Consider the following 56,884-nt stretch of genomic DNA (forward strand, 5'->3'; position numbering starts at 1 on the left):
CAACGTGATGCCGTGCTGCCTGAATGGCTGCATTACTACAACTGGCACCGACCCCACATGGGGATCGGCAGCCAACCGCCTATTTCCAGAATCCCGCTGAACAACGTGGTGGGTTTACACAACTAACAGTCGACTCTACCCATGGCCTGTCCATGCACGACCCATGGCTTGCCCGTGCAGGCCCCATGGCTTGTCCATGCAGATGGTTTTCATTCGGCGGGCTTGGCTGCTGCCGAGGCCGCCGCGCTTGCGGCGCGGCGCGACAACACGGCTTCGCGGTGGGCGATGTAGGCGTTGGCGGCGAGGATGATGCCGGCACCGATGAGCGTCCAGCGATCCACGCTTTCGTTGAACAGCAGCCAGCCGAGCAGCGTTACCAGCGGCAGCTGCAGGAAGCTGATCGGGGTCAGCGCCGAGACTTCACCGAGCCGCAACGCCCGCGTCCACAGCAGCTGGCCGACGGTGCCCAGCACGCCGGTGGCCAGCAGCCACAGCCACGCCATGCCGGAGGGCCAGACCCAGACGAACAGTGCCGGGACCAGCGACAGCGGCACCCAGAACACGTAGGTGTAGAGCACCACGGTGTCAGCGCTGTCGACACGGGTCAGCTGCTTGATCTGGATCGCCACCAATGAGCTGAGCACGGCGGCTGCCACCGCTACCAGGCTGCCGGCGGTGAAGCCGGCGGTACCGGGGCGCACGATCACCAGCACACCGATGAATCCAACCACCACCGCGGCCCAGCGCCGTATACGCACGGTCTCGCCCAGCCACAGCACGGCGGCGATGGTGACGAACAACGGCGTGGAGTACGAGAGGGAAACCGCCTGCGCCAGTGGCAGATGGCCCAGTGCCCAGAACGCGCACAGCATCGAACCGAGGCCGATCGCACTGCGCACGAAATAGCGCGGCAGCTGCTGGGTCTTCAGCGGCGCATGGCCCGGGCGCAACAGCATCGGCAGCAGTGCCAGCAGGCCGAAGGCATTGCGGAAGAACGCCACTTCCTGGGTCGGCACGTAACGGGTGGCATAACGAATCGCCACCGCCATCAGACCGAAGGCCATCGTGCTGCCGAGCATCAGCAGCGCCGCCCGCATCGGGGTGGCGCTGGGGGAGAGGGCGGGGGTGTTCACCACTGTGCGCCGAGCAGGCGGGGCTCCGGTTCGATCGGCACGCCGAACTTCTCCAGCACTGAAGCGGAGATGCGTCGCGCCAGCGCCAGCAGTTCAGCACCGCTGGCATTGCCATGGTTGACCAGTACCAGCGCGTGGCTGGGGGCCACCCCGGCATCGCCTTCGCGGAAGCCCTTCCAGCCGCAGGACTCGATCATCCATGCCGCCGAGACCTTGCGCTTGCCGTCCTGGTCGGACGGGAACACCGGCAGGTCGGGGAAGTGCTGCAGCAGCACGTCGACCTGTTCCAGCGGCAGCACCGGGTTCTTGAAGAAACTGCCGGCGTTGCCCAGCACATCCGGGTCGGGCAGCTTGCGGCGGCGGATCGCGATCACCGCGTTGGCCACGTCCACTGCGCTCGGCAGCTCCACGCCCTGTGCCTGCAGTTCCTCGCGGATGCCGGCATAGTCCATGCGCAGGTCGTGCAGCAGCGGCAACTTCAGTTCGATGGCGGTGATCAGGTAGCGGTCCATCTGCTGCTTGAACACGCTGTCGCGGTAGGTGAAGCGACACTGCTCGTTGTCCAGCCGTACCCAGGTTTGTTCCTGGCAGTCCCAGGCCTCGACCGCCTGGATGAACTCGCCGACCTGCGCACCGTAGGCGCCGATATTCTGGATCGGCGCGGCACCGGCGGTGCCGGGAATCAGGGCCAGGTTCTCCAGCCCGGACAAGCCTTCCTGCAGCGACCACATCACCAGGCCATGCCAGGGCACGCCGGCCCCGGCGCGGATCACTGCGTGGTCAGCGCGGTGTTCCAGGAAACTGATGTCACGGTTGCCGAACACCAGTACCGTGCCTGGTAGGTCTTCGGCGATCAGCACGTTGCTGCCGCTTCCCAGCACCAGCAGTGGGCCGCTGGCCACTTCGGGCAGCGCCAGCACTTCCGGCAGCAGGGCCGCGTCGTGCAGTTCCAGCAGCTGGGCTGCACTGGCCTGCACATGGAAGGTGTTCAGCGCCTGCAGCGGTGCATTGCGGGTGAGCGTCCAGCGCAGCGGTGCGGCTGCATCGGTGGTGTCCATGGGCGCGCTCACAGCGGCGCCACCGCGCCGCGGCTCGGCGCCTCGCGGCGGCGACGGATCGCCTCCACGCATTCGGAGACCAGGGCAGGGCCACGGAAGATCAGGCCGCTGTAGCACTGCACCAGCGCGGCGCCGGCGGCCATCTTGGCCACCGCGTCGGCACCGGACAGGATGCCACCGACCCCCACCAGCGGCACCGATTCGGGCAGGCGCGAGCGCAGTCGGCGCAGCACCAGGGTGGACTGCTCCAACACCGGTGCGCCGGACAGGCCGCCGGCCTCGTTGGCCAGCGGATCGCCGGCCACCTTGCTGTGGTCGATGGTGGTGTTGGTGGCGATCACGCCGTCCACCTGCAGTTCGCCCAGCACGCGCGCGGCGGCATCGATGTCGCGGTCACTGAGGTCGGGCGCCACCTTGACCAGCATCGGTACGCGGCGGCCGTGGCGCGCCGCGAGGTCTTCCTGGCGGTCGCGCAACTGGCTGACCAGCTGGCGCAGCGCGGTCTCTTCCTGCAATTCACGCAGGCCGGCGGTGTTGGGCGAGGAGATGTTGACGGTGACGTAGTCCGCCAGCGGATACACCTTGTCCAGGCAGGCGATGTAATCGTCCACCGCCTGTTCGTTCGGGGTGTCCTTGTTCTTGCCGATGTTGATGCCGAGCAGGCCGCGGCGGTTGCGCGCGCGCTCGACATTGCGCACCAGCGCGTCCACGCCCGCATTGTTGAAGCCCATGCGGTTGATGATCGCGTTGTGTTCCGGCAGGCGGAACAGGCGCGGCTGCGGGTTGCCGGCCTGCGGGCGCGGGGTGATGGTGCCGATCTCGACGAAGCCGAAGCCGAGCGCGAACAGCGCATCGATGTGCTCGCCATTCTTGTCCAGGCCGGCGGCCAGGCCGACCGGATTGGGGAAGGTCAGCCCGAACACCGTACTGGGCATCGGCGCGATGCGTGCGGCCAGCAGCGGCGTGGTGCCGGTGCGGTAGGCCAGGTCCAGTGCGGACAGGCCGAGGCCGTGGGCGCGCTCGGCGTCGAGCGAGAACAGGAAGGGGCGGGCAAGCGAATACATGCGTCGGTTCAGTCCAGCGTGCCGAGGAAGGCTCGGGTTCGATATTCAAAAGCAACCTGGCCGTCGACCGCGTGGGCGGCGAACAGGTCCTGCAGAGCGTCGATCATCGGCGCGTGGCGCGGGTGACCGGATTGGGGTGCGTAGGAGGAGGACAGCAGGCGCCCTTGCAGGGCATCCAGATCCAGGTACTGCACGTTCGGCAGCTGCACCATGCCGCGCAGCCCGGCGCCGAACCAGGCCTGCATGGTGGCGTCGTCCTGGTAGCGCTCGGCCACGGCGGTGTAGTCGGTGCCGTAGTCCAGCAGCAGCTGTTCGTAGCCGACCAGGAACGGGCTGGCGTCGAGCAGGCGCGAGTTCCAGTAGATCAGTGCCTGGCCACCCGGGCGCAGGATGCGCTGCCACTCGGCGCGCACCGCTACGGTGTCGAACCAGTGGAAGGCCTGCGCGACGCTGACCAGGTCAACGCTGGCATCGTCCAGGCCGGTGGCCTCGGCGCGGCCATCGACGGCGGAAAAGCCCGGATACTGCGGCGCCAGCCACTCTTCGGCGGCGGCGCGCATGGCGGCGTTTGGCTCGACCGCCACCAGGGGATGACCGCTGGCCAGAAACTGACGGCTGGAAATGCCGGTGCCAGCACCGATGTCGGCGACACGGGCCTGGTGACTGACATCCATCGGGCCATGCAGCCATTCCAGCAGCGCGGGCGGGTAATCGGGCCGGTAGCGGACGTAGTCGGCGACGCGGCTGCTGAAGCGTTCAGTGCTGTCGGAAGTGGTCATGGCGTCAGTTCGACACCGCGGCCAGCCACGCCAGGCCGCCGAAGAACAGGATGAACACCAGGATGGCGGCGACTACCGCGCCGACCATCACCCAGCCCAGCACAAGACCGGTGACGGCCAGGCCATCGCCTTCCAGTTCCTGCGGGCGGCGGCGGATCTCGGCGCGGGCCATGTGGCCGGTGACGATCGCCACGATGCTGGCCACGAAGGGCAGGACGGTCCAGCTGGCGATGCCCATGACCAGGCTGACTACGGCCAGGGCGCTTGTCTGTCGGGGTGCCACGCTCATCGGGGTCCTCCTTGGCAGTGTGCACATGATAGTGCCTCTGCCCGGGCAATCCCATGCCCGGCGGATGCGATGGCGGGCGTGGACCCTGGTCGACAAACGAGGTGCCGGCCCTGGTAGGCGTCGACCTTGGTCGCCGAAGGGCATTTCAGCAGGGTAGGCGTCGACCTTGGTCGACGAAAGCCATTTCATCAGGGTAGGCGTCGACCTTGGTCGACGAAAGGCATGCCAACCAAGGTTGGCAGCTACCGGAGTGCCGGTGTCAGCCCATCAACACCTGGCCGCCATCCACATTGAGCACATGGCCGGTGATCCAGCGCGCCAGCGGCGAGCACAGGAACAGGGCCGCGTCGGCGATCTCGCGCGGATGGCCGAAGCGGCCGAACGGGATCTTCGCCAGGGTGCCGTGGTACAGCGCCGGATCTTCGGTGCGACGGCGATCCCACAGGCCGTCATCGAATTCAATCGAACCGGGGGCGATGGCGTTGACCCGGATCCGGTCCTTGGCCAGCGCCAGTGCCTGCGAGGTGGTGTAGTGCGACAGCGCGGCCTTGGCGGCGGCGTAGGGCGCGCCACCGGGGCGTGGCTGCTGTGCGGCGATCGAGGACAGGTTGAGGATGCAGGCATCGCTGGATGCGCGCAGCCACGGCAGTGCCAGGCGCGAAGCCCGTACCGCCGCCATCAGGTCGATCTGCAGGCTGGCGGCCCAGCCATCCTCGTCGTCGGCCATGCCGTAGCCGGTAGCGTTGTTGATCAGTACATCGATGCCGCCGAGCGCATCGGCAGCGGCCTGCAGCCAGGCCTGGATCTGGCCGGCGTCGGCCAGATCGGCGGAGACGGTATGCAGCGGGGTGCCCTGTGCCTGCGCATCGGCACGCAGGGCATCCAGGCCGGCGTGGCCACGTGCGCAGACCGAGACCTGCGCACCGGCGCCGGCAAATGCCAGCGCCATTTCACGACCGATGCCCTTGCTGCCGCCGGCGATCAGCACGCGGCGACCGGTGAAATCGAGGGTCGGAGCCCCATTGGGGATCCGGCCCTGGGCAGGGGTCAGATCCCCGGAGGGGCTCTGACCCGCAGCCATGGCAGAAACGTCTGCCATCACAGATCGAACTTGATGCCCTGGGCCAGCGGCAGCGAGTCCGAATAGTTGATGGTGTTGGTCTGGCGGCGCATGTAGACCTTCCACGCATCCGAGCCGGACTCGCGGCCGCCGCCGGTGTCCTTCTCGCCACCGAAGGCGCCACCGATCTCCGCACCGGACGTGCCGATGTTGATGTTGGCAATGCCGCAGTCGCTGCCAGCGGCCGATAGGAACTTCTCGGCAGTCTTCAGGTTCTGGGTGAAGATCGAGGACGACAGGCCCTGCGGCACGCCATTCTGCATGTCGATGGCTTCATCGAGGGTGTCGTACGGCATCACGTACAGGATCGGCGCGAAGGTCTCGTGCTGGACCACGGCATCGCTGTTCTTCAGGCCGGAGACGATGGCCGGCAGCACGAAGTTGCCTGGGCGGTCGATGCGGGTGCCGCCGGTTTCAATGGTGCCGCCGGCGGCCTTGGCCTGGGCGATGGCATCGAGGAACTGCTGCACGGCGCCGTCGCTGTTCAGCGGGCCCATCAGGTTGGCCGCATCGGTCGGGTCGCCGATCTTGCCTTCGACCTGCTTGTAGGCCTTGACCAGGGTGGCCAGCACGTCGGCGTAGATCGAGCGGTGCACGATCAGGCGGCGGGTGGTGGTGCAGCGCTGGCCGGCGGTGCCGACGGCGCCGAACACGATGCCCGGCACGGCCAGCTTCAGGTCGGCGGTTTCGTCCAGGATGATGGCGTTGTTGCCACCCAGTTCCAGCAGGCAGCGGCCGAGGCGACGCGCGACCTTCTCGTTGACGGTGCGGCCGACCTGGGTCGAGCCGGTGAAGCTGATCAGCGGCACGCGACGGTCATCGACCATCTTTTCCGACAGCGCGGTGCCGGCATCGTTGATCAGGAAGAAGATGTCCGGGAAGCCGGCTTCGCGCAGGGCGTCGTTGCAGATCTTCAGCGAGGCGATGGCGGTCAGCGGCGTCTTGTTGGACGGCTTCCAGATGCACACGTCGCCACAGATGGCGGCCAGGAACGAGTTCCAGCTCCACACCGCGACCGGGAAGTTGAAGGCGGAGATGATGCCGACCAGGCCCAGCGGGTGGTACTGCTCGTACATGCGGTGGCCGGGGCGCTCGGAATGCATGGTGTAGCCGTACAGCATGCGGCTCTGGCCCACGGCGAAATCGGCGATGTCGATCATCTCCTGCACTTCGCCGTCGCCTTCCGGCTTGCTCTTGCCCATTTCCAGCGCCACCAGCGAACCCAGGGCGTCCTTGTGCTTGCGCAGCGCTTCACCGCACAGGCGCACGGCTTCGCCGCGACGCGGGGCCGGCGTGGTACGCCAGATCTTGAAGGCTTCCTGGGCGCGGGCGACGACGGTCTCGTACTCGGCCTCGGTGGTCGCGCGGACCTGCGCGATCGGCTCGCCGGTGGTCGGGTTGACCGGGGTGATCAGCTCACCGCTGGTCGCGCTCGACCACTCCCCGTTGCCCAGGTACGTGCCAGCGTTGATCGCGTCCAGGCCAAGGGACTTGAGCAGCTCGGAAGACATGCAGACTCCTGTGTTTCGTTACGTTGTTTGGTGCCATCGCGGGCAGGTGGGGGGCGCGATGAACTGAATCGCCGATGGTAGCAGAGCGGCCTGTCCGGCCATGGTGCAACGCGCCAGCGCCGCCGTGTGGAGCACGAATGCTTGGAGGGCAGGGTGTGTTGCCTGTAAACTTCCCGGCTGCATGGCCCCGTAGCTCAGCTGGATAGAGCGTCCCCCTCCTAAGGGGAAGGTCGCCCGTTCGAATCGGGCCGGGGTCACCATAATCAAGCACTTAGGCGCAGTTCGGCATGTCGGTGTTGCTCTATTTCGCCACTTTTCGGACCTGATTTGGCACAGTTGGCACACCACTTTTTTTGATGGGCAGGCCATGGACGAAGCAGCGCCGCTGGACCTCTACTGCTGCCTTACCTCGTTGAGTATTGGGTGCGAGCCTTTCGACCTGGGCAACGGCCTGGCGCTGCAGCCCGGCTACACGCATGTCATGTCAAACACGATGGTTGCAATCCGGCGTCCCGCGATGCCCGGTCAGCACCATCCAGGCCCTTGGGCAGCAACAGGACATGGGTTTGGCTTCGATTCCGAAGTGGCGCTGTATATCCCGGCTAGCTATAAGCGGCGCAAATCCGATTCAAGAGCGATTGCAATGCAGCTAGTTGCATTGCTCAGATTGTGGGTTGATCCGCGCATCCGTTTGATCCTCGGATCCAATATTTCTCCCCAGAGTATCGAGTGGTCACCCGAGAAGGGGTGGGCTCATGTCGCGAACGCGGTTGAGGTGCAGCCTTGGTATTTCCAGCTGCACCCGGCCACGGAGCGTGATACGCGGCAAGACCTCGAGTGGGTTCGGGAAAACTGGGAGGCGGCGCTAGATCTGGTAGAGAGCAGCGCAGCGTTCAGCCTGGCCGTCGACGCATTGGCCAATGCTCAGCTGATACACAGCTCAGCTCTTGGGCTAGTGTCGGTATGGGGCGCTTTGGAGGCGCTGTTCACCGGGTCAAACAGTGAGCTTAGGTTCCGAGTGTCGGTCATGATAGCCGCGTACCTCAAGCCGCCTGGTCCGGAGCGGACCGCGCAGCACAAGAAGGTGTTGAAGCTGTATGACGCACGGTCGGCTGCTGCGCATGGGTCTCCAAAACACTCATCCGACGATTTGCTCGCCTCCCTCGAACTGTTGCGCAAAGTGATCATCAAGATGATTGAGGCCAAGAAAGTCCCGACTAAAGAAGAGCTTGAAGGCTTGCTCTTCGGGTCGTGACAGCGACTCAGTAGCGGAGCTTTGCGACAGCGCCGTCATCACCATCCGGCGTCAGATGCGCGTAGTATTTCTCCGTCGTTGCGTAGTCAGCGTGTCCTGCGAGGATCTGCACTCGACGCAGTGGCACGCCTGCCATCACCATGTGTGCGCAGAAGGTGTGACGGAGTCGGTGTAGGTGCCCGCCGACCCCGGCCAGCTCCGAATCTTTCTTGAACCAGGCAGACACGGTGTCCTTGTGTACCGTGACGAGCGGATCTGGCAGATGCCGAAGCGCCCAGCTGGCATAGCGGTTTAGGGGAACCTCCCGCCACTTCCCTGACTTTGTCCGGCCTTCGCCGTTCTCGTCCGGATCGCTTTCAACAAGCAGGCGTCCGCCCACGACCGAGTTTTTCTCCAAGCCGATGATCTCGCCCCGACGCAGCCCGGTGTGGGCCATGAAGAGCCAAAGCGGCGCACGGGCGGGGTTCGCCCGATACAACCGGCGCATCGCGGCCCGGTCATAGAACTTGACTGCCACGCTCCGCACGCCGCGAGAGGCTTTCACGGTGGCGAGCGGGTTCACGTCCAGCTCTTTCCATTGGACGCCGCAGTTGAATGCCGCCTTCAGCCGCCGAATCTCCTTCCCAACTGTTTCCTTTGCCGCTTTGTCGTCCAGCAGCCTGGAGCGCTTGTACTGCTCTACCTCCACCGCGCGGATGCTGTCGATTGGCCGGTGCCCGAAGCGCTCGATGAAGCGCTTCACTTCGCTTCTGGCCTTCGAAATGGTAGTCGGGTGCTCGGCTTCGTACCAGTCCAGATACCATCCCAGGTAGTCCCGAACCTTGGGCAGACGCGCCAAGATCCTGACCCCGTGAGTCAGTTCTGCTTCTTTCGCGGCACGTATTCTCTCCGCCTCACGGGCGTCAGGTTGCCCAATGGACCGGCGAAAGCGTTCGCCGCCTTCAGCCCAGTCGAGGTAGGCCTTGCTGCCGCGCCAGTAGAGTCGAACCTTTGCCATTCCTCTGCACCTTCGATCGCGGCATGTGCCGGACGCCTATGCGTTCAAGGTGGAACGCGCCGACGGTTCCATCGAGTATCGGCTGGAGGCGCGTGCGAGGGTGACCTGTCGATTCAGGCGAGAGAGCACTGGTGCTGTAGGGCGCAGCCCTCATGAGGAAATGTGAGCCCCACCGCCATCACGACGGCAGGGCTCAGTCCTCAGAAGGGTGCTACTGAAAGAACAAGCCCCACCGCGCAGGCAATCCAAGACAGAGTAAGCAGGAACAGCGTCCGTGGCTTATTGGTGAACCATTCGGCATTCCGCACCCTCGCTCTATAGGAAACGATGAGCGCGATGAAGACGAGGGATGGAATGATGTACGGCCAGACAAGAGCGCCCTTGGCACCCCTTCCGATCGACAGTCCGGCCAGCATCCATACTGCAGAGCTCATCGTCAGGATCAAAAATGCCCGGATAAGAATGCCGTTTCCGTGGATCAGTCGCTCTGATCCACGTTCTATGGGGTTAGGGAGTTCACTTGGCATTGTGCACCTGAGGGAGTGTAGGAACAGCCGATTCGGAAACCAACATATACCGGTGGAGAGTTTGCGCCGATCCAACGGACACCCAGGTTGTCGAGGTGTCTTATCATCTCACCACCCGGGCCTGCCGCAAGTGGGCCCGTCGGATAAATGTACGTTTGGGAAGCTTGATCGGGGCTCGCAATATCCTTCTGCCCGTCAGGAATCACATTGCCTGCTGCGTCTCGCCCGGATCCACGGATGTATCTGTACCCGTGATCTTGATAGGTGTATTGCACGAGAATGTAAGAGCCGTCAGGGAAGGGAATAGTGGTTACGATGCTGAAGGGGCTCGGCAGCTTTGTGATGTTGACGGCTTGAGAGAAGCCTGAAACGAGAACACGAAGGGTCTCTCCCACAAACCGCAAAGGCCCGAGATTGTCGTAGGATAGTGTTTTCGCAATAGCCGCCTCACGCCAAGCCGGTGTCGTCACCGCATCCATTGCATTCATCGGGTAGGTCTGAGGTGGATCGGCGAGTGGTATAGCCTGGGTGGGCGCTGCGGCGATCGCGCCACCGAATGAGTTGAGCGCAGCGCGGCTGTCATATACAGGCGCTTGGACTCTAACCGTCTCAGACCGGCCATTCGCGTCGTAGAGCTGCATGCCCGCATTGAACATTGCTTGTTCGTCCGCAGTCAGCATGATTTCCTTTACTTTTGTTCCGCCTGGAGCGGCAGCTGCGCGATAAAGCGGGCCGCCACTACCGGATACGTTCATGTGGTACAGGCGTCGATTCTTGAAATCCCAGAAGTAGTAGTCTCCGTCTCCTCCTGCCTTTGACTGCATCTGACGCTTTGTCAAAGTGCAGTCATCACAGGTTATTGAGTCGATTGCGTGTGCGGAGAGGGCACTTGTGAAAAGCGATATTCCGAGAATGACCTTTGCAGCCTTCAAACGCATTTCAGTTCCTTCCTGGAGTTGTAGATTGGCGTGCAATGTAAGCGCAGCGTGAACGTGCTGGCGCTTCACTTATACTCTTCAACCAAGCGCGAGCTTTTGCCGATTTTGGCGGGAGAACTCTTTGGTCACGTAGCATGGGTTGTTGGGAAAGGTGGACATTTGCCAGCCCTGCCTCTTGGGTTCCCTGATGGGGCAGTAATCACCAGCGTCGTGTGATCGAGTGGCAATGGACCCACGCTGGTCCCAGGCACTTCGTAAGTTGCTGATTGAGCGGGCGACGAAATCCCCTCCCAAGGGGAAGGTCGACCGTTCGAATCGGGCCGGGGTCGCCAGAATCAACAACTTGCGAAAGCCGCTATATCGCCACAGGCCATATCGGGCCATCAAAAGGCGCCATTTGGTCACAGTGGTGGTAATGGCGAATCAATAGGTTGGCTTCGCCACCGCACCGTCATCGCCCTCAGGGGGAGAGGTGCTCGTAGCACTTCCAGTAGTGGCGTAGTCGGCATGCCCGGCCAGGATCTGCACCTGTCGCAACGGCACTCCGGTGATGGCCATACCGTGTTCTTGTGCACGGCGACAAGCGGATCGGATAGACAGCGAAGTGCCCAGCGCACATACCGGCCCAGCGGCGCCTCGCGCTACTTGCCGACCTCGTGCACCCCCGGCCATCTTCGTCTGGATCGCTCTCAACACTTTGGCTGCCCACCTCTGCCGGGAGGCTTGGTGGGCGGCTGGAGTTGGATTGCCGCGCGGCAATTGAATCGCAATGCCGTAAGGTAATCTTTCTGCCGATCCGTTCGGAATTGCGCAAGTGCGGACGCGCAGTAGAATCAGCCAACAATAACGGAGGGGATCATGCGGAAAGGAATGCTTGGTGCTGCGGCCGCAATGGCCACGTTAATCGGCTGTTCCACGGTCCCCGTCACGGAGGAAACCGCCAGGCCGGTGCCTCCTGATCGTATCTACAAGGCCGAACGCTTGGCGCCGTCGCCGGACCGTAGTGCGCAGATCTACATCATGCGGGACAAGGGTTTCCATGGATCTGCCTGCACGCATGCCATCTCTCTCAACAATGAGAAGGTGATGGACATTCGCCAGTCCGAAGCCGCCACTCTGTATGTATCACCAGGCTCCTACTTCGTGAAGCTCGACACAGGCGGCGGCGCCTGCCCGAACATTTCAACGTCTCAGAACCTGACCATCAACGCGGGCGAAAGGCAGGTCTATCGAATCCTGCTGCCGTCCAATGGGAACCTTCGCCTGACCTGCGAGCAATAACCAAGCGCGGCAGGTCATGCAACGCCATGCAGGTGCTGGGTGAGGCGGACTCGGCCGCCGATGATCGAATCGTCAATCAGACGGAATGACGGATAGAGGCCATCTTCGACGAACCCGGTGTACCCCGTGTCGACCAGCACTACTACTGGCGCAGTGCGTCCGGGCTGGGTACCTGGCCCAGGTGGAGGCTGGATTCACGCGGCCGCAGGCCATGCAACCGGTGTCCGCCAAACTGGGCCCCGGCAAAATGCAGGCAGCGTCGGATTGTCGGTCCCGTGAAAACCGCAATCCTGTGGTAGTAAAGGCCCCAGCGGTGGCATGACGCCGCCGACAGGGGGCAACATGAAGGCGATGACCGCTGTTCTGGTTGCGGCTGTGCTTTGCGTTGGTTGTTCAACCAAGGGGGGGGGCACTGCACCCTACAACGTCTCTTTCGTTGGCCATCCTTCCCGGGCCGCCGTAGCACCACCTCCACCTCCACCTCCACCTCCGCCGCCCCCCGTTGACGGTCAGGCCCAGGCGCCTGATCCCAGCGGAGTCAAGCCTCCGAGGAGGCTTCCCCGCGACGGATGGTATGAGCCTGGAGAGGAGGTGGATGACGCCTCGGACGTTGAGGAGGCGTTGCCAGCGGTACTGGCGGAATGCAAGAAGCTCATCCTCGGGATGGAGAACAAATCCGTTGATCAGCGAAAGGCGTCCCTCTGGGTGTACGGCATCGGGCTGGTCGCGGGCACGGTCATCGCACCTGCACTTACGGCGGCGAACGCTGCCAAGCACGCCGGTGCAATAGCGGGACTAAGTGCATTGGGGGGCGCCTCTGGTATGGCGGGAAAGGCGCTGGAGGACTCTGGGTTCGGGGGATCCGCGGCAATTGCTGATCGTAGAGCTGTCGCTGACGTGATTCGTCTGAAGCTCCCAGTGATCACGGATCGCAGAGAGGCGTCGCACGATCGACGGAAGGCGCTTACGGAAATGCAGGCTGCATGCTTTGCCTACGATCTGACCACCCCGAAGCCCATCCAGTCGTCAACAACCGGCAAATGAACAAGGAAGGGCCCGCTCTCCGATGGGCCCTTCTCTTTTACACCCCGCGTTAAGTTCGCTGCCGTCACTTTGCTCCGGGTGAAGAAGGTGGGCAACATCGGCGAGCGCGCCATCAACACCATCGTCGTGCGGTACGACATGCTGGATAGCTTGCTGGCTCTGAAGCGAAAGGGTATCGGGAGGAGGAGCCCGAAGACCCCGAAGTCGATGGACGACACTTTGCGTCTGTGGGTAAGGCCGATTGAATTTTCTGCTGGGGCAGTCGGCATGTGTTCCAGATATGGCAGTAGAATCCGCGCCTGCCCCTCTCTTTCGGGTCATCATGTCGATACGAGTAGCGTGCCTGTGCGGGAACGTCGCCATTGAGCTGGGTGGAGAGCCGGTCGCACGCGCCAACTGCCACTGTTCATCGTGCAGGGACTTCTACGGTGTCACCGTGTTCTCCGCGACGGCATGGGAGGCTTCGTCGGTTCAGATGGCCTCCTTCGATGCGCGAAGCTTCAGCCATCCCCACAAGCAGCTGAAGAAGACCTTCTGTGCTACGTGCGGCGAGGTTGTGTTCGGCACGAACCGTCTGTGCATGCGTGTCGTTCCCAACGCCATGCTCGCCCGCGCTGGCGGCGGATGGCTGGACGTTGCCATGGCGCCCACAATGCATCTCTACTACCGGCAACGCGTCGTTGAGGTTCGCGATGAGTTGCCGTAGTACCTTGATGGCTGGGACGGCCCTGCCTACCTGCAGAGCTGAAGCTGCGACTGTGATGGTGCAAGGGCATTGTCGCAGGACAACATTCAACGGCTGCCGCGCAGCGTGACGGCGTTGGGCGGGCCGCTCACAATCAGTGGACCAGACCACACAGGCATCCTCATGCCCGCACAGTTGCAGCCGGTTCAACCTCGGCATTACCCGCGTATCGCTGGCTGGCTCGATTCGGTTGCAGCGACGCAACGCTGGGCTGGCCCGGGCGTTGCGTTTCCTCTGCTGCCTGAGGCATTCGCACGGACTCTTGAACTGGCCGAGCGCCCGGGTTGGGTGCTGTTGGACGGGGAGGGTGCGTGCATGGGGTTCGGCCAGTACTGGTTGACCGCGCCCGGCACTGCCCACCTGGGCCGCATCATTGTCTCGCCGCAGGCGCGTGGGCGCGGCCTGGGACGGGTGCTGATGCAGTTGTTGTGTGCCGAGGCCCTGCGGTCGCCGGATGTGCAGCGCCTGAGCCTGCGTGTCTATCGTGACAACGTCGCGGCGGTCGCGCTCTACCGCGATTTCGGCTTCCAGCCGGTGGAAGATGCCTCGACGCCGGAATTGTTGTTCATGCAGCGCAGCGAGGGCTGAGCCGTGATCACGTGGGCAGCGGTACGGTCTGCTGCGCCTGCCATTCCCTGGCGGTGATGCGGCTGATGTGTTCGGTGCGGTAGTCGCCGAGGAAGCGGTTGAACTGGTTGACCTCGGTGTGGTGATGGCGGAAACCGCATTTGGCCTGCGCGCTCATCGATTGCAGGTTGTCGGCGAAGTAGCCGCACCACAACGCATCCAGCTGCAGATCCAGGAAGGCATGCCGCATCACCTCACGTACAGCTTCGGGTACCAGGCCACGCCCCCAGTACGGTACGCCGATCCAGTAGGCGATCTCTCCCTCGCGCTCGCCCAAGCTGAAGTTGCTGTCTGCACCGATCAGGATGCCGACGCAACCGATGGCACGCCCGTTCTCGCGGCTCTGCAGGGCGTAGACCTCCGGTCGGTTGAACACGGTGCGGATGATGTCGGCACTCTCCTCTACGCTGGCATGCGGTGGCCAACCGGCGACGGGCCCCACGCGCGGGTCGCGGGCGTACTCGTACAGATCGGCGGCGTCACTGTCGCGCCAGGGGCGCAGGATCAAGCGTTGGGTGGCCAGTTGCATGGCGGGTCCGTCGGTGGAAAGAGAGTGCACAGGCTAGGTTTCGACGGGCAGGGAGCACAGGGCGGGACCTTGATGGTTTCGGTACTTTTCACAACTTCTTCGTTCGGGCGGATATGCTCTGCCGCGATATCCCAGTGGAATCCCAGTGGATCGGCCCATGGATCGCATTCCCCAGCTTCTGGAACAGGACGAATCCATGCGTCTGGAAGTCAGTACGCTGGCGGAAGGCTTGGGTGTTCCGCTGTCGTTCGGGCACGCCTATCTGACGGTGCTGGTGTGCGTGTCCGGGCGTGCGCGGTTCGCACTGAACTTCCGCGAAGTGGCGGTGCAGCGGCACGACGTACTGGTGCTGGCGGAGGATACGCTGGCGCTGCTGCGGCAGCGTTCGCGCCGCTTCCTTGCGGTGGCCTGCCTGGTGCCGAAAGCGCTGGCATCGGAGGTGGCCTATGTGCTGCCCAATGCACTGTTCAAGTTCCTGCACGAGCACCCCCATTGTGTGCCGTCACCGCTGGAGGTGCCGCTGCTGCAGGGTTGGCTGCAGCAGTTGATGGATGCCCAGCACAACGGTGGCCGCCATCGGCACGTGATGCTGCGCAACCTGCTGCAGACCTTTTTCCTGAAGTTCGCCACACTGCTCCCGGCATACTACGAGGCGGCGCCGCAGGTCGGCCGGCGCGAGCGCCTGGCCTGGAGCTTCTGGGAGCTGGTCGGCCAGCGCAGCACGCGCCAACGCGACGTGCAGTCCTACGCCGAGGCGCTGTGCATTACCCCGTTCTATCTCTCGCAGGTGACCCGGGAATGCTTCGGCGAAACGCCGAAGGCGTTGATCGACCGCCAGGTGGTGCTGGAGATCAAGGCGCTGCTGAGCTACAGCGAACTGCCGATCGGACGCATCGCCGAACGCCTGTGCTTCGAGGACGCGTCCTACCTGTGCCGCTATTTCCGGCGGCACACCGGTCAATCGCTGACCGGCTACCGCCGGGCGGGGCAGGGCGGTATCAGTGCGATACGAACAAGGGCGCCGGTACTTCGGCGAGCAGATCCTCGGTGACCCCGCCGAGCACGCGCTCGACCACGCGACTGCGGCTGTAGGGCCCCAGCACCAGCAGATCGGCTTCGGCATCAAGTACATGCTGGCGAATGGTGGCAGCTACACCCCCTTGGCTGGAGCTGATCGCCTGTATCTCCACTTCAACGCCGTGCCGCGCCAGATGCTGGGCCATTTCAGCGCCGGGTGCCGCTTCAGCCTTGGGCGTGTCGACCATCAGCAGGTGCACGGCCTGCGCGCGGGCCAGCAGAGGCAGGGCATCTGCCACCGCACGACGGGCCTGCTTGCTGGCATTCCAGGCCACCACGATACGCCGGCCGACCTGCTTGCCCTTCCAGTGCGGCGGCACCAGCAGCATCGGTACCCCGGTCTGGCGCAGCGTGCCCAGTGGATGCCAGCCGGAGGGCGCGCCTGGTGTGTGCGGATAGCCGGCGATGATCAGGTCGCAGTACAGCGACTGCAGCGCCAGGTCAGCGCCACCCAGGTAGTCCGAGACGATGCGCAGTTCGGTGCTGATCTGCAGCGGCTCGGACACGGCACGCAGGTTCTGCATCAGCTGTGCGGTGCAGGCGGCATCCGCGCGGGCCTCGTGGTCCAGCGCGGCGGCGATGCCGGCACCGCGCGCGAAGCCGTTGGCGATGTCGGTGGGATGCAGGGCCGTGGAGACTGCGACCAGATGCGCCTGCTGGGCCTGCGCCAGGTCGGCGGCGATGTTGAGAACGCGGTGCCCGGTGTCGCTGGCGTCGAACAGCACGGCGATATCGCGTAGTGGGTGCAGCATGGCGTTGTCTCCCTCGATGCCTGTGACGCGTTCCCTGCCGTGCACCGACCCGGGTGCACCGGACGCCCCCCCGTTGTAGCGCATCCATGATTCGTGTGAATCATATTTGATTCAGTTTATTAATTGATGATTCATGCTAGCGTGAGGGCCAGCCCACACCCCATCGCTTTTGATGCGACCTGCCGCAGCACGTACACGACGCGACCTGCCCCATGCGCTGGCGGCCACCCTGGTCAGCCATCCACGCTGCACCCTCAGCGAACTCGCGCGCGGGGCGGGCATCAGCCGCGCGACCCTGTACCGGTTTGCGCCTACCCGGGAGGCGATCGACGAGGCCCTGTTCGCGGCCGGTTTCGAGCGCGTGGAAGCGGCGGCGGCCTGGTTCGACCAGGGCGGTGATGCACGCCACGTGCTGGAGCAGGTCACCGCCACGCTGCTGGCGGACTGGGAGCTGGTGACGCTGCTGTTCGCACGGATGATGGAAGAACAGCAGCGCTTGGGCGACCTGCACCTGCTGCCGGAGCGCTGGGCGCCGATCGGTGAACGTTTCGAGGCGTTTTTCCTGCGCGGCCAGCGAGTGGGTGAGTTCAACGTCGAGTTCACCGCAGTGTGGTTGGCCGACTTCTACTGGACCTGCTTCTACGGCATCACCTGGTCGCTTGCGCGCGGCCGTCTGGCCCCGGCAATGGCCGCATCCACACTGCTGGCCTCGTTCCGGCATGGGGCAACGAAGGGCTGATTCCCGATGGCGCGCAGCGCGCGCCACCTTGTCGAAGGGCGCACTGCACGCCGAATTCGCATGGCAACTTGCCGGAAAGGGCGTTGCAGCTGCCGGAATCGTGCACGGGCCGCCGGGGCGGTGTTGCTACAACTGTAGCCAGGCGATTGACGACAGACTTTGCAAATATGAATGTAATGGTGATCACACATTTGTGCGAAATGTGTTAACTTGGTCACAGATGTATGTACCCAACCATCCGGGTGCAGGGACGAAGGCAGGTGCCACGGAGTCGGCAGAACACGTAGTTGCGTGCGTCGCCGGTGCCGGGATTTCGTCCCAGGTCACCCATTGAACTTCGGCCCGTCTGAGGGCTGAGCGGGGGAAATCAACATGTGGCAGTCGACGACGTCGCGCATTCGCGCGGGCGGTGGATGCGTTCATCCCGGAAAAAACCTGCGGTACCTGCACCCCGGCCGCTGGATGGCGGCCGGCCTGTTGCTGTTGCTGGCAATGCTGGCACCTTCGCTGGCCTGGGCTGCGGCCTATGCCACCGGCGGTAGCAGCCCGTATCGCAACACCGTGCTGTGGTTGACCTGGGGCGGCGGTGCCAATGGCGTGAACAACGTCGCGCTCAACGACGGCGCGACGTCGTCCATCGATATGCCTGTGGCGGCGGGAGTGAACCTGCGCGTGGACTGCCGCCTGAACACCGCCGAGACCGGTGTGCTGCGCAGCTATCGGCCTGGCAACTTCGGCGGTGACAGTCTTGACGATCTGTACAACATCGGCGGCACTGGCACCAGCAACCAGCTGATTGCCGGCATCGCACGTGCGGGTGGCACCTCCAGTTTCAGCATCACCTGCACGTCGACCCTGGGGGGCGCGCCCTACCGCTTGCGCGGCGTGGTGATGGCCGATGCCGAATCGATCAACAACAGCGGCGAGTTCGTCGAAGCCAGCGCGCAGGGCACCTGGAACGTGGTGGAGGTTCGCAAGAACCTGGCCAATGCCACGCCCTATCTGGTGAACAAGTCGACCAGCGGCGCCAACCAGGTGATCCGCTTCGGTCCCGGCAACGACGACAACACGGCGGCCGTTACCTTCCTCAGTTTCGACAATGCCGCACACGCGCCGGGCAACCTGGCGGTGAACATGGGCTTCTCGATGCGCGGCGGCGGCACCACCGCCATCGCCATCGGCCTGCTGGTGCCGTATGCCGACTTCGGTGACGCACCGCAGAGCTACGGCGATGCCATGCACGTGGTGGACGATCTGCAGTTCCGTTCCGATGGCATTCCGCAGGGCGCCAGCAACTTCAACATCAATACCGCCGGTTATACGCCGGGTGGCCTGGCACCACCGTTGACTGATTTCCTCGGCAGCCTGGGCCCGGATACCGAACAGAAGAGCAGCTACAGCGCGGACGCACTGGGCGATGACAACTTCCCGCAGGTGGGGAGCCGTGAAGAAGATGCCTGGCCAACCAGCTACCGGTTGACGGTGATGCAGGCCGGTACGCTGATCACCCAGTCAGTAGCCTGCGTGGGCAATGGCAGCGTTGCCGGCTGGATCGACTTCAACCGTAATGGCACCTTCGATCTCAACGAACGCAGCACGACCGCCGCCTGCAGCGGAGGCCAGGCGAACCTGAGCTGGACGGTACCCAGCGCGGTCAGCGCCGGCACGAGCTACGTGCGGCTGCGCTACTCCACCATCGCCGCGCAGATCCAGAACCCGACCGGCGTGGCCGATGACGGCGAGGTGGAAGACCACCGCATCACCATCACGGCTCCCTCGCTGAAGGTGGTCAAGGGCAACAACGCCACCGGTGGCATTTGGAACTACGGACAGGCCGGCACCGAGTACACGCTGACGGTGAGCAATACCAGCGATGTCCCCACCGGCAATCCACCGAATGTGCCGGCGGGCGCGATCATCGTGCGCGACCAGCTGCCGGCCGGGATCGTGCCGAACTGGACGGGTGCCCATGTGAGCGGCAGCTGGAGCTGTACGGCCAGTGGCCAGGACGTCACCTGCACCAGCAGCCAGGTGCTGGCCGCGGCCGGCAGTCCCGGCTCCAGCTCGGCGTTCACGTTGCCGGTGACGGTCACCGCGGCTGCGACCGGCGTGCTGACCAACCATGCCAGCGTGGGCGGCGGCTACGATCCCTTCAACAACGGCAATCCGCCGATACCCGGCAGCAGCTGCACCGACGTTGATCACTGCACGCGCAGCGACGTGACCGTGCCGGTGACGCGGGTGGGCTACGCCAAGCGTTCGAACACCACCGGCCCGGTCGCGGTAGGCGCGACCGTGAGCTACACGGTGGATGTCACCGTGGCCGACGGCAACACCCGAGCTGTGCTGACCCTGACCGACACCCTGGGCACCGGCTTGGATTTCGCCAGCGTCAGCAGCCCCGGTGCATTTACCTGCAACGCGGCCAACCCGCTGGTGTGCACGCTGCCGGCAGGCACGGTGCCGGGCACCTACAGCCTGAGCTACACGGCCACGGTCAATGCGCAGGCCAGTGGCCAGGTGGTCAACACCGTGGTCGGCACGGGTACTGACACGCCCACCTGCAGCAGCAACTGCACCACCACCACGCCGGTGGCAGCGCCACGCATCTCGGTATCCAAGGCCAGCGGCACCGCCGGTCCGGTCGCCATCGGCGACAGTGTTGCCTACACCGTGACGGTGCTGGTGGCCGACGCGCGCACCACGGCGGTGACCACGCTGACCGACACGCTGGGTACCGGCCTGGACTTCGGCAGCGTCACCAGCGCAGGCAGCTTCAGTTGCACGCCAGGCAATCCGCTGGTCTGCACGCTGCCGGCCGGCACCGTGCCGGGCAGCTATGCGTTCTCCTACACCGGCGTGGTCAACGCGCAGGCCAGCGGCCAGGTGCGCAACGCCGTTGTACCCAGCGGTACCGACAAGCCTTCCTGCGTGGGTGCGTGTGATACCACCACGCCGATGGCTGCCGCGCAGGTCGTATATGCCAAGCAGGCCTCCACCGGCGGCCCGGTACGGGTGGGTGACCGCATCGACTACACCCTGACTGCAACGGTGACGCGTGCGCGCACCAGTGCCGTGGTCACCTTGACCGATACGCTGGGCAATGGCCTCGATTTCGCTGGCGTGAGCAGCGCAGGCATCTTCACCTGCAACGCCGCCAATCCGCTGGTGTGCACGCTGCCCGCCGGCACCGTGCCGGGTACCTACAGTGTTACCTATGGCGCAACCGTCAATGCGCAGGCGAGCGGCAGCGTGCGCAATGCCGTGCTTGGTAGCGGCACCGACAACCCGTCGTGCAGCGTGAACTGTGACACCACCACCCCGGTGGCGACACCGGGCGTGAGCTACGCCAAGTCGGTGAACAGCACCGGTCCGGTTTCAGTGGGCGATCGCCTGACCTACACCCTGACCACGGTAGTGACCAACTCGCGCACCACCGATGTGGTGACCCTGACCGATACGCTGGGCACCGGCCTCGACTTCGGCGCGGTGACCAGCGCGGGCGCCTACACCTGCAATGCTGCCAATCCGCTGGTGTGCACCTTGCCGGCGGGAACCGTGCCTGGCAGCTACAGCCTGACCTACACGGCGATGGTGAACGCACAGGCCACCGCCCAGGTCACCAATGCCGTGCTCGGCAGCGGTGGCGACAACCCATCGTGTACCGCCAACTGCGGTACCAGCACGCCGGTGACCGGCAGTGCGATCGACTATCGCAAGACCTCGGCCGCGGCGGGTCCGGTGAAGGTGGGTGACAGCATCGCCTACACACTGACCGCGGTGGTCAGCAACTCGCGCACCACGGCGGTGTTCACTCTGACCGACACGATGGGCCCCGGCCTGGACTTCGGTGCGGTGACCGCCAGCCGGGGCTTCACCTGCAATGCCGCCAATCCGTTGGTGTGCACGCTGCCGGCCGGTACGGTGCCGGGCACCTACACGGTGGACTACACCGCGCGGGTGAACGCGCAGGCCAAGGGCAGCGTCAGCAACGCAGTGCTCGGCAGTGGCACTGGCATCAACACGTGCACCAGCAACTGTGGCACGACCACCCCCGTGCTGTCGGCGGTGGTGACCTACCGCAAGCAGTCGAGCACCGTTGCTCCGGTTGCCGTGGGCGATGCGGTGGACTACAGCGTGGAAGTGACGGTCGCCAACTCGCAGACCCTCGATACGCTGACCCTGACCGATACCCTGGGCACGGGCCTGGACCTGCAGTCGGTCACCCAGCCCGGGCCGTTCTCGTGCAGTGCCAGCAATCCACTGGTCTGCACGCTGCCGGCCGGCACGGCGCCGGGCACGTATACGCTGGGCTACCGCGCGCTGGTCAATGCCCAGGCCAGTGGCAGCGTGCGCAATGCTGTGCTCGGCACCGGTGGTGACACGCCCACCTGCAGCGGCGACTGCAGCACCGAGCACGCTTTGGCCGAACCGCGGGTGGTGCTGGAGAAGCAGTCCGGACCTGCCAGTGGCACCGAAGTGCGACCGGGCGACCGCCTGCGCTACACGCTGGTGGTCACGGTCGAGCGCGCTGCGCTGCGTCGTCCGTTGCAGCTGGTGGATACGCCCGATGCCGGCTTGAGCATCGAGGGCCTGCCGGCCGGATGCGTCCAGCAGGGGCCGGACATCGTCTGCACGGTGCCGACGGGTACCTCGATCGGTCGCCACGAGTTCGTCTACGAGGCCGTGGTCAACCAGGAGGCCCGCACCGAGGTGCTGAACCGTCTGCGCGGCCAGTATCCGGACGGTTCGCCGCCGCCGGACTGCACGACCTGCGAGACGCGCCACAAGGTGGTGTCCGACTTTGCGCTGCGCATCACCAAGACCGCCAGCCCGCGCCGGGTGAAAGTGGGCGACCTGGTGCGCTACCAACTGGTGGTCGAGAACGTAGGCAGCAGCCACTGGCGCGATGGCGTGGTGGTCGACACGCCGCCGCCGGGCTTCAGCTACGTCGATGGCTCGATGCGTGTCGCCGACGACGATGGTGCCTTCTCGCTGGCCAGCAGCCAGGTGCCACTGCGCATCGGTGCGGTGGACATTGTGGTTGGCCGCAGCGCCACCATCACCTATCTGTTGCGGGTGGGGGCCGGCGTGCGCGCGGCCAACCACGTCAACCAGGCCGTGGCCACGGCTGACGATGGCAGTCCGCTCTCGAACATCGCCACCGCCGAGGTGGCCATGGATGCCGATCCGTTGCTGGAAGACAGCCTGGTATTCGGCACCGTGTTTGACGATCGCGACGGTGACGGTTGGCAGGACAGTGCCGAGCTGAGTGGCGTGCGCGTGCAGGGCGGGTTCGCTGCTGCGGCCTACGTGCCGGGCTCGACCACGCTGGACCGTGGTGACGGCCCGCAACCGCTGGCCGATGCCAGCGCGCCGCTGCTGCACGGTGTGCAGATCGGCGTGGTGCATGGCCGTTCGTCGACGTCCGACACCGCCGAGGCCCACCAGGTGGTGCTGCGCCAGCGCCTGCGCGAACTGTCCTTCAGCGATGACTTCGTGCTGGAAAGCGCACAGGGCCACCGCCTGCGGATGGACGCGCAGGGCGCCACGCGCGTGGAACGCAGCGGTGACGCCGGCAAAGGCCTGACCGCGGCCGAGCCGAGCGTGCGCCGCGAGATCGCCCGTGTCGCCGAGGGCTACGAAGTGGCTTACGTGATCGGCAACGAAGGTATCCAGGAGCAGGGCATCCCCGGTGTGCGACTGGCCACGGTGGAAGGCCTACTGGTCGAGACCGATCCGTTCGGGCGCTACCACCTGGCTGACGTGCACGGTGGTGACGCGCGCCTGGGCCGCAACTTCATCATCAAGCTGGACCCGGCGACGGTGCCGGCCGGTGCTGAACTGACCACCGAGAATCCGCTGCTGCGGCGGGTGACGCAGGGCGTGCCGACCCGCTTCAGCTTCGGCGTGCGCCTGCCGCCGTCGCCGCAGGCCGCCGCCGAGCGCATGGAGATCGCGCTGGCCGAGGTGCTGTTCGCACCGGGCAGCAGCGAGCTGCAGGCCAGCTATCGCCCGGTGCTGAAGAAGATGGCCGAAGTGGTGGACCGCTACCAGGGCGGCGACGTGGTGATTGCTGCCAACGGCGAAAGCCAGGCGCTGGCCTTCGCCCGCGCTGCGGTGGTGCGCGACGCGCTGCAGGCCGAGGTTGCGGAAAGTGCGCGTGCGGGCCTGACCGTGCAGCTGCGCACCGATGTGCGCGATCCCCACTCGGTGCTGGCCGGTGTGGATGCCGGTGGCGCGCTGCTGGGCAACGTGCTGTTCGACACCGACAAGGCCAGCGTACGCGACGAGTTCAAGCCGCTGCTGGCCGCGATCGCCGCGCGTCTGGAGAAGCTGGGTGGTGGCGAGGTCAGCCTGGTCGGCCACACCGATGTGCGCGGCAGCCATGCCTACAACCAGGCGCTGGGCCTGCGCCGTGCCAACGCCGTGTTCGAGGCGCTGCGCAGTCAGCTCAGCCCCGTCGTGCAGCAGCGCCTGCGCGTTCGCAACGAGGAGAGCGCCGCCACCCGTGCGGCCGCCCGCCAACAGGAGGCACGCCGATGAGCGCGCATCACGCTGTCGCCCGCCGTGCGGTCCGCCTGCCGCGCGCTGCGCTGTATCAGGCCCTGCTGCTCGGCCTGGCCGGCATTGCCCAGGCCGACCCGCCCGCCGCCGAGCCTGCGCCGATCGGTTGTGACGGCACCCAGTGCAATGCCGAGGGCGAACTGTTGTTCAGCCTGCGCTCGCGCAGCTATGACGATCCGGTGACCGAGGGCACCTCGACGCGTTCCAGTTCACTGGCCCTGCAGCCGGACCGCCGGGTCAGCCTGGCGATCGATGAGCCGGGCAAGGCCACCGTGCGCGGCGAGTTCATGATCCGCCTGCCGGAAGGCGGCGCGATCTGGGCCACCGAAGACCCGGCGATGGGCCAGCCGGAACTGTCGGTCTCCGCACCGGGCATGGTCGCCTTCGACGAAGGCCGCATCGTGCGCCCGGTCGAGTTCTACGTGCGCGGCAACTACACCGCGTTCATCCAGCGCCTGGAAGTCAGCGTCTACCGCGGCAGCGACACGGATCGCGTGGCAGCACTGGCGACGTTCGAACTGCCGGTGGCCGCGGTTGCCCAGGGCGTGTGGGATGGCGCACTGCCGGCCTCGACGCCGCTGCGCCGGGGCGACCGCCTGGTCTACGTGCTGCGCGCCTTCGATGCCGAAGGCAATGTCGATGAAACCACCGCGCAATCGATGCAGCTGGTGACGCCGGCGGAATTCGAGCGCGGCAACCAGCAGTTGCGCGACGCGCTGGAGGACCGCCGCGGCACCTCGGTGGACGCCAACCAGGCCGCGTCGTTGTCACTGCTGCAGCAGGTGTTCGATGGCAATGGCCTGCGCCAGCAGAACATCCCGGTGTATGGATCACGGGTGCGCCTGCGTGGCCGCGACCTGCCGCTGGGGGCGTCGCTGAAGATCAATGGCGACAGCTATCCGCTGGACCAGGATCGCAAGTTCGCCGCCGAGTACCTGATGCCGATCGGCCATCATGCGTTCGACGTGCGCGTGGAGCGACCGGATGCGCCGCCGATCGCGCGCACGCTGGAGGTCGATGTCAACGGCCAGTACCTGTTCGGTGTCGGCCTGGCCGACATCACCGTGTACCAGAACAAGGCCAGTGGGGCAGGGCAGGACCTCGCCCGCAGCGAGCGCAATGATGACGTGCTCAGCGATGGCCGCCTGGCCTTCTACCTGAAGGCAAAGACCCGTGGCCGCTACCTGCTGACGGCACAGGCCGATACCCAGAACCGCCCGCTGGACCAGCTGTTCACGGGGTTCACCAACGCCGATCCGCGTGACCTGTTCCGCAGCCTCGACCCTGACCTGTATTACCCGACCTATGGCGATGATTCGCTGACCCAGCGTGATGTCGACAGCATGGGCCGGTTCTACCTGCGCATGGACTGGGATAAGAACCAGGCACTGTGGGGCAACTACAACACCGGCCTGACCGGGACCGAGTACGCGCAGTACGTGCGCTCGCTGTACGGTGCTGCGCTATCGTGGCGTTCGCGTGGTGCCAACGCCTGGGGTGATGCGCGCAGCGAGCTGCGCCTGTTCGGTTCGCAGGCCGAAACGGCGCCGGGCCACAGTGAGTTCATCGGTACCGGCGGCAGTCTGTACTACCTGCGCCATGCCAGCATCCTCAGTGGTTCGGACCAGGTGGTGCTGGAAATCCGTGACCGCACCACCGGCCGCGTCGAGCAGCGCGTGCCGATGGTGCGCGGTGCCGACTACGAGATCGACGCCCTGCAGGGGCGCATCCTGCTGACCCGGCCGCTGGCCCAGGTCAGCCGTGAGAACCTGCGCCGGATCAGCCGCGATGTGCCGCTGGACGGCTATGAGCAGCGCCTGATCGTGGACTACGAATGGGTGCCGACCGGCTTCGACAGCGATGACATCACCGCAGGCGTGCGCGGCAAGCACTGGTTCGGCGATCACGTTGCCGTGGGCGCCACCTACGTGGACGAGCAGCGCTCCAGGCAGGACTATTCGCTGAAGGGCGCGGACCTGACCCTGCAGGCCGGCCGTGGCACCTACCTGAAGGTTGAGCACAGCCGCAGCGAAGCGACCAGTGCGCCAGTGTTCTTCTCGGACAACGGCGGCCTCAGCTTCAGCCGCCTCAACCCGGAGGGGCCGCGCGAAGGCGAGGCGACCGCCGTGGAAGCGCGCATCAACCTGCGTGAGCTGGGCTGGACGCAGCGCGACTGGAGCGCCGGTGCCTGGTGGCGCCAGGTGGACGGCGGCTACTCGGTGGGCCGCTTCGACACCGGCCAGCGCGTGCGCGAGCAGGGCGCCGAGCTGCTGGGCTACGTGGCTGACGACTTCAGCCTGTATGCGCGCTACAGCGAGGCCCGCCGTGGCAATGCGTCGTTGATCCAGGCGCAGGCCACCGCCGAATGGCGGATCGGCGAGAACGACCGCCTGTCGGCTGAACTGCGTCGCGTGCAGGAAGACCGCGGTGCCGGCGGCAACGTGGCCGGCGTGCTGGCTGCGGCGCGCTACACGCACCGCATCGGGACATCGCTGGACGTGTACGGTGGTGGCCAGCTGACCGTCGACGACGACCATGGCCGCTATGCCGACAACGACGCGGTGGTGGCCGGTGGCACCTGGACCTTCGCCAACCTGTCCACCCTCGGTGCGGAAGTCTCGGACGGCGACCGTGGCACCGCCGCGCAGGTCAACGCCGAGTACCGGTTGACCCCGCAGCACAGCTTCTACGGTGCCTTCACCCAGTCCACCGACCGCAGCGAGTACGACCCGCTGTTCAGCCCGAACGCACAGGATGGCTGGACGCTGGGCCAGCGCTGGCGTCTGTCTGATCAGGTCAATGTGTTCAATGAAAGCCAGTTCCTGAAATCCGGGCAGGAGTCTGGTCTGGCACACACCTTCGGCATGGACTTCTATCCGGCAGTGGGGTGGAACGCGGGCTTCACGCTGAGCAACGGCAAGCTTGATGCCAGCAGTGGCCAGGTGGATCGCAAGGCGGTCAGCCTGTCCGGCGGCCGTACCGCGCCGGGCACCGAGTGGCAGAGCAAGCTGGAATGGCGGCGCGATACCGGTGCCGAGCGGCGCACGCAGTGGGTCAGCACCAATCGCCTCAGCCACCGCCTCAACGACAGCTGGCGCATCGCGGCGCGTTTCAACTATGCCGACACCGACGATGCGATCAATCCGGTGGCGGGCGCGCGCTTCATCGAAGGCAACCTGGGCTTCGCCTACCGGCCGTGGGACAACGACCGCTGGGCGTTGTTCGGTCGCTACAGCTACCTGTACGACCTGTCGACGATGGGCCAGGTGAACGGCGTGGACTACGATCAGCGCACGCAGATCCTGTCGCTGGAAGGCGTTTACCGCATCGACCAGCGCTGGGAGGTGGCGGCCAAGGCGGCGCGGCGCGAAGGCGAGGTGCGCTATGGACGTGGGACCGGCCCCTGGTTCGACTCGGCCACCAACTTCGCTGCGGGACAGCTGCGCTATGACCTGTACTACCAGTGGCACGGCCTGCTGGAGTACCGCGTTCTGGACGTCCGCGACGGCGGCAGCAGGCAGGGTTGGCTGGCCGGTGTCGATCGCGATATCGGCCGCAACTTCCGCGTGGGTGTGGGCTACAACTTCACCGACTTCAGCGATGACCTGACCAGGTTCGATTACACCCATCGCGGGTGGTACCTGAACCTGGTGGGGCGCTATTGAGGAGCGCAGCCGGGTATGGGCCCGGATCTACAGGAACGGACACGCCGGGCCATGCCCGGCGAAGGATCATTCCTGCCTGAGCAGCTGCACCAGCTGGCGCAGGCGATAGGGCTTGGGCAGGAACTCCACCTGCTCGGGCAGCGGCGGCAGCTGCGAAAGGGCATAGCCGGACGACAGAATCATCCGTGCCTGCGGCTGTTCGCGAGCCACATGCTCGCTCAGCTCGATGCCGGACATGCCGTTGGGCATGCTGACGTCGCTGAACACCACGTCGAAACGTGCTTCGCCCTTGAGCAGTTCCGCCGCCTCGTGGCCATCGGCGGTCGTGGCCACATCGATGCCGAGGTCGCGCAGGGCCAGGCCGATCATTTCACGCAGATCGGTCTGGTCTTCCACCATCAGTAAGCGGATCGGGTCATCGGTCATCGGCAGGGTCCTCCATTGCGGGTAGCAGCAGGCTGACCGTGGTGCCGACACCGGGCGTGGTGGACACGTCGACGAAGCCGCCGCTCTGGGTAGTGAATCCGAACACCTGGCTCAGGCCCAGGCCGCTGCCTTTGCCGATGTCCTTGGTGGTGAAGAAGGGCTCGGTGGCCCGTTCGGCGATGTCGGCCGCCATCCCGTGGCCTTCATCGCAGACGCTGAGGGTGACATAGCCACGTTGCAGCGTGGAGTCCGCGTCCGGGTCGAGGCGATGCTCCAGCGCGGTGCCGACCAGGATGCGGCCGCCATCGGCGGTGGCCTCCACGGCATTGGCCACCAGGTTCGCCAGGGCGGTCTGGAGCTGCATCGCATCGGTGCTCACCTGCGGCAGGCCCGGGGTGAGATGGGCTTCCAATACCACCGTGGGCGGGCAGGCGCGTTGCAGGTCCGGTAGCCACTGCCGTACCAGTGCATTGATGTCCACCGATTCCCGGATCAGGGTCTGGCCGGTGCTGAAGGCCAGCAGCTGGCGGGTCAGCAGCGCGCCGCGGTCGGTGGCTGCCTGCGCGGCATCCAGCAGCTCGGCTGCGCGTGCATCGTCACTGCTGACACGCAGCGACAGCAGGTCCAGGGCGTTGCCGATGGTGGTCAGCAGGTTGTTGAACTCATGCGACAGGCCACGGCTGAGACGGCCAACGGTCTCGAACTGCTGGGTGTTGCGCAGCGCACGCTGGGCATCGCGCAGCAGCCGCTGCGCTTGCCACTGCTCGGTGATGTCACGGGTGATCTTGACGAAGCCGAGCAGGTCGCCGGCTTCCACCACCGGCTCGATGACCACGCTGGCGCGGAACGACGAGCCATCGCGGCGAACCCGCCAGCCCTCACTGGCGACATGCCCCTGCTGTGCTGCGACGCGAAGCAGGCGCTGGGGTTCGCCGGCCTCGCGGTCGGCGGCCAGGTAGAAGCGGCTGAAGTGCGTTCCCACCACTTCATCGGCTGAATAGCCCTTGATACGTTCGGCGCCCGGGTTCCAGCTGCACACGATGCCTTCAGGATCAAGCAGGTACAGCGCATGGTCGCGCACGCTGTCGATCAGCAGTCGCAGTTGTCGGGAAGGGTCCGTCAGCACGGACGTCGTAGAAGCGGCTGCGTCCACGTGGAAATGAGCATTACCCCAGGGAGGGACGTGAAGCTAGGCACTCAAGTGTGAAGGATGCGTGCACACCTGACACGTGCCATTTGTCCTGTGCGGCTGAATGCGACACGGAGTACCATCACCCACCCTTTGTCTTCTGGAACCGACCTGCATGCGTCCTGGTGCGACTACGCGTGACCGCTGGATCTGGATGGCCTCCGCTGTGCTGTTGGCCGCGACCATCGCGTTGGAACTCGTGGTCCCGCTTGGCTATGCCGTGTGGCTGGCCTATTTCCTGGCCGTGGGCGTCACGGTGTTCCAGCGCAGTGCACGCGCCCCATTCATCGTGGCTGCGGTCGCCTGTATCCTGCTGGTCATAGGATTCAACATCGCGCCCGCCAGTTCCAATTCGGCGTTCTCGTTCGTCAACCGCAGCATTGGCGGCTGTGCGTTCCTGATGATCGCTCTGATCGTTTCCCGCGCGATCCAGGCACGCCGGGATGCAATGCGGGCGTTGTGGCTGCAGGAGGCCGAAAACGCGGTGGCGATGAGCCTGCGCGGCGACCTCGGTCCCGAGCAGATCGCCGAGGCGGCAGCCACCAGCCTGGGCGCGCAACTGGAGGCCGACGTCGGTGCCGTATACCGGCTGGACGGAGGGAGGTTGCAGCTGACCGGTGGCCTGGCGCTGCCGTCCGGCATGCCGGCGTCGCTGGCATTGCAGGAGGGCGTGGCCGGGCAGGTGGCGCGGGACGGGCGGATCCGTCACCTGGAGGGCAGCAACGACGCTGTACTTGAACTGCAGACCGGCCTGGGACGCCTGTCGGTGCGCGAGCGCATCCTGGCGCCGATCAGCAGTGACGGCACCGTGGTAGGCATCGTCGAGCTGGGACGCGCCCGGGCGGGTGCGCAGCGCGACCTGGATCGCGAGCTGCTGGAGCGCTGCGCCGAGACCATCGGCATGGCGCTGCGTGCATCGCTGCTGCGCGCACAACTGGTGGTGCTGCTGGAGGAATCGCAGCGCCAGGGCGAGGAGCTGCAGGCCCAGCAGGAAGAGCTGCGCGTGGCCAATGAGGAACTGGAAGAGCAGAGCCGCAGCCTGCTGCAGTCGCAGAGCCATCTGGAAGAACAGCAGGCCGAGCTGGAGCAGAGCAACGTCCAGCTGGAAGAGCGGACCCACGAGCTGGAGGCGCAGAAGCAGGCACTGCTGGTCGCGCAGAGCCAGCTGGTGCGCAACAGCAACGAACTGGCCGCGACATCGCGCTACAAGTCCGAGTTCCTGGCAAACATGTCGCACGAACTGCGCACGCCGCTGAACAGCTCGCTGATCCTGGCCAAGCTGCTGGCCGACAACAAGGACGGCACGCTCACCGAAGAACAGGTGAAGTATGCGCGTGCGATCCTGTCGTCCAACAACGATCTGCTGGCGCTGATCAACGACATCCTGGACCTGTCGCGCATCGAGGCCGGCCACGTCGAGCTGGCCGATGAAGTGGTGGTGACCGACAGCGTGCTGCAGCGCCTGCGCGAGACTTTCGAGCCGATGGCGCGGCAGAAGGGCCTGGCCCTGCAGATCGAGGCCGATGCGCTGGCGCCGAGCCAGCTGGTGGTCGACAGCCAGCGCCTGCAGCAGATCCTGAAGAACCTGCTGGCCAATGCGGTGAAGTTCACCGAGCATGGAAAGGTCAGCCTGCACGTGCGCGCGGCCGGCCAGGGGCGCATCCGTTTCGAGGTCTGCGACAGCGGTATCGGCATTGCCCGCGAGCAGCTGCAGGTCATCTTCGAAGCCTTCCGCCAGGCCGATGGCAGCACCCGTCGCCGCTACGGTGGCACCGGCCTGGGGCTGTCGATCTCGCGCGATCTGGCCGAGCGCATGGGCGGCAGCATCCAGGTCGACAGCGAACCGGGCCGTGGCAGCTGCTTCATTCTGGAACTGCCGTTGCAGGGCGCGCCCGCGTCGAACGCCGCGGACATCGCCGCAGCTCCCGTGGCTTCGCCGGTCGCGGCCGCTGTGCCGGCGATGCAGGTGCCAGCAAGGGCTCCGGTGGCGCCGACGACGACGGTGCCCAGCGTGGCCGACGACCGCGGTCGTCGCCAGCACCCGGGCCGCCTGATCCTGGCCGTCGAGGACGACGCCACGTTCGCCGAAGCGCTGGTGGCACTGGCCCATGAACTGGATTTCGACTGCGTGGTGGCCGGGACGGCCGAAGAGGCGCTGGCCCTGGCCGGCGAACTGCGACCGAACGGCATCCTGCTCGATATCGGCCTGCCGGACGTGTCCGGCCTGAGCGTGCTGGAGCGCCTGAAGCGCAACCCCGATACCCGCCATATCCCGGTGCACGTGGTCTCGGCAACGGACCGCAGCCAGGTGGCGCGCGAGCTTGGCGCGATCGGGTTTGCGATCAAGCCGACCACGCGCGAGCGCCTGGTAAGCGCCATCGAGCAGCTGGAACAGACCAGCCAGCGCGACGTGCGGCGCCTGCTGATCGTCGAGGACGACAGCGAGCTGCGCCACAACCTGGAACTGCTGCTGGGCCGTGATCAGCTGCAGATCGTCGCCGTGGGAACGCTTGCTGGCGCGCTGGAGCAGCTCAGCACGGTCACCTTTGATTGCATGGTGATGGACCTGTCACTGCCTGACGGCAGCGGCTACGACCTGCTCGAACACATGGCCGGCAACGATGACGTCGGCTTCCCGCCGGTGATCGTCTATACCGGTCGCGCGCTCGGTCGCGAGGAAGAACAGCGCCTGCGCCGCTATTCCAAGAGCATCATCATCAAGGGCGCGCGTTCGCCCGAGCGCCTGCTGGATGAAGTCACCCTGTTCCTGCACAGCGTGGAAGCCAGCCTGCCCAGCGACCAGCAGCGCCTGCTGCGCGAGGCGCGCCGTCGCGACACCGTGCTCGATGGACGCACCGTACTGCTGGCCGAGGACGACGTGCGCAACATCTTTGCGCTGTCCAGCGTGCTCGAGCCGCTGGGCGTGACGCTGGAGATCGCGCGCAATGGGCAGGAGGCAGTGGACCGCCTGGCCGAGCGCGAAGTCGACCTGGTGCTGATGGACATCATGATGCCGGAGAAGGATGGCCTGGCCGCGATGCGCGAGATCCGCGCGCAGCGTCACCTGCAGGACCTGCCGATCATCGCGCTGACTGCCAAGGCCATGCCGGACGACCGTGAGCGTTGCCTGCAGGCGGGCGCCAACGATTACATCGCCAAGCCCATCGACGTCGACAAGCTGGTCTCGCTGTGCCGGGTCTGGTGCTCGCGGCAATGAACGAACAGGCGCTGTTCGACCTGGAACTGAAGGTCCTGCTGGAGGCGCTGTACCAGCGCTACCACTACGATTTCCGCAGCTATGCGGTGTCGTCGCTGCGCCGACGCATGCGCCAGGCGATGCAGCGCTATGAGTGCGAGCGGCTGGTCGACCTGCAGTACCGGCTGCTGCACGAGCCGGACCTGTTCGCGCAGGCCATGCAGTTCTTCACCGTGCAGGTCTCGGAGATGTTCCGTGACCCTGCGTATTTCCGTGAGCTGCGCGAGCAGGTGGTGCCAGTGCTGCGTACCTATCCCTCGGTGAAGCTGTGGGTGGCCGGCTGCAGCACGGGCGAGGAAGTGTGGTCGCTGGCGATCCTGCTGCATGAGGAAGGCCTGCTCGAGCGCAGCATCGTCTATGCCACCGACATCAATCCGGCCGCGCTGGCCACCGCCGAGGCGGGCGCCTATGGCATCGACAGGATGGCCCAGTTCAGCCGCAACTACCTGGCCGCCGGTGGCACCGCGTCGCTGTCGGACTACTACGCTACCGCCTACGATGGTGCGGTGTTCGACCGCCAACTGCGCCGCAACGTGGTGTTCGCCGACCACAGCCTGGCCACCGATACCGTGTTCTCCGAAGTGCACCTGGTGTCGTGCCGCAACGTGCTGATCTATTTCAACCGCGACCTGCAGGACCGTGCCGTCGGCCTGTTCCGCGAAGCGCTGGTGCACCGGGGCTTCCTTGGCCTGGGCAGCAAGGAGTCGCTGCAGTTCGGGTGCCACCACGATGCCTTCGAGGTCTGTTCGCGAGAGCACCGCCTGTACCGGAAGGTGGCCTGATGGCGCTGCCGGTGCGTCCGGCCGTGCTGGTGATCGGCGCGTCCGCCGGTGGCGTGGCGGCCCTGCAGGCGGTGCTCGGTGCACTGCCGGCGAAGCTGCCGGTACCGGTACTGGCCGTGCTGCACCTGCCGCGAGACCGCACCAGCCGCATCGCCGAGGTGCTGGCGCCTTACTGCGCGTTGCCGGTGCGCGAAGCCGAAGACAAGCAGCCGTTGCAGCCGGGCACGGTGACGTTCGCGCCGCCGGATTACCACCTGCTGGTGGAGGACGAGGGGGCGTTGGCGTTGTCGGTGGATGCACCGGTGCTGTTTTCCCGTCCGGCCATCGATCCGCTGTTCGACTCCGCCGCTGCGGTGTTCGGCGCGCAGGTATTGGCCCTGCTGCTGACCGGTGCCAGCAGTGATGGCAGCGAGGGCGTTGCCGCCGTGCGCCGTGCCGGTGGCCATGCCTGGCTGCAATGTCCCGAGGAGGCCGAGGCGTCGATGATGCCCGCTTCCGCCCTGCAGTACGCCGGCGCCGATGCCGTGCTGCCCCTTGAACTGATGTGTCGCCGCCTGAAGGAGTTGTTTGCATGAACCTGTTGCCACCGGAACCTGCGCAGTCGCAGACCCCGGTCAACCTGCTGATCGTCGATGACGTGCCGCAGAACCTGGTAGCCATGCAGGCCCTGCTGCAGCGCGAAGGGGTCAACCTGCTGCTGGCCGGCTCGGGCGCGCAGGCGTTGGAGCTGCTGCTCGAGCACGAGGTGGCATTGGCCCTGCTTGACGTGCACATGCCGGAGATCGATGGCTTCACCCTGGCCGAACTGATGCGCGGTTCGCATCGCAGCCGCGACGTGCCGATCATCTTCCTGACCGCCTCTCCGGATGATCCCCTGCGCGTGTTCAAGGGCTACGAAAGCGGTGCGGTCGATTTCCTGCACAAGCCGGTGGCGCCGCAGGTGATCCTGAGCAAGGTCAACGTCTTCATCGAACTGTACCAGCAGCGGCAGCTGCTGAAGGCGCGCAACGAGGCTCTGGAGCGCGCGCTGAAGCTCAACGAGACGATGGCTGCCGTTCTGACCCACGACCTGCGCACGCCGTTGTCGGCGATCCTGCTGTGCACCGACAAGCTGGCGCTGGAGCTTCCGGAAGACAACGCAGGCGCGCAGCAGACCCTGCAGTACCTGGAAGCCAGCACCCTGCGGATGGCGCGGATGGTCGAGCAGCTGCTGGATTTCTCGCGGATCCGCAGCGGTGGCCTGAGGCTGGAGGCAAGTGCCTGCGATCTGGCCGACGTAACGCGCGCGGTAGTCGCCGAGGCGGGCAGCGCGCATGGGATGGACCGGATCTGCCTGGACCTGCAGGGAGACACGCGGCTGCAGGGCGATCTGGATCGCCTTGGCCAGGTCGCCGCCAACCTGGTCGGCAATGCGCTGACCCATGGCAGCGAGGCCAGGGTGGAGGTGGATGGGCGCGACCCGCGCAGCGTGCTGCTGCGGGTCAGCAACGCCGGCCGGATCGATGACGCGCTGTTGCCGCGACTGTTCGAACCGTTCAAGGCCAGCTTCCACCAGAGCAAGGGCCTGGGCCTGGGCCTGTACATCGTCGATCAGTTCGTCCGCGCGCACGGCGGGCGCATTGCGGCCCGCAACGAAGCGGGCCAGGTGGTGTTCGAGGCAATGCTGCCACGGCGCTGCGACGGCACGGTCTTGGCGGCAACCTGAACGCTTCGGCCAGCGTTCCGGCGGACTGAGACGACTGGTCCGCAACTGCCAGCGTGGGTGCATATTCTGTCAGGGAAGCGCCATGCCATTGCGCGCCATCGCCTACGTCAGCCGGGCGCTGCCGGACCTGTCCGCCGAGTGCCTGCATCGGCTGGTGGAGGACGCGGCACGATTCGACAAGCTGGCAGGGTGACCGGCGTGCTGCTGCGTGATGGCAAGGGTTGCCTGCAGTACATCGAGGGGCCACCGGATGGCATCGATCTACGAGCGCATCCTGCAGGCAGCAAGCCACATCGACATCACCGGACTGGGACGCGGCCGCCTGGGCCAGCGCCAGTTTCCCTATTGGCCGATGCTTTCGCTGCCGTTCGACGCGTCGATGCTGTGCCAGCTTTCCTGCAGTGACCGGTCCGGATTCTCACGGAGCCTGCAGCGCGATCGTTCGGCACCGACGCCAGTGGACCTGCTCGATCAGGTGGTGCAGCCGGCGCTGCACGCAGGCTGATGGTCTGCGCCGGATTCAGCGCGAAGCAGCACCGCAGTACGCCGCATGCAGCGCCTGCAGCACGCCCAGTGCGGGCCCTTGAAGAACCCGGTAGTGGATCGCCTGCGCTTCGCGCCGGGTCGCCACGATATCCAGTCCGCGCAGCACCGCCAGATGCTGTGACAACGCCGATGCGCTCAGGCCAGTCAGTGCCTGCAGTTCCGGTACCGGCGCTTCACCTTCCACCAGGCGGCACAGCACCCGCAGCCGGGCCGGGTGGGCCAGGCTTTTAAGCAGCGTGGCTGCCTGCGTCGCGTGTTCGGCCATCGCGGCGCTGTCGAGCTGGGTCCGGGCCATGGTTGACCATTTTGTTTAGGATGATCTAATTTAGGGTAATCTAAATAAATGGGCAATCCCATGTACGGCAGCGAAGAGGGCAGGGCATGAACCTGCCATGGAGTGCGGCGGCAGGTGGTGCGTTGATCGGCGCCGCTGCGGTGCTGTTGCTCGCCACCATCGGGCGCGTGGCGGGCATCAGCGGCATCACCGCAGGCAGCCTGCGCGCAGGCAAGGGCGAGCGTGCCTGGCGCTGGGCCTTCCTGGCCGGCCTGGCCGCATCGGCGGGGCTGGTGCTGTGGTGGCAATCAGTGCCCGAGGCATCGCCGCGTGCGCTGCTGCGTGATGCGCTGCCGGCATGGCAGTTGATGGGAGCCGGCCTGCTGGTCGGCTTCGGTACGCGGCTGGGCAATGGCTGCACCAGCGGTCACGGTGTCTGCGGCATGGCCCGCGGTTCGAAGCGATCGCTGGCGGCCGTGCTGGTGTTCATGGCCTGCGCGATGCTGACCACCTTCCTGGTCCGTCATGGCGGAGGCCCAACATGAGCCGCGCAGTCTGGGCCGCCGGCGCGGCGGGCGCGTTGTTTGGCATGGGGTTGGCACTTTCGGGAATGACCGACGCGCGTCGTGTTCTCGGCTTCCTCGACATCACCGGTGACTTCGATCCCACGCTGCTGTGGGTGCTGGGCTCGGCGCTGCTGGTCAGCGCGATCGGGCAGCGGTGGGTGTTGCGGCGACAGCAGCCGCTGTACGCAGACCGCTTCCGGCTGCCTGTTACCCGGCGTGTGGATGCTCGCCTGCTGCTGGGTGCCGCGCTGTTCGGGATCGGCTGGGGTTGGGCGGGCTATTGCCCAGGACCGGCCATCGCCGGGGTGGCCGTGGCGTCGCGCGAAGCCCTGTGGTTCGTGCCTTCGATGCTTGCAGGATTCTGGCTGCACGACCGCTTCGTCCGTTGAGGCTTTCACCCCTGTCTCACCCTGCCTGGGGTCCTATCTTCGGATCACGGGGAAAAGGAGTGCAACGACATGGCACGGATGAAGTGGATGGGAAGGGGAATGCTGGCGGTCGCGCTGGCCGCAGCCGTGGCACCGGCACTGGCCTGCACGCGCGCGGTGTACCTGGGTGACAACGGCGATGTGATCACCGCGCGCTCGATGGACTGGAAGGTCGATGTGGCGACCAACCTCTACATACTGCCGCGCGGCATTGCGCGCACAGGCCAGGCCGGCCCGAAGTCGCTGGCGTGGACCGCGCGCTACGGCTCGGTGGTGGCCACCGGCTACGATGTGTCGACCACCGATGGCATGAACGAAAAGGGCCTGGTGGCCAACCTGCTGTGGCTGGTCGAATCGGAGTATCCGCAGCAGCGTGGCAACAAGCCGGGCCTGGCGATTTCGCTGTGGGCGCAGTATGTGCTGGACAACTTCGCTACCGTGGAAGAGGCGGTCGCCGCGTTGAAGCGCGAGCCGTACTCGATCGTCACCGACAAGGTGCCCGGTGAAGATCGGCAGGCGACGCTGCACCTGTCGCTGTCCGATGCCAGCGGCGACAGTGCCATCGTCGAGTACATCGGCGGCCGCCAGGTGATCCACCATGACCGGCGCTACCAGGTGATGACCAATTCGCCGATCTTCGAGCAGCAGCTGGCGCTCAACAGCTACTGGCAGCAGATCGGCGGCACGGTGATGCTGCCGGGCACCAACCGCTCTGCTGATCGTTTCGCGCGCGCCTCGTTCTACATCAACGCCATTCCCAAGGCCGAGGATCCGGTGGAGGCCCTGGCCAGTGTGTTCAGCGTGATCCGCAACGCGTCGGTGCCGTATGGCATCACCACGCCGGGTGAGCCGAACATCTCATCCACGCGCTGGCGCACCGTGGCCGACCACAAGCGGCGGCTGTACTTCTTCGAATCGGCATTGACCCCGAACACCTTCTGGGTCGATCTGAACAAGGTCGATTTCGCCGGCAAGGTGCTCAAGCTCGACCTCGGCAAGGACCAGCGCAATACCTTCGCCGGTGATGCACTGGGCCAGTTCGTGCCCAGCGCACCGTTCGCCTTCCTCGGCGTCGACGGTTAGTTCGACGCCTGGCTGGAGGCCGGGTAGACCGCCTGGATCGTGCAGCTGCCGCGCGTGTACTGCGGCAGCGGGGCGATGCTTTCACCGCGCAGATCGTCTGTCTCGAATTCGGCAGTCATGATCCGATCGCCGGGATTGCCACAGATCAGGCCGTTCTGCAGGCCCGAGTGGAAGCTCAGCTGCGGCGCGCGGTCGAGCTGGCGGCAGTGGCTGCCGAGTTCGACCCGGTAGTAGCGATGGCCGCCATTGCGGCGCGGATTGGTCTCCACCAGCATGCCCTGCGGGTCGGATGACCAGGCACGCACGTTGCGCGTGGCAAAGCAGTAGGACGGTGAGCCGCCGAAGCTGCGACGCACCTCCTTGCGTTCGCGGATGGTCATGGCAGGCAGGGTAGCGGTGCGCAGGCGGTCGCTGTCGCGGGCGACGCTGGCGTAGTCGCGATTCTGCAGCGGGGTGACCGCGCTGATGGTGCATCGGCGGCCGTCGACCACGACGCGTTCGCTGGGGCGGCCGCAGGCCCAGCCGGCGGGGGCTTCCAGTTTCAGCGAGGTGGCACTGCGGACGCCGGGACAATCTTCGTTGAAGTCGATCCGAAAGGCCTGGCCGGAGGCGGCGCGCAGTGCAATCGAGCGCGGTGATGCCTGCTCCACTTCCTGTACGCCGACAGCGTCCATGCAGTGCGGAGCCGGTGGCGTACGCTCCTGTGCGGAGGCCGAAGCGGCGAGCGCCAGGCCGAGGTCGGTGGCGAGCGCCAGGGACACCTGCTGATGGGTCATGTCCTGCACTCCCTGCGTTGGATGACGGATCGACTATAGCAACGGTTTGCACGGCCGTTGTTACACGCGCACACTGCCCAGATGGGCGCCATCTTCCATCTGCGGCACTACGGCCAGGCCACCGGCCTGGATCGCCATGACTACGCGCAGTGGGTGCTGCCAGTGCAGGGTGAACTGCAGTTCGAAATGGAAGGCCGCGGAGGTCGGCTGGACGTGCTGCAGGGGGCATTCGTGGCCGCCGGTGAGGCGCATGACCAGATGGCTGATGGTCCCAATGGTTTCGTGATCGTTGACTGTCCTCCGGGCGTACTTGATGACGGCACGCAGGAGCATCTGTGCCGGCAGCGATGGCTGCATCTGCCGCTGGCATTGCGCCGACGCCTGGCTGAAGTGCAGGCAGGGCAGCCGATGCCGGCGCTGCTGCCGCAGTTGCTGCAGGTATTTGCGCCTGCTGGCAGTGGCGCGCGCATGCAGGGTCTGTGTGCGGCGGTCCAGGCCGACCCCGGGCAGGCGTGGCCGGTGGCGCGCATGGCGGCGTTCGTCGGGGTCAGCGAGAGCCGTTTGCATGCGCTGTTCCGGCAGGAGTTCGGGCTCAGCCCGCAGGCCTGGCTCAGCGCAAGCCGGTTGCGTTGGGCCAAGCACCAGCTGCGCACCAGCGTGGCGCCGATCAGCGATATCGCGCTGGCCGCGGGCTATTCCGAGCAGAGCGCACTGACCCGCGCGCTGCGCCGCGAGTGCGACCAGACTCCCGCAGCGTGGCGCCGGGGCGCCGGACTGTAGGGTCGAGCCACGCTCGGCTTTGCGCACGCGCGGCCGGTCAGGGCAATAGCCTCGGTCAAGAGCGCCCGCTGGCCAGCGCTTACACTGCGCGGCCTGTTCTCTCCCCCCGAAGAACCCGAATGCGCAACAACCCGATGGCCCTGGGCATCGCCAATGGCGTTGCCGCTGGCGCGCTGTGGGGCGTGGTCTTCCTCGCGCCCGCCGTGCTGCAGTCGTTCAACGCCCTGCAATTGTCGGCCGGCCGCTATCTGGTCTACGGCCTGATCGCCATAGTACTGCTGCTCCCGCGCTGGAAGCGGCTGGCACCGCGGCTGGGCCGCGCCGAATGGATCGGGCTGCTGTGGCTGAGCCTGGCCGGGAACCTGGTGTACTTCCTGCTGCTGGCCACGGCGGTGCAGTGGGCCGGCGGTGCGGCGGCGTCCCTGATTGTCGGCCTGATTCCGGTGGTGGTCACCCTGGTCGGCGTGCGCGAACAGGGTGCAGTGCCTTTGAAGCAGCTGCTGCCGGCACTGGGCCTGTGCGTGCTGGGCGTGGCCCTGGTTGGTTGGGAAGCACTGATGTCCGAGCACCTGGCAACCCCGTGGCGGCAGCGCCTGATCGGCCTGCTGTGCGCGTTCGGCGCGCTGTTCTCGTGGGCGTTGTACTCGATCGGCAACAGCCGCTGGCTGGCGCGTCGACCGGACTTGTCGAGCCACGACTGGTCGCTGCTGACCGGCGTCACCACCGGCGGCCTGGCCCTGCTGCTGGTGCCGATGGCCTTCATCGGCCACACCAGCGGGCACACGGCGGCGCAGTGGAGTGGCTTCTGGGCAATCAGCGCCGGTGTGGCGGTGGTGGCCTCGATCCTCGGCAATGCGTTCTGGAACCGCGCCAGCCGCCTGCTGCCGCTGACCCTGACCGGCCAGATGATCGTGTTCGAGACGCTGTTCGCGCTGGCGTATGCCTTCGCCTGGCAGCAGCGCTGGCCTTCGCTGCTGGAAGCGCTGGCGATCGTGTTCCTGGTGGCCGGCGTGATGCTGTGCGCGCATGCCCATCGTACTCCACGGGCGATCGCCGAACATGCTGGCTGAATGCATGCGTCAAGCGTGCTGATGCCGCCTTGGTCTCAGATGCAACCAAATGCCGGCACGTTGAGCGATGATCGCGGCACTGGTTTTTTGCATCGCAGCACTTGACAGCAGGCCGGCGCACAGTGTTTTCTGTGCGTCATGGTTCCTGATGCCGCCCACGCCAGCCTGATCGCTCCCGCCACTGCGGGCCGTTCGACTGCGCCGGTCGCCACCATCACCATTACCACCACCACCGTCACCACTGCCCTGGTGCGGCCCGTCGTCTTCGTGTAACTCCCGAAAACCACGGCCCCGCACCATACAGGTGGCGGGGAAACTCGACACCTGCATGCGACGGGGCCTCCTGCCGAGGTCTGCATGTCTTCCCACGCCCCCGCTCATCCCGTTGCCCCGGCCGATCTGGCTGCACCGTCCATCGTCGTGCACAAGTTCGGCGGCACCTCGGTGGCCGATGCCGAGCGCTACCGCCATGTTGCGGGCCTGCTGCTGGCCCGTCCCGAATCGCTGCAGGTCACTGTCGTTTCGGCAATGAAGGGCGTCACTGACGCGCTGATCGAACTGGCCCAGCTGGCGGCCAAGGGCGACGAAGGCTGGCGCGAGGCCTGGCATGCGCTGCGCGCGCGTCACCGTGGCGCCGCCGTGGCCCTGCTGGGCGAGCAGGTGGGCGAGACCGTCGAATGGATCGACGCCCGCTTCGATCAACTGGCCGAAGTGCTGGCGGCGCTGGCGGTGATCGGCGAGCTGCCGCGCGAAGTACTCGACCGCGTGCAGGGCCTGGGCGAAGTATTCTCCGCGCAGCTGCTTGGCACCCACCTGCGTGCCTTGGGCGAAGACTGTGCGGTACTCGATGCACGCGACGTGCTGGTGGTCGGGCATGGCGAACTGGGTGTGGATGTCGACTGGGAGTCCAGCGCGGACCGCCTGGCGAAGTGGCGCCTGCGGCATCCGCAGATGCGCCTGGTCGCCACCGGTTTCGTTGCCCGTGACCGCCATGACCGCATCACCACGCTCGGCCGCAACGGCAGCGACTATTCCGGCGCGATCTTCGCTGCGTTGTTCAATGCCGATGAACTGCACATCTGGACCGACGTCGACGGCGTGCTGTCGGCCGACCCGCGACTGGTGCCCGAAGCGGTGCAGCTGGAATCACTGAGCTACGACGAGGCCTGCGAGCTGGCTTATTTCGGCGCCAAGGTGGTGCACCCGCAGACGATGTCGCCGGCCATCCGCCTCGGCCTGCCGATCTTCATCCGCAATACCTTCCAGCCGGCGCATCCGGGGACGCGCATCAGCGCCGAGCGCTCGCCGCGCGGGCCGGTGAAGGGCCTGACCCTGAGCCCCGGCTTGGCCCTGTTGAACCTGGAGGGCACCGGCCTGATCGGCGTGCCCGGTACCGCCGAGCGCGTGTTCGCGGCGCTGCGCCAGGCGCAGGTGTCGGTGGTGATGATCTCGCAGGGTTCGTCAGAGCATTCGATCTGCTGCGTGGTGCGCGCCGCCGAAGCGGCGCGTGGCCGTGAGGCACTGCTGCACGCGTTCGCGCATGAACTGTCGGTAGGGCAGGTACAGCGCGTGCAGGTCAGTGAGGGCGTCAGCGTGCTGGCGGCAGTGGGTGACGGCATGGCCGGCCAGCCCGGTGTGGCGGCGCGCCTGTTCGAGGCGCTGGGACGCGCGCAGGTGAACATCCTGGCGATCGCGCAGGGCTCGTCGGAGCGCAATATTTCTGTGGCGGTGGACAGTGCCGATGCCACCCGCGCATTGCGGGCCGCACATGCGGGCTTCTGGCTGTCGCCGCAGACGTTCGCGGTCGGCGTGATCGGGCCGGGCAACGTCGGCGCGGCACTGCTGGACCAGCTGCTGGCGGCCCGCCTGCAGCTGCTGGCCAAGGCCAATGTGGATCTTCGCCTGCGTGCGCTGGCCTCGCGTTCGCGCATGCGGCTGGAAGTGGATGGCCTGCACGCCGATTGGCGGGAGGCATTGCAGGACGCGGGCGAGCCCAGCGACCTGGATCGCTTCACCGAACACCTGCTGGCCGCGCACCTGCCGCATGCGGTGGTGATCGACTGCAGTGGCAGCGCTGACGTGGCCGAGCGCTATGAGGGCTGGCTGGCTGCCGGCATCCACGTGGTGACCCCGAACAAGCAGGCCGGTGCTGGCCCGCTGCCGCGCTACCAGCGCATCCGTGCTGCTGCGGCGGCCAGTGGTGCGCGCTTCCGCTACGAAGCCACGGTGGGTGCGGGCCTGCCGGTGATCACCACGCTGCGTGATCTGGTCGATACGGGCGACGAGGTGCTGGCAATCGAAGGCATCTTCTCAGGCACGCTGGCGTGGCTGTTCAACCGCTTCGACGGCAGTCAGCCGTTCTCGCAGCTGGTCGCGCAGGCGCGGTCGATGGGCTACACCGAGCCGGACCCGCGCGATGATCTTTCGGGCGTGGACGTGGCGCGCAAGCTGGTGATCCTCGCCCGCGAGGCCGGCCACGCGCTCAGCCTGGAACAGGTACAGGTGGAAAGCCTGGTGCCGGCGCTGCTGCGCGACGGCAGCGTGGATGACTTCATGGCGCGGCTGGGCGAGTCCGATGCCAGCCTGTTGCAGCGGTTGCAGGACGCGCGGGCGCGTGGCGCGGTGCTGCGCTACGTGGCACGGCTGGGCGCTGACGGTGCCTCGGTGGGCCTGCAGGAACTGCCCACCGACCACGCCTTCGCCAACCTTCGGTTGACCGATAACGTGGTGCAGTTCCGTACCCGTCGCTACTGCGACAACCCGTTGGTGGTGCAGGGTCCGGGGGCCGGCCCGGAAGTCACCGCCGCCGGTGTGTTTGCCGACCTGCTGCGGGTCGCGGCCGGTGAAGGAGCGCGCCTGTGATCGCACGTGCGTTCGCGCCGGCCTCGGTGGCCAACGTAGCGGTGGGCTTCGATATTCTCGGTCACGCCATTTCCGGTGTTGGCGATACCGTGAGCGTGCGCCGCATCGACGAGCCGCTGGTGCGCATCGAGGCGATTCGCGGCAGTGCCGTCGAGCTGCCGCTGGAGGCAGCCGGGAACACAGCCGGCGCTGCGCTGATGTCACTGCGCGAAGGCCTGGGCCTGGACTTCGGTTTCGCGGTGGAGATCGACAAGGGCATTCCGTTCGGTTCCGGCATGGGCGGTTCGGCAGCGTCATGCGTTGCGGCGCTGGTTGCCGCCAACGCGCTGCTGGATGTACCGCTGTCGCGCGAGGCGCTGTATCCGTTTGCGCTGGATGGCGAGGCGGTGGCCAGCGGTGGCCGCCACGGCGACAACGTGGGGCCGCTGCTGCTGGGTGGTCTTGCGCTGTGTACGGCCGATCGCCTGCTGCCAATTCCGGTGCCGGCGACCTGGCACAGCCTGCTGGTGCATCCGCACGCGGTGCTGGAAACACGCCGTGCGCGCCAGGTGCTGCAGGGCAGCTACGCGCTGGGTGAATTCGTGGCACAGAGTGCGAACCTCGCGCTGGTACTCAGTGGTTGCCATCGTAGTGATGCGGCGCTGGTGCGGGCTGGATTGCGCGATGTGCTGGTGGAACCACGGCGGGCCGGCCTGATTGCAGGTTTCGAAGCAGCCCGCGATGCGGCGCTGTCGGCCCATGCAATGGGTGCGGGCATCTCCGGTGCCGGACCCAGCGTGTTCGCCTGGTTCGAGGACGCCGACCAGGCCCGCACCGCTGCCGCACCGGTGCAGGCGGCATTTGCCGCCGCCGGTTTCGACAGCGATGCCTGGGTGTCGCCGCTGGATGCACCGGGAGCCCGCTTGTGCTGAATCCTTCCCCTTTACTGGATACCGAACCCATGCAATTTGTTTCGACCCGGGGTCAGTCCCCGGCCGTTGGCCTCAGTGCGGCGATCGCTTCAGGATTGGCGCCCGATGGAGGGCTGTATGTTCCGCAGGTGCTGCCGACGGCACGTGAGCTGCGGGCCGGCGCAACGCTGGCCGATACCGCCGCCGATCTGCTGGCACCGTTCTTTTCCGGCGACGCGCTGGAGTCTGCGTTGCCGTCGATCTGCCGGGAAGCGTTCGACTTTCAGGTGCCGCTGCGTGCACTGGGCGGCGGTGACCATGTGCTGGAGCTGTTCCATGGGCCGACGGCGGCGTTCAAGGATATCGGTGCGCGCTTCCTGGCCGGAACACTGTCGCGGCTGCAGGCCGGCAAGGACCGCGATCTGACGATTGTTGTCGCCACGTCTGGCGATACCGGCGCCGCCGTTGCTGCGGCCTTCCATCGCCAGCCCGGCGTGCGCGTGGTAGTGCTGTATCCGGATGGCCGCGTGTCACCGCGCCAGGCGCATCAGCTCGGTTGTTTCGGCGACAACATCCAGGCGCTGCGCGTGGCCGGCGCGTTCGACGATTGCCAGGCGATGGTCAAGCAGGCACTGGCTGACCGCGAACTGCAGGCGCAGGTGCCGCTGAGTTCGGCCAACAGCATCAGCCTCGGCCGCCTGCTGCCGCAGATGAGTTATTACGCGCATGCGGCGTTGTCCCATTACGCGACGCATCGTCGTCGGCTCAACCTGGTGGTGCCGACCGGCAACCTTGGCAATGCGATGGCGGCCGTGCTGGCGCGCGCGCAGGGCGTGCCGATCGGGCAGATCGTGCTGGCCACCAATGCCAATGCGGTACTGCCGGCGTACTTCAATGGCGGCGACTACCAGCCGCAGGCCAGCGTGGCCACCGTGGCCAATGCAATGGACGTAGGGGCGCCCAGCAACTTTGAACGCCTGCGCTGGCTTTACCTCGGAGATGACGCCGAGCTGCGCGCTGCGTTCCGCGCGTTCGCGGTGGATGACGTGACCATCCGCGCGACGATTGCGGCGGCGCACGCCAGCAACGGCGAACTGTTCTGCCCGCATACGGCCACAGCGGTGAAGGTGCTGCAGGACCTGCGTGCGCGCGGCGCCAAGGGCGACTGGGCGGTGGTGGCCACGGCGCACCCGGCCAAGTTCGAGGCCGTGGTCGAGCCGCTGATCGGCGAAACGGTGGCGGTGCCGCCTGCGCTGGATGCGTTGCTGCAGCGGCCCGCGCACGCGGAACCGTTGGCCGCGGAGTATGCGGCGTTGCGCGAGGTGTTGCTGCGTTGACCGGAGATGGACGTGGTTGCCGGCCAGCGGCCGGCACTACCCGTGCTGCGTCCACCTGGTAGTGCCGGCCGCTGGCCGGCAACCCAGCGAACCGCGATGCGGTCAGATCAACCCTTCACCGGCCAGCGTGCGCAACCCGTCCTCGTCGAGGATCTCCACCACGTTCAGGTGGGGCAGGGCAATCAGCCCCTGCTGGCGCAGCTTGGTGAAGGTACGGCTGACCGTTTCCATGGTCAGGCCCAGATGGTCGGCGATGTCGCCACGCCCCATCGGCAGCGAGACGCGCAGGCCATCGCCACCCAGCTTGGCCTCGCGCGCGGCCAGGCGCAGCAGGAAGTCGGCCACTTTCTCGGCCGGCTGCAGCCGCGCCAGTGCCAGCGCGGCATCCTGCGCGGCGTCCAGCTCCTGGCAGGCACGCTGCAGCAGCTTGCGTTCCAGGTGCGGGAAGCGGCTGCGAAGCGCCTTCATCTGCGGCAGCGCGACACGGCATACGCGGCTGTCTGCGATGGCCTCGATATCGTAGCGGTGGTGGTCACTGCCGCTCAGGCCCAGGTAGTCGCCGGGAAGCACGAAGCCATTGATCTGGCGGCGGCCATCGGCCAGGGTGCGCACCAGGCGCAGGGCGCCGCCGGTCAATGTATAGACATGGTCGCGCTCTTCGCCGGTGCGGGCCAGGGTACTGCCCATGCCGACCTGCTGGGAAACGGTGACCTGTTCCAGTGCCTGCACTTCATCGGGCGACAGCGCCGAGCACACCGCAAGGTGGCGAACCGAGCAGTGCAGGCAGTCCAGCGTGTTGCAGGACGGCGAGGCGGAATCGTTGGTGGCGGGCGGAGCGCCGGAAGGCCGTGACATGTTGCGGGGGCGTATCGCGGGCGGGGAGGGCCTTATGATACTTCAAGCGGCCGTTCGACCCTGCCCGAGGCGGGGGCGCTAGAATGTCGCCCCCTCCCACGTCCCGTTCCAGCAGGAGTTCCGCCCGTGATCAAGCCCCGTACCCCGCCCGGCACCCTTGAACTGTTGCCGCGCGAGCAGATTGCGTTCCAGCGCATGCTGGACGTGATCCGTCGCAACTACGAGCGCTTCGGGTTCCTGCCGGTGGAGACGCCGGTGTTCGAGCTGTCCGACGTGCTGCTGACCAAGTCCGGTGGCGAGACCGAGCGCCAGGTGTATTTCGTGCAGTCCACCGGTGCGCTGGCCAACGCCGCCGAATCGGGTGACCGTTCGCTGCCGGAAATGGCGCTGCGCTTCGACCTGACCGTGCCGCTGGCGCGCTACGTGGCCGAGCACGAGCATGAACTGACCTTCCCGTTCCGTCGCTACCAGATGCAGCGGGTGTACCGCGGCGAGCGCGCCCAACGCGGCCGCTTCCGTGAGTTCTACCAGTGCGACATCGACGTGATCGGCAAGGACAGCCTGAGCGTGCGATACGACGCCGAAGTGCTGGCGGTCATCCACGCGGTGTTCTCGGAACTGCGCATCGGTGACTTCAGCATCCAGCTGAACAACCGCAAGCTGATGCGTGGCTTCTTCGAGAGCCTGGGCGTGGCCGAGGGCGAGCGCCAGCTGGCAGTGCTGCGCGAAGTGGACAAGCTGGACAAGCGCGGCGCCGATTACGTGCGCGAGACGCTGGTGGGCGAGGGCTTCGAGATTCCGGCCGAGCAGGTCGAGAAGATCCTGGCGTTCGTGGCCGTGCGTTCGCAGGGCCATGCCGATGCACTGGCGCAGCTGGCCACGCTTGAAGCCGACGCCGGTTCTTCGGAGATCCTGCGTACCGGCGTCGCCGAACTGCGCGAAGTGCTGCAGCTGGTGCAGGCGCTGGGCGTGCCGGAAACCGCGTACTGCCTGAATTTCTCCATTGCGCGCGGCCTGGACTACTACACCGGCACCGTCTACGAGACCACGCTGACCGACCACCCGCAGATCGGTTCGATCTGCTCGGGCGGCCGCTACGAAGACCTGGCCAGCCACTACAGCAAGTCGAAGCTGCCGGGCGTGGGCATCTCCATCGGCCTGTCGCGCCTGTTCTGGCAGCTGCGCGAAGCCGGCCTGATCGATGGCATCGAGGGCAGCAGCGTGCAGGCGCTGGTGGCGCTGATGGACGAGCAGGGCATGCCGCAGTCGCTGGACATCGCGCGCCGCCTGCGCGCCGGTGGCATCAATACCGAAGTGCAGATGGAGCCGAAGAAGATCGGCAAGCAGTTCCAGTACGCCGCCAAGGCCGGCATCCGCTTCGTGGTGCTGGCCGGTGAGGACGAGCTGGCGCGCGGCGTGGTGGCAGTGAAGGACCTGCTGCGCGAGCAGCAGTTCGAGGTCTCCCGCGATGAGCTGGCCAGTACCTTGCAGGTCGAGCTGGAGCAGTCGAAGGTGATGTAACGGCCCCTGGCAGCATGCAGCGCTTCAACGAAACGCCCACCAACCGGTGGGCGTTTTCGTTTCCGGGCCCCGTTCCGGGGTCAGAGCCGTTTTCCTCTGGAAAACAGATCCGACCCCGGCCGTCCCGACAGCTCGTGACCACCTGTCGAGGGCGGGGTCGGCCCGGAACCCAGCTGTGCCGATGCTCCGGCCTCTGCGGGTGCGGGTGCAGGGCAGCAGCCCTGCCGCACTCTCAACCCCCGATTTGACGCAGTGCGCAAGAATGCGCTAATGTACTAACGCGCTATTACATTGATGCATGGAAACGACCCCGTGAAAGCCCGCCCCGAGATTGCCGCCAAAGACCCTAAGGCCGACCTGGAAGCCCTGGCCCAAGCCTTTGCTGCCCTGCGCGAGCCGGAACAGGTCGAGGCCTTCCTGCGCGATCTGTGCACACCGGCCGAGCTGGAAGCCATGGCCGACCGCTGGAAGGTGGTGCCGCTGCTGCAGCAGGGCGTGCCGTATCGCGAGATCCACGAGCGCACCGGGGTCAGCGTGACCACCACCGGACGGGTGGCGCGAACGCTCGAGCATGGCCATCGAGGCTATGCCGCCGCCATCGACCGCCTTGCTTCGCGCTGATCCGCGCCCCGTTCCGAACTTCGAGACCTCCCCCATGAGTGCAACCCAGGCAGCGCCGGCACGAGACCGGCTGCGTATCGCCATCCAGAAGAGTGGCCGGCTGGCCGAACCCGCGCGCAACCTGCTCAGCGCCTGCGGCCTGAGCTGGCGCGAGAGCCGCGACAAGCTGTTCTGCTACGGCGAATCGCTGCCGGTGGACCTGCTGCTGGTGCGCGACGACGACATCCCCGGCCTGATCGCCGACGGCGTCTGCGACCTCGGCATCGTCGGCCGCAACGAGCTGGACGAGCAGGCTGCGGCACGTCGCCAGATCGGCCTGCCGGATGCCTACCAGGCACTGCGCGGACTGGGCTTTGGCCAGTGCCGGCTGATGCTGGCGGTACCCGAGGAGTGGCAGTGGCAGGGACCGGCGCAGCTGGCCGGTGCCCGCATTGCCACCAGCTACCCGGCCATCCTCAAGCAATGGCTGGCCGAACAGGGCGTGGACGCACAGGTGGTCGAGCTGTCCGGGTCGGTGGAAATCGCCCCGCGCCTGGGTACCGCCGACCTGATCTGCGATCTGGTCTCCAGCGGCGCCACGCTGCGCGCCAACCAGCTGACCCCGGTGCACAACCTGCTCGACAGCGAGGCGGTGCTGGCCGGTGCGGTGCGCGTGCCGGATGATGCACGTGCATCGCTGCGCGCGATGCTGCTGCGCCGCCTCGACGGCGTGGTGCAGCGCCAGGACCGCAAGCTGTTGATGTTCCGCGCCAGCGAGGATCGCGTCGACGCGCTGGCGCAGCTGCTGGCCGATGCCGAGCCGCTGGTGCGGCTGCCGGCCGACGGCGGCGCACCGCGCCTGCAGACCATGTGCCCGGGCCCGCTGAGCTGGCAGCGCATGGAGGAACTCGAGCGCGCCGGCGCGCAGGGCTTGATGGTACTGAGCGTGGAGCGGTCGCTGGCATGAACCGTCTGATCTGGTCCCGACTTGATGAGGCCGCGCGCAGTGCGGCACTGACCCGCCCGGTGCAGACCGTGGCGCAGCAGACCCGCGATGCGGTGGCGACGCTGATTGCACAGGTGCGCGGGCAGGGCGATGACGCGCTACGTGCGATTACCGCACGTTTCGACGGCGTCGAGCTGCCATCGTTCGAAGTGAGCGAAGCCGAGTTCGCAGCGGCCGATGCCGCCGTCCCCGCCGAGCTGCGCCAGGCGATGGTCGAAGCTGCCGAACGCATCGCCCGTTTCCACGCCGCCGGCATGGGTACGGGGTATGCCGTGGAAACCGCACCGGGCGTGGTCTGCGAACGCATGCTGCGCCCGATCGGCCGGGTGGGCCTGTATGTGCCGGCCGGCAGCGCACCGCTGCCGTCCACCGCGTTGATGCTGGGCGTGCCCGCGCAGCTGGCCGGCTGCCCGCAGGTGGTGCTGTGCACGCCGCCACGCGCCGACGGCACGGCCGATCCTGCGGTGCTGGTGGCCGCACGCCTGACCGGCGTGCAGCGCGTGTTCAAGCTGGGCGGCGCCCAGGCCATCGCTGCGATGGCTTACGGCACGGCCAGCATTCCGGCCTGTGACAAGCTGTTCGGGCCGGGCAACAGCTTCGTCACCGAAGCCAAGCAGCAGGTCGCACAGGACGGCGCCGCCGCCATCGACATGCCGGCCGGTCCCTCCGAAGTGCTGGTGATTGCCGATGCAGGTGCAAACCCGGCGTTCGTCGCCGCCGACCTGCTGTCGCAGGCTGAGCACGGCCCGGATTCGCAGGTGCTGCTGCTGACCGACGATACCGCGATGCTGGCGGCGGTCGAGGCTGAAGTCGAGCGCCAGGTGGCCTTGCTGCCGCGCCAGCAGATCGCACGCCAGGCGCTGTCGGCCTCGCGGCTGATCCAGGTCGACTCGTTGGACGAAGCCTTCGCGATCAGCAACCGCTATGCACCGGAGCACCTGATCCTGGCATTGCGTGATCCGCGTGCGTGGCTGGACAAGGTGCAGGCGGCCGGCTCGGTGTTCCTGGGTGATTACACCCCCGAGGCACTGGGCGACTACTGCAGCGGCACCAACCACGTGCTGCCCACCGCGGGTGCCGCACGTGCCTACAGTGGTGTCAGTGTGGCCAGCTTCCAGAACCTGATCAGCGTGCAGAGCGCCAGCGCCGCCGGCCTGGCAGCGATTGGCGGCTGCGCGCGCATCATCGCCAGTGCCGAAGGCCTGGATGCACATGAACGTGCGGTCGCAGTGCGCATGGAGGTGGCAGCATGAACGCAGCTATCGATGATGTGCTGGCACTGGTTCGCCCGGATCTGCAGGCCTTCGCCGGCTACAGCTCGGCGCGCAGCGCGGCGGTGCAGGGCGAGGTCTGGTTGAACGCCAATGAATCGGCCTGGGCCAATCCCGCTGATGCCGCGGGCAGCAGCCGGCGCTATCCCGAACCGCAGCCGTTGGCATTGCGCGAGGGACTGGCGGCGCTGTACGGCGTGACGCCACAGCAGCTGCTGATCGGTCGCGGCAGCGACGAAGCCATTGATCTGCTGGTGCGTGCCCTGTGCGTGCCGGGCCGCGATGGCGTACTGGTCACGCCGCCGGTGTTCGGCATGTACGCCGTCTGCGCACGCCTGCAGGGCGCCGCATTGATTGAAGTGCCGCTGGTGGACAGCGAGGATGGCCTGCGCGCCGATCTGGATGCGGTGATCGACACCGCCAGGGCGCGCAATGCCAAGCTGGTGTTCCTGTGCGCACCGTCGAACCCGGCCGGCAGTGATATCGCCCTGGACGAGGTCGAACGGGTGGCGGTTGCGTTGCGCGGGCAGGCACTGGTGGTGGTGGACGAGGCCTATGTCGAGTACGCGCAGCGTCCGTCGGCGACCACGTTGCTGGCCGCGCACGCCAACCTGGCGGTGCTGCGCACGCTGTCGAAAGCACACGCACTCGCGGCCGCGCGCATTGGAACGCTGATCGCCGCGCCGGAACTGATTGCCGTGCTGCGCCGCTGCCAGGCGCCGTATCCGGTGCCGACCCCGTGCGCGGAACTGGCCGTGCAGGCCCTGCAGCCGGCCGCGCTGGCACGCACCGCCGAGCGCGTGGCCACGGTCATCGCCGAGCGCGAACGCCTGCGAACGGCACTGGCCAGCCTGCCCGGTGTACGCCGGGTGTACGCCTCGTCCGGCAACTACCTGCTGGTCCGCTTCGCCGATGCGCAGGCGGCGTTCGATACGCTGCTTGCTGCAGGGGTGGTGGTGCGCGACCAGCGCGCCGCGCCGCAGCTGGGCGATGCGCTTCGCATCAGCATCGGCAGCCCGGAAGAGAATGACCGCGTGCTCGCGGCCCTGTCGGCGCGGAGGGCCGCAGCATGACCCCGATCCTGTTCATCGACCGCGACGGCACCCTCATCGAGGAGCCGTCCGATTTCCAGATCGACGCCTACGAGAAGCTGCGCTTCGTGCCGCAGGTGATCCCGGCGCTGCTGAAGCTGCGGGATGCCGGCTACCAGTTCGTGATCGTCACCAACCAGGATGGCCTGGGCAGCGACAGCTACCCGCGTGCCAGCTTCGATGGCCCCAACGAGCTGATGCTGCAGATCTTCGAAAGCCAGGGCATCACTTTCCGTGACGTGCTGATCGACTGCAGCTGGCCGCACGACAATGCGCCGACCCGCAAGCCGGGCATCGGACTGATGACGGCTTATCTGCAGGACCGCAGCATCGACTGGTCGCGTTCGGGCATGGTCGGCGATCGCATCACCGACCTGCAGTTTGCCGACAACCTCAACATCCGCGGTTTCCAGCTGCGCACCGCGCAGTTTGGTGGCGAGTGGGATTGGCCGGGCATTGCCCATGCGCTGGCCGATGCGCCGCGCACCGCCGTGGTCCAGCGCAACACGAAAGAAACGAAGATCCGCGTGGAACTGGACCTGGACCGTGCCGCTGATGCACGCATCGCCACCGGATTGCCGTTCTTCGACCACATGCTGGAACAGATCGGCAAGCATGGCGGCTTCGCGCTGGACATCCAGGCCGAGGGTGACCTGCACATCGACGAGCACCACACCATTGAAGACACCGGGCTCGCATTGGGCCAGGCGCTGCGCGAGGCGCTGGGCGACAAGCGCGGCATCGGCCGCTACGGTTTCACGCTGCCGATGGACGAGACGCTGGCCAGCGCTGCGCTGGACTTCAGTGGCCGCCCGTACTTCGTGTTCGAGGGCGAGTTCAAGCGCGAGCGCGTGGGCGATATGCCGACCGAGCTGGTACCGCACTTCTTCCGCTCGCTGTGCGATGCCAGCGGCCTGAACCTCAACCTGCAGGTACGCGGCGACAACGATCACCACAAGGTGGAGGCGTGCTTCAAGGCCCTGGCCCGCGCGCTGCGTCCGGCGCTGGCCCGGGACGGCACGGCACTGCCGAGCACCAAGGGGGCGCTGTGAGTGACGTTGCGCTGATCGATGCCGGCGGCGCCAACCTGGGCTCGGTGCGCTACGCACTGGAGCGCCTGGGTGCGACGGTACGGCTGGTGCGCGATGCGGACGGTCTGATCGCTGCGCAGCGGGTGATCCTGCCCGGCGTCGGCGCCGCCGGTCCCGGCATGCAACGCCTGCATGCGCAGGGCCTGGTGGAACCGCTGCAGCGACTGGAGGTGCCGCTGATGGGCATCTGCCTGGGCATGCAGCTGCTGTTCGAGCGCTCCGAGGAAGCGGGTGTGGAGACACTGGGCCTGATTCCCGGCGTGGTGCGGAAGCTGGTGCCGGCCTGCGGCATCCGGGTGCCGCACATGGGCTGGAACCGCCTGCTGCCGCTGCGCGAATCGCTGCTGCTGCGCGGCGTGCCGGAGCGTGCCAGCGCCTACTTCGTGCACAGCTACGCGGCACCCCTCAACACCCACACCGTCGCTGCCTGCGACCACGGCGGCCTGTTCACTGCCGTGGTGGAGCAGGGGCGCTACTACGGTGCACAGTTCCACCCCGAGCGCTCCGGCGAGACCGGCTCGCTGATGCTGCGCAACTTCCTCGAGGGCACGGCTGCATGAGTTTCATCGTCTACCCCGCGCTGGATATCCGCGATGGCCGCGTGGTGCGGCTGCGCCAGGGCGACTACGCTCAGGAAACCTCCTATGGGGATGATCCGTTGCCGCGCGCGCAGGCCTTCGCCGCGCAGAGCGCGCAATGGATGCATCTGGTCGACCTGGACGCCGCACGCGCCGGTGGCTACACCCTGGCGCCGCTGCTGGCTGCGATCCGCGCGCACACGCCGCTGCAGGTGCAGACCGGCGGTGGCGTGCGCGGCCGCGACGATGTGGCGCGCATCCTCGATGCCGGCGCCGGTCGCGTCGTGGTCGGCTCGCTGGCGGTGCGTCGCCCCGATGAAGTGGTCGGCTGGCTGGAGGAATTCGGCGCCGAGCGCATCACGATTGCGCTGGACGCGCGCCAGGACGCACAGGGGCAGTGGCAGCTGCCGGTGCACGGCTGGACCGAGAATGCCGGGGTGACCCTGGATGACCTTGCACAGCGCTACGCGCGCGCCGGCATGCGCCACCTGCTGTGTACCGACATTGCCCGGGATGGCATGTTGGCCGGGCCCAACATCGGCCTCTACCGGCACTTGTCGGGGTTGCTGCCGGGGGTGGCGGTGCAGGCCTCCGGTGGAATCCGTGACGTAGCCGATGTGGCCGAGGCCCGTGCCGCCGGCTGTGGCGGTGCGATTCTCGGCAAGGCACTGCTGGAGCAGCGCATGGACCTGGCGGAGGCGCTGGCATGTTGAGCCGGCGCATCATTCCCTGCCTGGACGTGCGCGATGGCCGCGTGGTCAAGGGCGTGCGCTTCCGCGACCACGTCGACATGGGCGACATCGCCGAGTTGGCGCAGCGCTATCGCGACCAGGGGGCGGACGAGCTGGTGTTCTATGACATCGGCGCCAGCCCCGAGGCGCGTTCGGTCGACGTTGCCTGGATCGAGCGCATCGCGCGGCTGATCGACATTCCGTTCTGCGTGGCCGGTGGCATCGACAGCGTGGAAACCGCGCGTCGCGTGCTGTTCGCCGGTGCCGACAAGGTGTCGATCAACTCGCCGGCGTTGGGCCGTCCGGAACTGATCACTGAACTGGCCGACGAGTTCGGCGTGCAATGCGTGGTGGTCGGTGTCGACTCGGTACGCGAGACCGATGGACAGTGGCGGGTGCGCCGCTTCAGCGGGGACCCGGACAAGACCCAGGCGGTGCCACTGCGCACCTTGGACTGGATCGTCGAAGCACAACGGCGGGGTGCCGGTGAGATCGTGCTGAACTGCATGGACAGCGATGGCGTACGCCGTGGCTACGATGTCGTGCAACTGCAGCAGGCACGGTCATTGTGCCAGGTGCCGCTGATCGCCTCCGGCGGTGCGGGTGCGATGGAGCACTTCGCCGAAGCCTTTGACCAGGCCGACGTCGACGGCGCGCTGGCCGCCAGCGTGTTCCACAGCGGCGCGATCGCCATTCCGGAATTGAAGCGCTACCTGCGCGGACAGCAGATCGAGGTGCGGGATGTCTATTGAAGTCAGGCCGTCATTGGACGCATTGCAGGCGCTGGACTGGAGCAAGGGCGACGGCCTGCTGCCGGCGGTGGTGCAGGATGCCGATACCCTGCAGGTACTGATGCTGGGCTTTGTGAGTGCCGAATCGCTGGCGGCCACGCTGGCCATCGGCCACATGACCTTCTTCAGCCGCAGCAAGCAGCGGTTGTGGACCAAGGGCGAGCAGTCCGGCAACGTGCTGGTGGTGCAGTCGATCAGCGTCGACTGCGATGCAGATACTTTGCTGGTGATGGCACGGCCGGCGGGGCCAACCTGCCACACCGGTGCAGAGAGCTGCTTCGACCAGGCGCCGAAGGATTTCCTGGGCGGGCTGGGCCAGCTGGTGGCGATGCGTGAGGCGCAACGCCCGCCGGGCAGCTACACCACCAGCCTGTTCGAGGGCGGCATCCGCCGTATCGCACAGAAGGTGGGCGAGGAGGGGGTGGAGACCGCCCTGGCGGCGGTGGCGCAGGATGATGAGGCGTTGCTGGGCGAGGCCTCGGACCTGCTGTACCACCTGCTGGTGCTGCTGCGCGCGCGCGGGCTGTCGCTGGATGATGCGCGTGCGGTGCTGGAAAAACGCCATCGTTGAAGTGGGGTAGTGCCAGCCGCTGGCCGGCAAGCCCCGGATGCCCGACGTTCATGGGGCTGCCGGCCAGCGGCCGGCACTACCGGCATGCGTCATCGCGTGCGCGATGTCATCAACGGAATCTACAATAGGCGGTCTTTCTTTACCCGGACCGCCCATGAAACTGCCTGCCGCCTGGCTGTGCTGCCTGTTGCTGACCTCGCCGGCCTGGGCCGCGGACACCGTGGTCACCGGCAAGGTCTATCTGGAGCGCGACGGCAAACCCGGCCGCGGTGCGACCGATCCGGGCCTGGCCGGCGTGCAGGTCTCCAACGGCGAGGCCATCGTCAAGACGGCTGCAGACGGCAGCTACAGCCTGCCGGTGCGTGATGGCCAGACCGTGTTCGTGATCAAGCCCGATGCGTATTCCTTCCCGAAAGCGGCCGACGGCCTGCCTTCGTTCTGGCGGCACTATCGCCCGAACGGTTCGCCGGCGTTGAAGTACGGCGGCATCGCCGCCACCAGCGATGTCACCCGCAACTGGGATTTCGCGCTGCAGTCGGATCGCCATGACAGCCGCCGCGGTTTCCAGATGCTGGTGTTCACCGATTCGCAGACCGCCAGCCTGAAGGACATCGGCTACTACCAGCAGTCGATCGTGGCGCCGCTGGTCGGTCAGACGAGGGCGCGCATGGGCACCACCCTGGGTGACATCGTCAACGACGACCTGACCTTGTATCCGGCGATCAACAAGGTCACCACCGAACTTGGCGTGCCGTGGTTCCATGTGCCGGGCAACCACGACCTCGATCTCGATGCCGCCAGCGATGAGCACTCGCTGGACAGCTGGCGCAACATCTACGGCCCGGACACCTACGCGGTGGAAGAAGGCGGCGCCAGCTTCGTGTTCCTGGACGACGTGGTGTACGACCCCAAGGCCAAGCCGAAGTATGTCGGTGGACTGCGCGAAGACCAGTTCGCCTTCCTCGCCAGCTACCTGAAGGGCCTGCACAAGGATCGCCTGCTGGTGCTGGGCATGCACATCCCGCTGTTCGACGCGGCGCCCGGACGCGAGACCTTCCGCCATGCTGACCGTCAGCGCCTGTTCGACCTGTTGAAGGACTTCCGCAACGTG

At 66.5% G+C, this 56,884-nt stretch carries 51 protein-coding genes and 1 tRNA gene (1 of these 52 cut by a window edge); 35 read left to right on the top strand and 17 right to left on the bottom strand.

Annotation, left to right across the window (positions count from 1 at the left end; translation table 11 throughout):
- The coding region (locus AC5P60_RS12980; RefSeq protein ID WP_495201759.1) for an integrase core domain-containing protein at positions 1–126 on the top strand (126 nt) is incomplete at its 5' end.
- Between the two features lie 83 nt (positions 127–209).
- Here the strand turns inward: AC5P60_RS12980 and AC5P60_RS12985 are convergent.
- From AC5P60_RS12985 to amaB, 7 genes are all read right to left on the bottom strand, one after another.
- Entirely contained in the window at positions 210–1,097 is an 888-nt protein-coding gene (locus tag AC5P60_RS12985) for a DMT family transporter (RefSeq protein ID WP_032966688.1), read from the bottom strand.
- 32 nt (positions 1,098–1,129) lie between these two features.
- Positions 1,130–2,191, bottom strand: a complete 1,062-nt coding sequence (gene murB / locus AC5P60_RS12990) for a UDP-N-acetylmuramate dehydrogenase (RefSeq protein ID WP_111108873.1) — start codon at positions 2,189–2,191, stop codon at positions 1,130–1,132.
- A gap of 8 nt (positions 2,192–2,199) precedes the next feature.
- Positions 2,200–3,255, bottom strand: a complete 1,056-nt coding sequence (locus AC5P60_RS12995) for a quinone-dependent dihydroorotate dehydrogenase (protein ID WP_033833267.1) — start codon at positions 3,253–3,255, stop codon at positions 2,200–2,202.
- Positions 3,256–3,263: 8 nt separating this feature from the next.
- On the bottom strand, positions 3,264–4,034 hold the full coding sequence (locus AC5P60_RS13000; protein ID WP_049452709.1) for a class I SAM-dependent methyltransferase: 771 nt from the start codon (positions 4,032–4,034) through the stop codon (positions 3,264–3,266).
- Positions 4,035–4,038: 4 nt separating this feature from the next.
- Positions 4,039–4,323 carry a DUF4190 domain-containing protein gene (locus AC5P60_RS13005; protein WP_049403190.1) on the bottom strand — a complete coding sequence of 95 codons (285 nt, stop codon included), beginning with the start codon at positions 4,321–4,323 and terminating at the stop codon, positions 4,039–4,041.
- A 259-nt stretch (positions 4,324–4,582) separates the two neighbouring features.
- Positions 4,583–5,422 (bottom strand): SDR family NAD(P)-dependent oxidoreductase, encoded by an 840-nt coding sequence (locus AC5P60_RS13010; RefSeq protein WP_049430871.1) that lies wholly within the window; start codon positions 5,420–5,422, stop codon positions 4,583–4,585.
- Complete coding sequence (gene amaB / locus AC5P60_RS13015) at positions 5,422–6,954, bottom strand: L-piperidine-6-carboxylate dehydrogenase (RefSeq protein ID WP_049403192.1); 1,533 nt, start codon at positions 6,952–6,954, stop codon at positions 5,422–5,424. The genes AC5P60_RS13010 and amaB overlap by 1 nt, the downstream gene beginning before the upstream one ends.
- 183 nt (positions 6,955–7,137) lie before the next feature.
- Between amaB and AC5P60_RS13020 the strand changes: the two genes are divergently transcribed.
- Positions 7,138–7,214 (top strand) — tRNA-Arg (locus AC5P60_RS13020).
- 107 nt (positions 7,215–7,321) lie between these two features.
- The gene (locus AC5P60_RS13025) at positions 7,322–8,209 is read left to right on the top strand and encodes a hypothetical protein (RefSeq protein ID WP_483692763.1); all 888 of its coding nucleotides are present in this window, start codon (positions 7,322–7,324) and stop codon (positions 8,207–8,209) included.
- Between the two features lie 7 nt (positions 8,210–8,216).
- Here AC5P60_RS13025 and AC5P60_RS13030 read toward each other — a convergent pair whose 3' ends face one another.
- The 3 genes from AC5P60_RS13030 to AC5P60_RS13040 form a co-directional block, all read right to left on the bottom strand.
- Entirely contained in the window at positions 8,217–9,206 is a 990-nt protein-coding gene (locus AC5P60_RS13030; RefSeq protein WP_483692762.1) for a tyrosine-type recombinase/integrase, read from the bottom strand.
- Positions 9,207–9,406: 200 nt separating this feature from the next.
- Positions 9,407–9,733, bottom strand: coding sequence for a hypothetical protein (locus AC5P60_RS13035; RefSeq protein ID WP_464049700.1), 327 nt, complete (start codon positions 9,731–9,733; stop codon positions 9,407–9,409).
- On the bottom strand, positions 9,706–10,671 hold the full coding sequence (locus AC5P60_RS13040) for a hypothetical protein (protein ID WP_143568313.1): 966 nt from the start codon (positions 10,669–10,671) through the stop codon (positions 9,706–9,708). The genes AC5P60_RS13035 and AC5P60_RS13040 overlap by 28 nt, the downstream gene beginning before the upstream one ends.
- A gap of 858 nt (positions 10,672–11,529) precedes the next feature.
- Between AC5P60_RS13040 and AC5P60_RS13045 the strand changes: the two genes are divergently transcribed.
- The 4 genes from AC5P60_RS13045 to AC5P60_RS13060 all read left to right on the top strand — a co-directional run bounded on the left by AC5P60_RS13045 (position 11,530) and on the right by AC5P60_RS13060 (position 14,329).
- Positions 11,530–11,952, top strand: coding sequence for a hypothetical protein (locus AC5P60_RS13045; protein WP_483692761.1), 423 nt, complete (start codon positions 11,530–11,532; stop codon positions 11,950–11,952).
- Positions 11,953–12,543: 591 nt separating this feature from the next.
- Positions 12,544–12,996, top strand: a complete 453-nt coding sequence (locus tag AC5P60_RS13050) for a hypothetical protein (RefSeq protein WP_049430985.1) — start codon at positions 12,544–12,546, stop codon at positions 12,994–12,996.
- Between the two features lie 322 nt (positions 12,997–13,318).
- Positions 13,319–13,702, top strand: coding sequence for a GFA family protein (locus tag AC5P60_RS13055; protein WP_111188630.1), 384 nt, complete (start codon positions 13,319–13,321; stop codon positions 13,700–13,702).
- A 162-nt stretch (positions 13,703–13,864) separates the two neighbouring features.
- Positions 13,865–14,329, top strand: a complete 465-nt coding sequence (locus AC5P60_RS13060; protein WP_483693034.1) for a GNAT family N-acetyltransferase — start codon at positions 13,865–13,867, stop codon at positions 14,327–14,329.
- 7 nt (positions 14,330–14,336) lie between these two features.
- On the opposite strand, the gene AC5P60_RS13065 is transcribed toward AC5P60_RS13060, so the two are convergent.
- Positions 14,337–14,897, bottom strand: a complete 561-nt coding sequence (locus AC5P60_RS13065) for a GNAT family N-acetyltransferase (protein WP_049396312.1) — start codon at positions 14,895–14,897, stop codon at positions 14,337–14,339.
- Between the two features lie 157 nt (positions 14,898–15,054).
- On the opposite strand from AC5P60_RS13065, the gene AC5P60_RS13070 reads away from it, so the two are divergent.
- Complete coding sequence (locus AC5P60_RS13070; protein WP_049452953.1) at positions 15,055–15,948, top strand: AraC family transcriptional regulator; 894 nt, start codon at positions 15,055–15,057, stop codon at positions 15,946–15,948.
- Here the strand turns inward: AC5P60_RS13070 and AC5P60_RS13075 are convergent.
- Positions 15,896–16,726, bottom strand: a complete 831-nt coding sequence (locus AC5P60_RS13075; RefSeq protein WP_483692760.1) for a universal stress protein — start codon at positions 16,724–16,726, stop codon at positions 15,896–15,898. The genes AC5P60_RS13070 and AC5P60_RS13075 overlap by 53 nt on opposite strands.
- Positions 16,727–16,898: 172 nt before the next feature.
- On the opposite strand from AC5P60_RS13075, the gene AC5P60_RS13080 reads away from it, so the two are divergent.
- The 3 genes from AC5P60_RS13080 to AC5P60_RS13090 all read left to right on the top strand — a co-directional run bounded on the left by AC5P60_RS13080 (position 16,899) and on the right by AC5P60_RS13090 (position 27,697).
- Positions 16,899–17,465, top strand: coding sequence for a TetR/AcrR family transcriptional regulator (locus AC5P60_RS13080; protein WP_322534980.1), 567 nt, complete (start codon positions 16,899–16,901; stop codon positions 17,463–17,465).
- Positions 17,466–17,927: 462 nt separating this feature from the next.
- Positions 17,928–24,011: a CshA/CshB family fibrillar adhesin-related protein gene (locus AC5P60_RS13085; protein WP_483692759.1), complete on the top strand. Its 6,084-nt coding sequence runs from the start codon at positions 17,928–17,930 to the stop codon at positions 24,009–24,011.
- Positions 24,008–27,697: a TonB-dependent receptor gene (locus AC5P60_RS13090; RefSeq protein WP_495201754.1), complete on the top strand. Its 3,690-nt coding sequence runs from the start codon at positions 24,008–24,010 to the stop codon at positions 27,695–27,697. The genes AC5P60_RS13085 and AC5P60_RS13090 overlap by 4 nt, the downstream gene beginning before the upstream one ends.
- A gap of 66 nt (positions 27,698–27,763) precedes the next feature.
- Here AC5P60_RS13090 and AC5P60_RS13095 read toward each other — a convergent pair whose 3' ends face one another.
- Both AC5P60_RS13095 and AC5P60_RS13100 read right to left on the bottom strand, forming a co-directional pair.
- Positions 27,764–28,123 (bottom strand): response regulator, encoded by a 360-nt coding sequence (locus tag AC5P60_RS13095; RefSeq protein ID WP_322534977.1) that lies wholly within the window; start codon positions 28,121–28,123, stop codon positions 27,764–27,766.
- Positions 28,113–29,276, bottom strand: coding sequence for a two-component system sensor histidine kinase NtrB (locus AC5P60_RS13100; protein ID WP_483692757.1), 1,164 nt, complete (start codon positions 29,274–29,276; stop codon positions 28,113–28,115). Before AC5P60_RS13100 ends, AC5P60_RS13095 begins: the two co-directional genes overlap by 11 nt.
- A 151-nt stretch (positions 29,277–29,427) precedes the next feature.
- Here AC5P60_RS13100 and AC5P60_RS13105 point away from each other — a divergent pair, with 151 nt between their 5' ends.
- The 5 genes from AC5P60_RS13105 to AC5P60_RS13125 all read left to right on the top strand — a co-directional run bounded on the left by AC5P60_RS13105 (position 29,428) and on the right by AC5P60_RS13125 (position 35,560).
- Positions 29,428–32,529 (top strand): hybrid sensor histidine kinase/response regulator, encoded by a 3,102-nt coding sequence (locus AC5P60_RS13105; RefSeq protein WP_483692756.1) that lies wholly within the window; start codon positions 29,428–29,430, stop codon positions 32,527–32,529.
- Positions 32,526–33,350, top strand: a complete 825-nt coding sequence (locus tag AC5P60_RS13110) for a CheR family methyltransferase (RefSeq protein ID WP_005409408.1) — start codon at positions 32,526–32,528, stop codon at positions 33,348–33,350. Before AC5P60_RS13105 ends, AC5P60_RS13110 begins: the two co-directional genes overlap by 4 nt.
- On the top strand, positions 33,350–33,925 hold the full coding sequence (locus AC5P60_RS13115; protein WP_483692755.1) for a chemotaxis protein CheB: 576 nt from the start codon (positions 33,350–33,352) through the stop codon (positions 33,923–33,925). The genes AC5P60_RS13110 and AC5P60_RS13115 overlap by 1 nt, the downstream gene beginning before the upstream one ends.
- Complete coding sequence (locus tag AC5P60_RS13120; RefSeq protein ID WP_483692754.1) at positions 33,922–35,055, top strand: hybrid sensor histidine kinase/response regulator; 1,134 nt, start codon at positions 33,922–33,924, stop codon at positions 35,053–35,055. The genes AC5P60_RS13115 and AC5P60_RS13120 overlap by 4 nt, the downstream gene beginning before the upstream one ends.
- A 250-nt stretch (positions 35,056–35,305) precedes the next feature.
- Complete coding sequence (locus tag AC5P60_RS13125; RefSeq protein WP_258391736.1) at positions 35,306–35,560, top strand: BLUF domain-containing protein; 255 nt, start codon at positions 35,306–35,308, stop codon at positions 35,558–35,560.
- A gap of 15 nt (positions 35,561–35,575) precedes the next feature.
- Here the strand turns inward: AC5P60_RS13125 and AC5P60_RS13130 are convergent, their stop codons facing one another.
- On the bottom strand, positions 35,576–35,896 hold the full coding sequence (locus AC5P60_RS13130; protein ID WP_033833280.1) for an ArsR/SmtB family transcription factor: 321 nt from the start codon (positions 35,894–35,896) through the stop codon (positions 35,576–35,578).
- An 86-nt stretch (positions 35,897–35,982) separates the two neighbouring features.
- Here AC5P60_RS13130 and AC5P60_RS13135 point away from each other — a divergent pair, with 86 nt between their 5' ends.
- The 3 genes from AC5P60_RS13135 (at position 35,983) to AC5P60_RS13145 (ending at position 37,952) form a co-directional block, all read left to right on the top strand.
- Positions 35,983–36,420 (top strand): YeeE/YedE family protein, encoded by a 438-nt coding sequence (locus AC5P60_RS13135; protein WP_049452951.1) that lies wholly within the window; start codon positions 35,983–35,985, stop codon positions 36,418–36,420.
- On the top strand, positions 36,417–36,830 hold the full coding sequence (locus AC5P60_RS13140; RefSeq protein WP_005409414.1) for a DUF6691 family protein: 414 nt from the start codon (positions 36,417–36,419) through the stop codon (positions 36,828–36,830). The genes AC5P60_RS13135 and AC5P60_RS13140 overlap by 4 nt, the downstream gene beginning before the upstream one ends.
- A 69-nt stretch (positions 36,831–36,899) precedes the next feature.
- Complete coding sequence (locus tag AC5P60_RS13145) at positions 36,900–37,952, top strand: linear amide C-N hydrolase (RefSeq protein WP_012480021.1); 1,053 nt, start codon at positions 36,900–36,902, stop codon at positions 37,950–37,952.
- Here AC5P60_RS13145 and AC5P60_RS13150 read toward each other — a convergent pair.
- Positions 37,949–38,728 carry a DUF6491 family protein gene (locus AC5P60_RS13150; RefSeq protein ID WP_495201755.1) on the bottom strand — a complete coding sequence of 260 codons (780 nt, stop codon included), beginning with the start codon at positions 38,726–38,728 and terminating at the stop codon, positions 37,949–37,951. The genes AC5P60_RS13145 and AC5P60_RS13150 overlap by 4 nt on opposite strands.
- An 81-nt stretch (positions 38,729–38,809) precedes the next feature.
- Between AC5P60_RS13150 and AC5P60_RS13155 the strand changes: the two genes are divergently transcribed.
- The 5 genes from AC5P60_RS13155 to thrC all read left to right on the top strand — a co-directional run bounded on the left by AC5P60_RS13155 (position 38,810) and on the right by thrC (position 45,667).
- Positions 38,810–39,508: a helix-turn-helix transcriptional regulator gene (locus AC5P60_RS13155; RefSeq protein ID WP_049403202.1), complete on the top strand. Its 699-nt coding sequence runs from the start codon at positions 38,810–38,812 to the stop codon at positions 39,506–39,508.
- 119 nt (positions 39,509–39,627) lie between these two features.
- Entirely contained in the window at positions 39,628–40,578 is a 951-nt protein-coding gene (locus tag AC5P60_RS13160) for a DMT family transporter (protein WP_049403203.1), read from the top strand.
- 357 nt (positions 40,579–40,935) lie between these two features.
- Entirely contained in the window at positions 40,936–43,440 is a 2,505-nt protein-coding gene (thrA, locus tag AC5P60_RS13165; RefSeq protein ID WP_111173159.1) for a bifunctional aspartate kinase/homoserine dehydrogenase I, read from the top strand.
- Complete coding sequence (locus tag AC5P60_RS13170; protein WP_483692753.1) at positions 43,437–44,351, top strand: homoserine kinase; 915 nt, start codon at positions 43,437–43,439, stop codon at positions 44,349–44,351. Before thrA ends, AC5P60_RS13170 begins: the two co-directional genes overlap by 4 nt.
- Positions 44,352–44,380: 29 nt before the next feature.
- Positions 44,381–45,667, top strand: a complete 1,287-nt coding sequence (gene thrC, locus AC5P60_RS13175; protein WP_483692752.1) for a threonine synthase — start codon at positions 44,381–44,383, stop codon at positions 45,665–45,667.
- A 102-nt stretch (positions 45,668–45,769) separates the two neighbouring features.
- On the opposite strand, the gene AC5P60_RS13180 is transcribed toward thrC, so the two are convergent.
- The gene (locus tag AC5P60_RS13180; RefSeq protein WP_483692751.1) at positions 45,770–46,522 is read right to left on the bottom strand and encodes a Crp/Fnr family transcriptional regulator; all 753 of its coding nucleotides are present in this window, start codon (positions 46,520–46,522) and stop codon (positions 45,770–45,772) included.
- A gap of 126 nt (positions 46,523–46,648) precedes the next feature.
- On the opposite strand from AC5P60_RS13180, the gene hisS reads away from it, so the two are divergent.
- The 11 genes from hisS to AC5P60_RS13235 all read left to right on the top strand — a co-directional run.
- Positions 46,649–48,043: a histidine--tRNA ligase gene (gene hisS / locus AC5P60_RS13185; RefSeq protein ID WP_005413164.1), complete on the top strand. Its 1,395-nt coding sequence runs from the start codon at positions 46,649–46,651 to the stop codon at positions 48,041–48,043.
- Between the two features lie 312 nt (positions 48,044–48,355).
- On the top strand, positions 48,356–48,664 hold the full coding sequence (locus AC5P60_RS13190) for a YerC/YecD family TrpR-related protein (RefSeq protein ID WP_088025802.1): 309 nt from the start codon (positions 48,356–48,358) through the stop codon (positions 48,662–48,664).
- A gap of 34 nt (positions 48,665–48,698) precedes the next feature.
- Entirely contained in the window at positions 48,699–49,610 is a 912-nt protein-coding gene (gene hisG, locus AC5P60_RS13195) for an ATP phosphoribosyltransferase (RefSeq protein WP_483692750.1), read from the top strand.
- Positions 49,607–50,902, top strand: coding sequence for a histidinol dehydrogenase (gene hisD / locus AC5P60_RS13200; protein WP_012480031.1), 1,296 nt, complete (start codon positions 49,607–49,609; stop codon positions 50,900–50,902). Before hisG ends, hisD begins: the two co-directional genes overlap by 4 nt.
- On the top strand, positions 50,899–51,993 hold the full coding sequence (hisC, locus tag AC5P60_RS13205) for a histidinol-phosphate transaminase (protein ID WP_005413168.1): 1,095 nt from the start codon (positions 50,899–50,901) through the stop codon (positions 51,991–51,993). Before hisD ends, hisC begins: the two co-directional genes overlap by 4 nt.
- A complete protein-coding gene (gene hisB / locus AC5P60_RS13210; protein ID WP_483692749.1) occupies positions 51,990–53,063 on the top strand; it encodes a bifunctional histidinol-phosphatase/imidazoleglycerol-phosphate dehydratase HisB in 1,074 nt (357 codons plus the stop codon). Before hisC ends, hisB begins: the two co-directional genes overlap by 4 nt.
- Positions 53,060–53,662 (top strand): imidazole glycerol phosphate synthase subunit HisH, encoded by a 603-nt coding sequence (hisH, locus tag AC5P60_RS13215; RefSeq protein WP_049433132.1) that lies wholly within the window; start codon positions 53,060–53,062, stop codon positions 53,660–53,662. Before hisB ends, hisH begins: the two co-directional genes overlap by 4 nt.
- Positions 53,659–54,393, top strand: a complete 735-nt coding sequence (hisA, locus tag AC5P60_RS13220) for a 1-(5-phosphoribosyl)-5-[(5-phosphoribosylamino)methylideneamino]imidazole-4-carboxamide isomerase (protein WP_049433131.1) — start codon at positions 53,659–53,661, stop codon at positions 54,391–54,393. The genes hisH and hisA overlap by 4 nt, the downstream gene beginning before the upstream one ends.
- Complete coding sequence (gene hisF / locus AC5P60_RS13225) at positions 54,387–55,163, top strand: imidazole glycerol phosphate synthase subunit HisF (protein ID WP_049402241.1); 777 nt, start codon at positions 54,387–54,389, stop codon at positions 55,161–55,163. The genes hisA and hisF overlap by 7 nt, the downstream gene beginning before the upstream one ends.
- Complete coding sequence (gene hisIE, locus AC5P60_RS13230) at positions 55,153–55,773, top strand: bifunctional phosphoribosyl-AMP cyclohydrolase/phosphoribosyl-ATP diphosphatase HisIE (RefSeq protein WP_033833300.1); 621 nt, start codon at positions 55,153–55,155, stop codon at positions 55,771–55,773. Before hisF ends, hisIE begins: the two co-directional genes overlap by 11 nt.
- 154 nt (positions 55,774–55,927) lie before the next feature.
- Positions 55,928–56,884: the 5' portion of a calcineurin-like phosphoesterase C-terminal domain-containing protein gene (locus AC5P60_RS13235; RefSeq protein ID WP_483692748.1), read on the top strand. The gene runs 633 nt beyond the window's last position; 957 of the gene's 1,590 nt are visible here — the first part of the coding sequence; it begins with the start codon at positions 55,928–55,930; its stop codon lies off the right edge, out of view.

It is taken from the genome of Stenotrophomonas sp. YJH_SMC_120 (assembly GCF_059368675.1).

Coding starts and splice junctions, on each gene's coding strand:
- hisG (WP_483692750.1), top strand. CDS start 48,699: ATGAGTGCAACCCAGGCAGCGCCGGCACGAGACCGGCTGCGTATCGCC.
- AC5P60_RS12985 (WP_032966688.1), bottom strand. CDS start 1,097: ATGCGGGCGGCGCTGCTGATGCTCGGCAGCACGATGGCCTTCGGTCTG.
- AC5P60_RS13075 (WP_483692760.1), bottom strand. CDS start 16,726: ATGCTGCACCCACTACGCGATATCGCCGTGCTGTTCGACGCCAGCGAC.
- AC5P60_RS13000 (WP_049452709.1), bottom strand. CDS start 4,034: ATGACCACTTCCGACAGCACTGAACGCTTCAGCAGCCGCGTCGCCGAC.
- AC5P60_RS13070 (WP_049452953.1), top strand. CDS start 15,055: ATGGATCGCATTCCCCAGCTTCTGGAACAGGACGAATCCATGCGTCTG.
- AC5P60_RS13065 (WP_049396312.1), bottom strand. CDS start 14,897: ATGCAACTGGCCACCCAACGCTTGATCCTGCGCCCCTGGCGCGACAGT.
- AC5P60_RS13060 (WP_483693034.1), top strand. CDS start 13,865: ATGCCCGCACAGTTGCAGCCGGTTCAACCTCGGCATTACCCGCGTATC.
- hisIE (WP_033833300.1), top strand. CDS start 55,153: ATGTCTATTGAAGTCAGGCCGTCATTGGACGCATTGCAGGCGCTGGAC.
- murB (WP_111108873.1), bottom strand. CDS start 2,191: ATGGACACCACCGATGCAGCCGCACCGCTGCGCTGGACGCTCACCCGC.
- AC5P60_RS13005 (WP_049403190.1), bottom strand. CDS start 4,323: ATGAGCGTGGCACCCCGACAGACAAGCGCCCTGGCCGTAGTCAGCCTG.
- AC5P60_RS13080 (WP_322534980.1), top strand. CDS start 16,899: ATGCGACCTGCCGCAGCACGTACACGACGCGACCTGCCCCATGCGCTG.
- AC5P60_RS13040 (WP_143568313.1), bottom strand. CDS start 10,671: ATGCGTTTGAAGGCTGCAAAGGTCATTCTCGGAATATCGCTTTTCACA.
- AC5P60_RS13180 (WP_483692751.1), bottom strand. CDS start 46,522: ATGTCACGGCCTTCCGGCGCTCCGCCCGCCACCAACGATTCCGCCTCG.
- AC5P60_RS13120 (WP_483692754.1), top strand. CDS start 33,922: ATGAACCTGTTGCCACCGGAACCTGCGCAGTCGCAGACCCCGGTCAAC.
- AC5P60_RS13145 (WP_012480021.1), top strand. CDS start 36,900: ATGGCACGGATGAAGTGGATGGGAAGGGGAATGCTGGCGGTCGCGCTG.
- AC5P60_RS13140 (WP_005409414.1), top strand. CDS start 36,417: ATGAGCCGCGCAGTCTGGGCCGCCGGCGCGGCGGGCGCGTTGTTTGGC.
- AC5P60_RS13095 (WP_322534977.1), bottom strand. CDS start 28,123: ATGACCGATGACCCGATCCGCTTACTGATGGTGGAAGACCAGACCGAT.
- thrA (WP_111173159.1), top strand. CDS start 40,936: ATGTCTTCCCACGCCCCCGCTCATCCCGTTGCCCCGGCCGATCTGGCT.
- AC5P60_RS13090 (WP_495201754.1), top strand. CDS start 24,008: ATGAGCGCGCATCACGCTGTCGCCCGCCGTGCGGTCCGCCTGCCGCGC.
- AC5P60_RS13055 (WP_111188630.1), top strand. CDS start 13,319: ATGTCGATACGAGTAGCGTGCCTGTGCGGGAACGTCGCCATTGAGCTG.
- AC5P60_RS13010 (WP_049430871.1), bottom strand. CDS start 5,422: ATGGCAGACGTTTCTGCCATGGCTGCGGGTCAGAGCCCCTCCGGGGAT.
- hisD (WP_012480031.1), top strand. CDS start 49,607: ATGAACCGTCTGATCTGGTCCCGACTTGATGAGGCCGCGCGCAGTGCG.
- hisA (WP_049433131.1), top strand. CDS start 53,659: ATGAGTTTCATCGTCTACCCCGCGCTGGATATCCGCGATGGCCGCGTG.
- AC5P60_RS12995 (WP_033833267.1), bottom strand. CDS start 3,255: ATGTATTCGCTTGCCCGCCCCTTCCTGTTCTCGCTCGACGCCGAGCGC.
- AC5P60_RS13115 (WP_483692755.1), top strand. CDS start 33,350: ATGGCGCTGCCGGTGCGTCCGGCCGTGCTGGTGATCGGCGCGTCCGCC.
- AC5P60_RS13125 (WP_258391736.1), top strand. CDS start 35,306: ATGGCATCGATCTACGAGCGCATCCTGCAGGCAGCAAGCCACATCGAC.
- hisC (WP_005413168.1), top strand. CDS start 50,899: ATGAACGCAGCTATCGATGATGTGCTGGCACTGGTTCGCCCGGATCTG.
- AC5P60_RS13030 (WP_483692762.1), bottom strand. CDS start 9,206: ATGGCAAAGGTTCGACTCTACTGGCGCGGCAGCAAGGCCTACCTCGAC.
- AC5P60_RS13045 (WP_483692761.1), top strand. CDS start 11,530: ATGCGGAAAGGAATGCTTGGTGCTGCGGCCGCAATGGCCACGTTAATC.
- amaB (WP_049403192.1), bottom strand. CDS start 6,954: ATGTCTTCCGAGCTGCTCAAGTCCCTTGGCCTGGACGCGATCAACGCT.
- hisF (WP_049402241.1), top strand. CDS start 54,387: ATGTTGAGCCGGCGCATCATTCCCTGCCTGGACGTGCGCGATGGCCGC.
- AC5P60_RS13160 (WP_049403203.1), top strand. CDS start 39,628: ATGCGCAACAACCCGATGGCCCTGGGCATCGCCAATGGCGTTGCCGCT.
- AC5P60_RS13135 (WP_049452951.1), top strand. CDS start 35,983: ATGAACCTGCCATGGAGTGCGGCGGCAGGTGGTGCGTTGATCGGCGCC.
- AC5P60_RS13025 (WP_483692763.1), top strand. CDS start 7,322: ATGGACGAAGCAGCGCCGCTGGACCTCTACTGCTGCCTTACCTCGTTG.
- hisB (WP_483692749.1), top strand. CDS start 51,990: ATGACCCCGATCCTGTTCATCGACCGCGACGGCACCCTCATCGAGGAG.
- AC5P60_RS13155 (WP_049403202.1), top strand. CDS start 38,810: ATGGGCGCCATCTTCCATCTGCGGCACTACGGCCAGGCCACCGGCCTG.
- thrC (WP_483692752.1), top strand. CDS start 44,381: ATGCAATTTGTTTCGACCCGGGGTCAGTCCCCGGCCGTTGGCCTCAGT.
- AC5P60_RS13130 (WP_033833280.1), bottom strand. CDS start 35,896: ATGGCCCGGACCCAGCTCGACAGCGCCGCGATGGCCGAACACGCGACG.
- AC5P60_RS13110 (WP_005409408.1), top strand. CDS start 32,526: ATGAACGAACAGGCGCTGTTCGACCTGGAACTGAAGGTCCTGCTGGAG.
- AC5P60_RS13035 (WP_464049700.1), bottom strand. CDS start 9,733: ATGCCAAGTGAACTCCCTAACCCCATAGAACGTGGATCAGAGCGACTG.
- AC5P60_RS13105 (WP_483692756.1), top strand. CDS start 29,428: ATGCGTCCTGGTGCGACTACGCGTGACCGCTGGATCTGGATGGCCTCC.
- AC5P60_RS13150 (WP_495201755.1), bottom strand. CDS start 38,728: ATGACCCATCAGCAGGTGTCCCTGGCGCTCGCCACCGACCTCGGCCTG.
- AC5P60_RS13085 (WP_483692759.1), top strand. CDS start 17,928: ATGGCGGCCGGCCTGTTGCTGTTGCTGGCAATGCTGGCACCTTCGCTG.